Source organism: Pleomorphomonas sp. T1.2MG-36 (assembly GCF_950100655.1).
In the GTDB taxonomy this organism is placed as follows: domain Bacteria; phylum Pseudomonadota; class Alphaproteobacteria; order Rhizobiales; family Pleomorphomonadaceae; genus Pleomorphomonas.
On sequence record NZ_CATNLY010000052.1, the window covers coordinates 280,631 to 338,301 of the forward strand.

The 57,671-nt window shown below is 67.1% G+C and carries 46 protein-coding genes (1 of these 46 cut by a window edge); 18 read left to right on the plus strand and 28 right to left on the minus strand.

Annotated features, from left to right (window positions below; translation table 11 throughout):
• Positions 1 to 177: 177 nt before the first annotated feature.
• The 6 genes from QQZ18_RS22380 to flhA form a co-directional block, all read right to left on the minus strand.
• Positions 178 to 1,296: an extensin-like domain-containing protein gene (locus QQZ18_RS22380; RefSeq protein ID WP_284543213.1), complete on the minus strand. Its 1,119-nt coding sequence runs from the start codon at positions 1,294 to 1,296 to the stop codon at positions 178 to 180.
• Between the two features lie 75 nt (positions 1,297 to 1,371).
• On the minus strand, positions 1,372 to 1,881 hold the full coding sequence (locus tag QQZ18_RS22385; RefSeq protein ID WP_284543214.1) for a hypothetical protein: 510 nt from the start codon (positions 1,879 to 1,881) through the stop codon (positions 1,372 to 1,374).
• 9 nt (positions 1,882 to 1,890) lie between these two features.
• Positions 1,891 to 2,172 (minus strand): nitrate reductase, encoded by a 282-nt coding sequence (locus tag QQZ18_RS22390; protein WP_284543215.1) that lies wholly within the window; start codon positions 2,170 to 2,172, stop codon positions 1,891 to 1,893.
• A 181-nt stretch (positions 2,173 to 2,353) separates the two neighbouring features.
• A complete protein-coding gene (locus QQZ18_RS22395) occupies positions 2,354 to 3,616 on the minus strand; it encodes a hypothetical protein (protein WP_284543216.1) in 1,263 nt (420 codons plus the stop codon).
• A gap of 31 nt (positions 3,617 to 3,647) precedes the next feature.
• Entirely contained in the window at positions 3,648 to 4,853 is a 1,206-nt protein-coding gene (locus tag QQZ18_RS22400) for a GTP-binding protein (RefSeq protein ID WP_284543217.1), read from the minus strand.
• A gap of 207 nt (positions 4,854 to 5,060) precedes the next feature.
• Complete coding sequence (flhA, locus tag QQZ18_RS22405) at positions 5,061 to 7,076, minus strand: flagellar biosynthesis protein FlhA (RefSeq protein WP_446728697.1); 2,016 nt, start codon at positions 7,074 to 7,076, stop codon at positions 5,061 to 5,063.
• Between the two features lie 777 nt (positions 7,077 to 7,853).
• Here flhA and QQZ18_RS22410 point away from each other — a divergent pair.
• From QQZ18_RS22410 to rsgA, 4 genes are all read left to right on the plus strand, one after another.
• Entirely contained in the window at positions 7,854 to 8,858 is a 1,005-nt protein-coding gene (locus tag QQZ18_RS22410; RefSeq protein WP_284543218.1) for an ABC transporter substrate-binding protein, read from the plus strand.
• A gap of 211 nt (positions 8,859 to 9,069) precedes the next feature.
• Positions 9,070 to 9,957, plus strand: coding sequence for an ABC transporter permease (locus QQZ18_RS22415; protein WP_284543219.1), 888 nt, complete (start codon positions 9,070 to 9,072; stop codon positions 9,955 to 9,957).
• Positions 9,950 to 11,041, plus strand: coding sequence for a quaternary amine ABC transporter ATP-binding protein (locus QQZ18_RS22420; RefSeq protein WP_284543220.1), 1,092 nt, complete (start codon positions 9,950 to 9,952; stop codon positions 11,039 to 11,041). Before QQZ18_RS22415 ends, QQZ18_RS22420 begins: the two co-directional genes overlap by 8 nt.
• 361 nt (positions 11,042 to 11,402) lie before the next feature.
• Positions 11,403 to 12,470: a ribosome small subunit-dependent GTPase A gene (gene rsgA / locus QQZ18_RS22425; RefSeq protein WP_284543221.1), complete on the plus strand. Its 1,068-nt coding sequence runs from the start codon at positions 11,403 to 11,405 to the stop codon at positions 12,468 to 12,470.
• A 40-nt stretch (positions 12,471 to 12,510) separates the two neighbouring features.
• On the opposite strand, the gene QQZ18_RS22430 is transcribed toward rsgA, so the two are convergent.
• A complete protein-coding gene (locus QQZ18_RS22430) occupies positions 12,511 to 13,257 on the minus strand; it encodes a hypothetical protein (protein WP_284543222.1) in 747 nt (248 codons plus the stop codon).
• A gap of 210 nt (positions 13,258 to 13,467) precedes the next feature.
• Here QQZ18_RS22430 and QQZ18_RS22435 point away from each other — a divergent pair, with 210 nt between their 5' ends.
• A complete protein-coding gene (locus tag QQZ18_RS22435; protein ID WP_284543223.1) occupies positions 13,468 to 14,424 on the plus strand; it encodes an alpha/beta fold hydrolase in 957 nt (318 codons plus the stop codon).
• 111 nt (positions 14,425 to 14,535) lie between these two features.
• Here QQZ18_RS22435 and QQZ18_RS22440 read toward each other — a convergent pair whose 3' ends face one another.
• Together QQZ18_RS22440 and QQZ18_RS22445 are read right to left on the minus strand one after the other, a co-directional pair.
• Positions 14,536 to 16,521: a BCCT family transporter gene (locus QQZ18_RS22440; RefSeq protein ID WP_284543224.1), complete on the minus strand. Its 1,986-nt coding sequence runs from the start codon at positions 16,519 to 16,521 to the stop codon at positions 14,536 to 14,538.
• Positions 16,522 to 16,687: 166 nt separating this feature from the next.
• Positions 16,688 to 17,074 (minus strand): GNAT family N-acetyltransferase, encoded by a 387-nt coding sequence (locus tag QQZ18_RS22445; RefSeq protein WP_284543301.1) that lies wholly within the window; start codon positions 17,072 to 17,074, stop codon positions 16,688 to 16,690.
• Positions 17,075 to 17,172: 98 nt separating this feature from the next.
• Between QQZ18_RS22445 and QQZ18_RS22450 the strand changes: the two genes are divergently transcribed.
• Positions 17,173 to 17,535: a glutathione S-transferase N-terminal domain-containing protein gene (locus tag QQZ18_RS22450; RefSeq protein ID WP_284543225.1), complete on the plus strand. Its 363-nt coding sequence runs from the start codon at positions 17,173 to 17,175 to the stop codon at positions 17,533 to 17,535.
• Positions 17,536 to 17,542: 7 nt separating this feature from the next.
• Here the strand turns inward: QQZ18_RS22450 and QQZ18_RS22455 are convergent, their stop codons facing one another.
• The 4 genes from QQZ18_RS22455 to QQZ18_RS22470 all read right to left on the minus strand — a co-directional run bounded on the left by QQZ18_RS22455 (position 17,543) and on the right by QQZ18_RS22470 (position 22,394).
• Entirely contained in the window at positions 17,543 to 18,565 is a 1,023-nt protein-coding gene (locus QQZ18_RS22455) for an ABC transporter permease (RefSeq protein WP_446728696.1), read from the minus strand.
• The gene (locus QQZ18_RS22460; protein WP_284543226.1) at positions 18,549 to 20,123 is read right to left on the minus strand and encodes a sugar ABC transporter ATP-binding protein; all 1,575 of its coding nucleotides are present in this window, start codon (positions 20,121 to 20,123) and stop codon (positions 18,549 to 18,551) included. The genes QQZ18_RS22455 and QQZ18_RS22460 overlap by 17 nt, the downstream gene beginning before the upstream one ends.
• A gap of 85 nt (positions 20,124 to 20,208) precedes the next feature.
• Positions 20,209 to 21,189 carry a sugar ABC transporter substrate-binding protein gene (locus QQZ18_RS22465; RefSeq protein WP_284543227.1) on the minus strand — a complete coding sequence of 327 codons (981 nt, stop codon included), beginning with the start codon at positions 21,187 to 21,189 and terminating at the stop codon, positions 20,209 to 20,211.
• A gap of 203 nt (positions 21,190 to 21,392) precedes the next feature.
• A complete protein-coding gene (locus QQZ18_RS22470) occupies positions 21,393 to 22,394 on the minus strand; it encodes a LacI family DNA-binding transcriptional regulator (RefSeq protein ID WP_284543228.1) in 1,002 nt (333 codons plus the stop codon).
• 179 nt (positions 22,395 to 22,573) lie between these two features.
• Between QQZ18_RS22470 and QQZ18_RS22475 the strand changes: the two genes are divergently transcribed.
• Positions 22,574 to 23,770, plus strand: coding sequence for a hypothetical protein (locus QQZ18_RS22475; protein ID WP_284543229.1), 1,197 nt, complete (start codon positions 22,574 to 22,576; stop codon positions 23,768 to 23,770).
• Between the two features lie 98 nt (positions 23,771 to 23,868).
• Here the strand turns inward: QQZ18_RS22475 and flbD are convergent, their stop codons facing one another.
• The 6 genes from flbD to sciP form a co-directional block, all read right to left on the minus strand.
• Complete coding sequence (gene flbD, locus QQZ18_RS22480) at positions 23,869 to 25,248, minus strand: sigma-54-dependent transcriptional regulator FlbD (protein WP_284543230.1); 1,380 nt, start codon at positions 25,246 to 25,248, stop codon at positions 23,869 to 23,871.
• A gap of 14 nt (positions 25,249 to 25,262) precedes the next feature.
• Positions 25,263 to 25,607 carry a flagellar motor switch protein FliN gene (gene fliN, locus QQZ18_RS22485; protein ID WP_284543231.1) on the minus strand — a complete coding sequence of 115 codons (345 nt, stop codon included), beginning with the start codon at positions 25,605 to 25,607 and terminating at the stop codon, positions 25,263 to 25,265.
• Positions 25,604 to 26,287, minus strand: coding sequence for a FliH/SctL family protein (locus tag QQZ18_RS22490; protein ID WP_284543232.1), 684 nt, complete (start codon positions 26,285 to 26,287; stop codon positions 25,604 to 25,606). The genes fliN and QQZ18_RS22490 overlap by 4 nt, the downstream gene beginning before the upstream one ends.
• A gap of 28 nt (positions 26,288 to 26,315) precedes the next feature.
• Positions 26,316 to 27,305 (minus strand): flagellar motor switch protein FliG, encoded by a 990-nt coding sequence (gene fliG, locus QQZ18_RS22495; protein ID WP_284543304.1) that lies wholly within the window; start codon positions 27,303 to 27,305, stop codon positions 26,316 to 26,318.
• Positions 27,306 to 27,379: 74 nt separating this feature from the next.
• On the minus strand, positions 27,380 to 29,068 hold the full coding sequence (fliF, locus tag QQZ18_RS22500) for a flagellar basal-body MS-ring/collar protein FliF (protein ID WP_342398940.1): 1,689 nt from the start codon (positions 29,066 to 29,068) through the stop codon (positions 27,380 to 27,382).
• Between the two features lie 290 nt (positions 29,069 to 29,358).
• The gene (sciP, locus tag QQZ18_RS22505; protein ID WP_101288644.1) at positions 29,359 to 29,634 is read right to left on the minus strand and encodes a CtrA inhibitor SciP; all 276 of its coding nucleotides are present in this window, start codon (positions 29,632 to 29,634) and stop codon (positions 29,359 to 29,361) included.
• Between the two features lie 250 nt (positions 29,635 to 29,884).
• Between sciP and QQZ18_RS22510 the strand changes: the two genes are divergently transcribed.
• A complete protein-coding gene (locus tag QQZ18_RS22510) occupies positions 29,885 to 30,073 on the plus strand; it encodes a hypothetical protein (RefSeq protein WP_284543233.1) in 189 nt (62 codons plus the stop codon).
• 91 nt (positions 30,074 to 30,164) lie between these two features.
• Here the strand turns inward: QQZ18_RS22510 and QQZ18_RS22515 are convergent, their stop codons facing one another.
• On the minus strand, positions 30,165 to 30,830 hold the full coding sequence (locus QQZ18_RS22515) for a flagellar hook assembly protein FlgD (protein WP_284543235.1): 666 nt from the start codon (positions 30,828 to 30,830) through the stop codon (positions 30,165 to 30,167).
• Positions 30,831 to 30,853: 23 nt separating this feature from the next.
• On the minus strand, positions 30,854 to 33,169 hold the full coding sequence (locus QQZ18_RS22520) for a flagellar hook-length control protein FliK (RefSeq protein WP_284543237.1): 2,316 nt from the start codon (positions 33,167 to 33,169) through the stop codon (positions 30,854 to 30,856).
• 306 nt (positions 33,170 to 33,475) lie between these two features.
• Here QQZ18_RS22520 and mnmA point away from each other — a divergent pair, with 306 nt between their 5' ends.
• Positions 33,476 to 34,627 carry a tRNA 2-thiouridine(34) synthase MnmA gene (gene mnmA / locus QQZ18_RS22525; RefSeq protein ID WP_284543308.1) on the plus strand — a complete coding sequence of 384 codons (1,152 nt, stop codon included), beginning with the start codon at positions 33,476 to 33,478 and terminating at the stop codon, positions 34,625 to 34,627.
• A 26-nt stretch (positions 34,628 to 34,653) separates the two neighbouring features.
• Here mnmA and QQZ18_RS22530 read toward each other — a convergent pair whose 3' ends face one another.
• The 3 genes from QQZ18_RS22530 to QQZ18_RS22540 all read right to left on the minus strand — a co-directional run bounded on the left by QQZ18_RS22530 (position 34,654) and on the right by QQZ18_RS22540 (position 39,536).
• A complete protein-coding gene (locus QQZ18_RS22530) occupies positions 34,654 to 36,699 on the minus strand; it encodes a methyl-accepting chemotaxis protein (RefSeq protein ID WP_284543239.1) in 2,046 nt (681 codons plus the stop codon).
• 227 nt (positions 36,700 to 36,926) lie between these two features.
• Positions 36,927 to 37,973: an L-glyceraldehyde 3-phosphate reductase gene (gene mgrA, locus QQZ18_RS22535; protein ID WP_284543241.1), complete on the minus strand. Its 1,047-nt coding sequence runs from the start codon at positions 37,971 to 37,973 to the stop codon at positions 36,927 to 36,929.
• A 66-nt stretch (positions 37,974 to 38,039) separates the two neighbouring features.
• Complete coding sequence (locus tag QQZ18_RS22540; protein ID WP_284543242.1) at positions 38,040 to 39,536, minus strand: DEAD/DEAH box helicase; 1,497 nt, start codon at positions 39,534 to 39,536, stop codon at positions 38,040 to 38,042.
• A gap of 440 nt (positions 39,537 to 39,976) precedes the next feature.
• Between QQZ18_RS22540 and QQZ18_RS22545 the strand changes: the two genes are divergently transcribed.
• Together QQZ18_RS22545 and QQZ18_RS22550 are read left to right on the plus strand one after the other, a co-directional pair.
• Positions 39,977 to 43,033: an autotransporter outer membrane beta-barrel domain-containing protein gene (locus tag QQZ18_RS22545; protein WP_284543243.1), complete on the plus strand. Its 3,057-nt coding sequence runs from the start codon at positions 39,977 to 39,979 to the stop codon at positions 43,031 to 43,033.
• Positions 43,034 to 43,092: 59 nt separating this feature from the next.
• On the plus strand, positions 43,093 to 43,728 hold the full coding sequence (locus QQZ18_RS22550; protein ID WP_284543245.1) for an invasion associated locus B family protein: 636 nt from the start codon (positions 43,093 to 43,095) through the stop codon (positions 43,726 to 43,728).
• A gap of 175 nt (positions 43,729 to 43,903) precedes the next feature.
• On the opposite strand, the gene QQZ18_RS22555 is transcribed toward QQZ18_RS22550, so the two are convergent.
• Positions 43,904 to 44,362, minus strand: coding sequence for a MarR family winged helix-turn-helix transcriptional regulator (locus tag QQZ18_RS22555; protein WP_284543247.1), 459 nt, complete (start codon positions 44,360 to 44,362; stop codon positions 43,904 to 43,906).
• A gap of 182 nt (positions 44,363 to 44,544) precedes the next feature.
• Here QQZ18_RS22555 and QQZ18_RS22560 point away from each other — a divergent pair, with 182 nt between their 5' ends.
• The 5 genes from QQZ18_RS22560 (at position 44,545) to folD (ending at position 50,035) form a co-directional block, all read left to right on the plus strand.
• Positions 44,545 to 44,967: an organic hydroperoxide resistance protein gene (locus QQZ18_RS22560; protein ID WP_284543248.1), complete on the plus strand. Its 423-nt coding sequence runs from the start codon at positions 44,545 to 44,547 to the stop codon at positions 44,965 to 44,967.
• A 176-nt stretch (positions 44,968 to 45,143) separates the two neighbouring features.
• Positions 45,144 to 46,082, plus strand: coding sequence for a sugar kinase (locus tag QQZ18_RS22565; protein ID WP_284543250.1), 939 nt, complete (start codon positions 45,144 to 45,146; stop codon positions 46,080 to 46,082).
• 413 nt (positions 46,083 to 46,495) lie between these two features.
• Positions 46,496 to 47,953 (plus strand): siroheme synthase CysG, encoded by a 1,458-nt coding sequence (gene cysG / locus QQZ18_RS22570; protein ID WP_284543252.1) that lies wholly within the window; start codon positions 46,496 to 46,498, stop codon positions 47,951 to 47,953.
• 72 nt (positions 47,954 to 48,025) lie between these two features.
• The gene (locus tag QQZ18_RS22575) at positions 48,026 to 49,066 is read left to right on the plus strand and encodes a succinylglutamate desuccinylase/aspartoacylase domain-containing protein (protein WP_284543254.1); all 1,041 of its coding nucleotides are present in this window, start codon (positions 48,026 to 48,028) and stop codon (positions 49,064 to 49,066) included.
• Between the two features lie 102 nt (positions 49,067 to 49,168).
• Positions 49,169 to 50,035: a bifunctional methylenetetrahydrofolate dehydrogenase/methenyltetrahydrofolate cyclohydrolase FolD gene (gene folD / locus QQZ18_RS22580; protein WP_284543257.1), complete on the plus strand. Its 867-nt coding sequence runs from the start codon at positions 49,169 to 49,171 to the stop codon at positions 50,033 to 50,035.
• Here folD and QQZ18_RS22585 read toward each other — a convergent pair.
• The gene (locus tag QQZ18_RS22585; protein ID WP_284543259.1) at positions 50,032 to 51,237 is read right to left on the minus strand and encodes a TIGR03862 family flavoprotein; all 1,206 of its coding nucleotides are present in this window, start codon (positions 51,235 to 51,237) and stop codon (positions 50,032 to 50,034) included. The two genes, folD and QQZ18_RS22585, sit on opposite strands and share 4 nt — an antisense overlap.
• Positions 51,238 to 51,589: 352 nt before the next feature.
• Here QQZ18_RS22585 and QQZ18_RS22590 point away from each other — a divergent pair, with 352 nt between their 5' ends.
• Complete coding sequence (locus tag QQZ18_RS22590; RefSeq protein WP_284543260.1) at positions 51,590 to 52,333, plus strand: hypothetical protein; 744 nt, start codon at positions 51,590 to 51,592, stop codon at positions 52,331 to 52,333.
• A 431-nt stretch (positions 52,334 to 52,764) separates the two neighbouring features.
• Positions 52,765 to 54,819, plus strand: a complete 2,055-nt coding sequence (locus tag QQZ18_RS22595) for a YgiQ family radical SAM protein (protein ID WP_284543310.1) — start codon at positions 52,765 to 52,767, stop codon at positions 54,817 to 54,819.
• Positions 54,820 to 55,003: 184 nt separating this feature from the next.
• On the opposite strand, the gene QQZ18_RS22600 is transcribed toward QQZ18_RS22595, so the two are convergent.
• Entirely contained in the window at positions 55,004 to 57,352 is a 2,349-nt protein-coding gene (locus QQZ18_RS22600; RefSeq protein ID WP_284543262.1) for a methyl-accepting chemotaxis protein, read from the minus strand.
• 175 nt (positions 57,353 to 57,527) lie between these two features.
• A protein-coding gene (gene cowN / locus QQZ18_RS22605; RefSeq protein WP_284543264.1) for a N(2)-fixation sustaining protein CowN crosses the window boundary here: on the minus strand, positions 57,528 to 57,671 show its 3' portion. It continues 159 nt past the right edge of the window; the window shows 144 of its 303 coding nt (coding positions 160–303); its start codon lies off the right edge, out of view; it ends in the stop codon at positions 57,528 to 57,530.

The following is a 57,671-nucleotide window of genomic DNA, read 5'->3' on the forward strand; positions in this document are numbered from 1 at the left end:
GAAGCTTGGCGTGAGGTGCTTCAGGGCTCGGCCGATGACAATCCCAGCGGACAGGCGTGAGAGCATCACGGACTATTCCGTTAGGTGAGCCTGTGCGCTAGAGACGGGTAGGGGAACTCACATACAAAGACGGTCTCCACTCGAGAATAGCGAGTAGAAGGTCTCTTCCGATCTCGCTCAGTCGTCCGAGTACGGCCCCGGAATCGAGCCGGTGATGTCGGTCGGCGAGTAGCCCTGGACGGGCTGGGCGCCGATGCTCCAGCCGATGTTGCCGGCGCCGGTGGGCGGCGGCACGTAGGCGCCCTGGCCCACCGGAGTACAGATGTAGCCGGGCGGGCAGCCGGGCGGCTGGGCGGCCGGCGCGTCGGCGTAGACGGGTTGCGGCTCCTGGTAGACCGGCTGGGGCTGCTGATAGGCCGGCTGCTGGGCCACCGGATAGGCGCCGTTGCCGACGGGGGCGGGCGGCAGCGGCGCGTCGAAGGCGGGGCTGCCGCCGGCATAGGTGGGGGCGGCGGGCGCCGGCTGCGGCGCGGCGGGCCAGACCGGCTGCGGCGGCAGGTTGCTCGCCATCGGCATGTTCGGGTCGGGCGTGAACATCGGCGCGCCGCGCGGCGGCACCTGCGGCTGCGGCTTGCAGTAACGATAGGTGCCGGCGTTGTTGTGGCGGGCGAGGTCGAGGTGCAGGTGGTCGTCGTGCGAGCGGTCGGCGCCGGGGCCGAGCACCGTGGTGAAGGCGCCGCAGGCGCCGCGCGTCACTTCGCGCAGGAAGGCGCGGTCGGTGGCGTTGCCGTACCAGCCCTTCTTGACGGTGACGGTATAGCCGTTGGACAGCACGACGCCGGCAAAGTCGAAGGCGTTGGCGAAGGCGTGCTCGGAAAGGCGGGCGCCGGCGATGTTGTTGCGCGACCGGCAGTTATAGGTGCCGAAGTTCTTGATCTCGACCACCGGCAGGCCGTAGCGGGCGAGCGCCGCCGGCATGACGACCTCTGCCACCCAGCGTTCGAGCGCCGCCGTCATCGGGCAGGAGAGCACCAGCGAGCGGGAGCCGAGGCTGATGGTGCCGTCTTCCAGCGCCTTGACCTTCAAGGGGCGGTCGATGCCGCAGATGCCCTTGCCCTCGATGGCATTGGCCTTCTGGATCAGCGGCGACAGCTTGACCATGTTGCGGGCGTAGCAGGCGGCTTCCGCCTGGGCGCGCCAAGGCTCGCGCTCTTCGGATTCGAAGAAGCCGCAGCCCGCCAGTGCGGCGGACAGCACGAGAGAGATCAGACCGGACGCGATACGAGATGGTCTCATGCCGTCAGTTTAGAACCGATGCCTTAAGGTCCGGTTTACGTTAACCCGGCGATACCGCCGTGCCGTGCGAGGGGCTCAGCGTTTGGCGGATGGGGCGAGAATGCGCGGCCATGCGGGCTCGGCGTCCGCGCCGGTGGCAAGGCTGGCCTGCATCGTGCGGGCCGACCCGACCAGAGCCTCGCGCGCTTCGGCGACCAGCCTTTCCATCAGGCGCCGCCCCCTTTCAGCGCCCAGCAGCTCGGCGGCCTTCGCCCCGAGGGCCTGTTCTTCAAGGGCGCAGCGGGCGAGCGCGCCATCGGCGATGGCCGTCGCTTCGGTTGTTCGGTCGCGCTGAACCGCCCGGCCGACGTCGTTGACGGTGCAGATGGTCCAGGTGCGCCTGAAGACGTCGAGTTCGGCCGCGATCCGTCGGGCGTTGTCGGCCGCGTGGCCCGACGACAGCCATAGGGGCGCGCAGACAAGCGCCATCGCCAGATGGCGGAGGATGCCTGCGCGGCGGGTTCGACTGTTGCGGGCGCTTGGCAGGGGCATGGCCGCCGGGAGAGACCGATCGTGAAGGGCGACGGGAACCATCGTCCTCAACATGCACCATGTTCACGTCGCCGGCCAGCCCTTGGCGGCTTCGACCGCCGCGCGGACGTCCTCGGCCGATATCTCGGCCAGGGCCTTGTCAAAGCGCAGGACGCGCAGGTCCGAGGCGGCGACGTCGATCATCACCAGGGTTTCCGCGCCGCCGCACGCTGCATGCCGGCAGGCGATCTCGGTGACGGCGACGGTGACCTCGTCGCCAAAGCCGGCGCACTCCCGAACCCAGGCCTTGACGATGCTCGCCCGGTTGGAGGGGCGGCGGGGTGCGAAGGGGTTGCTGAAGCTCAATGGACGCCGAACTCGTTGACGATCGCAGCGTAACGCTTGCCGTGCGGTTCGCCGAGAAAGCCGGTCAGCACGGTTGTGGGAATGGCGGCCATTCCGTGACTCCTTTGCTTGTCGGGCGACCGCCGAGCGACATGGTCGGCTCGGCGGCGCATTCGTTTTGACGGGAGGGGGAAGCGAGGCGTCAGCCGCCGCTCGGGCCGCCTGCAATGGTCGACGGCGCGCCGCCGACGCTGTAGTCGAGGCCCTGCTTGCGGGTCGCGAGGTAGAACTCATGGATCGTGCCGGCAATTGGGTCGCTGATGTAGGCGCTGGTGCCCGACAGTGCCAGACGCGGAGTGGGCGTCTGTGCGCCGAAGGCGCAGTCGAACGGCGCCACCGCGTCGAAGCGCGCCACCTCCTTCCATGTCGGCGCGACCTCGTAGAGGCGAAGCTTTCCGTCGCCGGCAAGGTGGACCAGCGTGCGGCCGTCGCCGGCAAGCGCGAACTGGCAGACCTGTTGTCCATCGGGGATCTCGAACACGTCGCCGGGCTTTGCCGAGGAAGCCGAAGGGTCGATGCGCAGGAAGGCGGTGAAGGGACTGCCGCTCTTGCCGTAGTTGCCAACCATGATCTCGCCCGACGCGGTGATGGCGCTCGATACGCGCTCATCGGGGTAGGCGAAGCGTTCGGCGTTCCATGAGCCCGCCCCATCGGCCTTCAGCATCGCCAGCCCGTCGGCGCAACCGAATGCGTGGACGCCGTCGAGTTCGGCATGGCCGTGCATGAGCGGGCATGTGTAGCTGCCGATCGGCTTCCAACCGTCCCTGGCGTCGACGAGATAGAAGCTGTTGGGGCGCGAGGAGGCCGAGGTGTCGTCACCCTTGGCATAGGCGGGGTTGGGCGTGGAGAGGAACCAGCGATCGTTGCCGAGAGGCACGGCGACGCCGTGCTGTGGTGCCGGGCTCTTCCAGCTCAGCCGCTCCGGCTTGCCGCCTTCAAGGCCGGCGACCGGGATGAGGTCGGCGCGGGCCTCGCTTGGGCGCACCCACGGCCGCTGGCCGTCAAAAAACACAGTAATCCAGCCATGGCCCGACAGCACGTGCGCCGGCTTGTCGCCGGTCAGCGTGAGATCGACGAAGCCGGGATCGGCCTTGTCGATATCGACGTGGTCGCCGTGCGGCTCGCGCAGGAGACCGCTGTCGAAGAACCTGACCGTTCCGGCCTCGTCACCGACCTTGACGACGACGAAGCGGCCGTCGGCCGTCATGTCGAGCGACGGATTGGGCTGGGGAACGTCGAAGCTGTGCGTCACCTCTCCCGTGTCGAGATCGAGGATGCGCAGCGTGGCGGCTTCATGGTCGCCGAAGACGAGGCGGCCGCGCAGGATGGTCTCGTGCGCCGAAGCCGGCGCGGCGAGGCCGCCGACAAGCGCCGTGGCGGCAAGAAGGCGGAAAATCAAGGACATAAAAGTCTCCTGTCGTGGACGAGAAAGCGGGTCAGGACGCCAGTCCCCATGCCGGGAACGGGTCGGGCAGGTGGCGGTAGCGGTCGGGGTTGAAGCGGGTCATGGTCACCGCGTCGCCGACGAGGCAGTTGTCGAGGCTGGTTCGGATCGCCGCCTCGTCCAGGCCGGAGCCGATGAACACCAGCTCCTGCCGGCGGTCGCCCCACAGGGAATGCCAGTTGCGCTGCATGACCTCGCGCCATTCGGCATGGTCGGGCCAGCGCGCCTTGGGGACGGCGGCCCACCAGCGGCCGAGCGCTCCGGTGCGGCACACCGCTCCGGCGATGGACAGCTCGCCACACCAGTCGGGGCGGGTGGCAAGCCAGAAGTGTCCCTTGGCGCGGATGACGCCGGGAAGGCTCTGGCGGAGGAAGGCGCTGAAGGCGCAAGGATGGAATGGTCGTCGGGCGCGGTAGACGAAGGAGGCGATGCCGTACTCCTCGGTTTCCGGCACATGATCGCGAAAGCCGTAAAGCTCCCTGGCCCAGAGCGGATGCCGTTCCGCCCTGTCGCGGTCGAACAGGCCGGTGTCGAGCACACTCTCGAGCGGAACGCGGGCAAAATCCGCCTCGATGAGCCTGGCGTCGGCGTTGAGCGCCCTGACGATCTTGCGAGCCTGATCCGAGCGTTCCGGGCCGGCATCGGAGACCTTGTTGAGGATGACGACGTCGGCGAACTCGATCTGGTCGGTCAGGAGGTCGGCGAGCGTGCGCTCGTCGTCGGCGCCCGCCGTCTGGCCGCGATCGCCCAGGAGGTCGTGCGAGCCGAAGTTGGCCGTCAGGTTGATGGCGTCGACCACCGTCACCATGGTGTCGATGCGGGCGACGTCGGACAGCGAGACGCCGGCCTCGTCGCGGAAATCGAAGGTGGCGGCGATCGGCAGCGGCTCGGCGATGCCGGTGGCTTCGATCAGCAGGTAGTCGAAGCGGCCGGCGCGGGCGAGGCGACTGACCTCCGCGAGCAGATCGTCGCGCAAGGTGCAGCAGATGCAGCCGTTCGACAGCTCCACCAGCTTCTCGTCGACGCGGGAGAGGCCGCCGCCTTCGCGCACCAGGTCGGCGTCGATGTTCACCTCGCTCATGTCGTTGACGATGACGGCGACGCGTCGGCCGGCGCGGTTGTTGAGGATGTGGTTGAGAAGCGTCGTCTTGCCGGAGCCGAGAAAGCCCGACAGCACGGTCACAGGAAGAAGGGACATCGGCAACTCGCTATCTGTTACGTTATAACATAACGTATGGCTAGCAAGCCAAAGTCGTGGTGTCAACGGTCGGCGGGCGCTGGCGCCAAGAACCGCGCCGGTTGTGGATACGCGGCGTAAGATATTGATATGTGGCAGAGATATCGGTTCCGGCTAGGGCGCTGGATGTCCGCTTTTCCGAAAAGTCTGCAACTTTTCGGGCGGATGCTAGATCTGCCCCACCGTCTTCAGGCGGACCTTGGGGTGGACTTCGGCCTGGCTCATCACCGTGGTGTGGGCGCGGAAGCGCTCGACGATGGAGCGGACGAAGGGGCGGTTCATCGGGCTGGTCATCAGCACCGGCAGTTCGCCCTTCTTGGCGGCTTCCTCGAACTGGTCGCGGACGGCGCCGACGAATTCCTGCAGCTTGCTGGGCGCCATGGCGAGGCGGCGGTCGTCGCCTTCGCCGACGATGCTCTCGATGAACGACTGTTCCCAGGCCGGCGACAGGCTGATCAGCGGCAGGTAGCCACCGGGCGCCATGTTGGAGGCGCAGATCTGGCGGGCGAGGCGGGCGCGGACGTGCTCGGCGATGGTCTGGGTGGCGTGCGAGATGGACAGGCCCTCGGCGATGCCTTCCAGGATGGTGCCGAGGTCGCGGATCGACACGCGCTCGGCGAGCAGCAGCTGAAGGATGCGCTGGATGCCGGAGACGGTGATCTGGCTCGGCACGATCTCGTCGATCAGCTTGGCCTGATCGGACGGTACCTCGGCCAACAGCTTCTTGACGTCGGCGTAGGAGAGAAGCTCGGACACGTTGGTCTTCAGCGTTTCGGACAGGTGCGTGGAAAGAACTGTGGCCGGGTCGACCACGGTGTAGCCGCGGATCGCCGCTTCCTCGCGCAGGCGGCTGTCCACCCAGGTGGCGGGCAGGCCGAAGGTGGGCTCGGTGGTCTGGGTGCCGGGGATGGTCACCTTGCCGCCCATCGGGTCCATGACCATGTACTGGCTGGGGAACAGCGTGCCCTTGCCGGCGTCCACTTCCTTGATCTTGATGACGTATTCGTTGGCGCCGAGCTGCACGTTGTCGAGGAGGCGCACCGGCGGCATGATGTAGCCGAGATCGGAAGCGATCTGTCGGCGCAACGCCTTGATCTGGTCGGACAGCTTCTCGCCGCCCTTGCCGTTGTCGTTGATCAGCGGCAGCAGGCCGTAGCCGAGCTCGACGCGCAGGTCGTCCATCTTGAGGGCGGTGGCGATCGGCTCCTCGGCCGGCGGCGGGGGCGGCGCCTCGGCTTCCGCCTGCGCCATAACGGCGGCGACCTGGCGGTTGGCGTTCTGGCGCTTGGCCCAGAGGGCGAGGCCGCCGGCACCGGCGCCGAGGGTGGCAAACGGCAGGAAGGGCAGGCCGGGCAGGAGCGCCAGCATGCCCATGACGACGCCGGAGATGCCCAGCGCTGCCGGATAGCCGGTGAGCTGGCCACTGAGCGCCTTGTCGGCCGAGCCGGTGACGCCCGCCTTGGACACCAGAAGGCCGGCGGCGGTGGAAACGATCAGCGCCGGGATCTGGCTGACGAGGCCGTCGCCGACGGTGAGCACGGTATAGGAGTGGCCGGCTTCCGACAGCGTGATGCCCATCTGCATCGTGCCGATGATGATGCCACCGATGACGTTGATGAAGGTGATCAGGAGGCCGGCGATGGCGTCGCCGCGCACGAACTTCGAGGCACCGTCCATGGCGCCGAAGAAGGCGCTTTCCGCTTCCAGGTCCCGGCGGCGCCTCCTCGCCTCGTCTTCCTTGATGAGGCCCGACGACAGGTCTGCGTCGATGGCCATCTGCTTGCCGGGCATGGCGTCGAGGGTGAAGCGGGCGGCGACTTCGGCGATGCGGCCCGAACCCTTGGTGATGACCACGAAGTTGACGATGACCAGGATGGCAAAGACGATGATGCCGATGACGAAGTTGCCACCCATCACGAAGCTGCCGAAGGCCTGGATGACGTGGCCGGCGGCGTCGGTGCCCTCGTGACCGCCGCTGAGGATCAGGCGTGTCGACGCGAGGTTGAGCGACAGGCGCAGCATCGTCGAGATCAGCAGGATGGTCGGGAAGGCAGTGAACTCCAGCGGCGTCTGGATGAACAGCGCCGTCATCATGATCAGCACCGAGAAGATGATCGACACCGCCAGCATGAAGTCGAGCAGCACCGCCGGCATCGGCAGGATCAGGATCACCATGATCAGCATGATGCCGACGGCAAGGCCGATATCGCCGCGCAACAGCGTCGAGCGCAGATCCGAGCCCGTGGGCACGCTGAGTCCGAAGGGAATCCTGGACCGCGCCGTCTCTGGGGCTGAAGTGATGTCGCTCAAGTCGATCGTTCCCGAATTGCCGGTCGCGACGCACACCGCGCCACCCGGCAGAATTTGCCGAGCGTATGGTTAACGGGTGGTTAACGGGGGTGCCTGCGTCCCCTGCTGTTTGTCGTCGGAGACCCGCCCGAGGAGAGTCGGATTGTGTCGGCGCGGTGGCGAACCGGTGTCGGAAGTTTGAAGAACAGTGGGTGATAAATATTTGAATCAATCACTGGATGAGTGAATGAGATATACAATTTTTAGGGTGTTCGGCGGGAAAAGCGGTCTATTTCCGAATGGGTTGGAGGATCGCATAAACCGGAGTTTGAAAGGATGGATAAAAGGGCGTAGGTGTGGCGCTTGTTTGTAAAAGTGTGCAACAAATTAGTCTAATATTTCATGTTGGATCTGGTGTCGTGTATCCGTTCTGAACAAAACGCCTGGATCTGGATTTTACTTTAGATCAGGTACTTGATTTTTGAGGTAAATTTGCGGTTGCCCTGAGAATGTCGGTCTGTATACTGCCGGCACGTGCTCGGAAGTGGCGAGCACGTCGACGAATGACTGAACGCTCAGTTCCGAAGGCATGGCGCCCCGCTATTTGGAGGTCCGGGGTCGTGGGCGGTTTCACCATTCGTAACGACCGAAACGCGAAGCCCGGAGACCAAGATGAAACAGCTTCTCGCGACCACGTTTTTCGTAGCGACGTCGGCTTCCCTCGTTCCGGCGCTTGCGGCGGACAGCACCTGCGGACGCGTCACGATTGCGAACATGAACTGGCAGTCCGCCGAACTCATCGCCTGGGTCGACAAGGCCATTCTGGAAAATGGCTACGGCTGCGACGTCAGCCTCGTGCCCGGCGACACCCAGCCGACCTTCACCTCCATGACCGAGAAGGGCGAGCCCGACATCGCCCCCGAGGGCTGGATCAACGCCATGCGCGATCCGCTCGACAGGGCGGTTGCCGAGGGCAAGCTCGTCTACGCCGTCGAGGAACTCGGCGAGGGTGGCGTCGAGGGCTGGTGGATCCCCGACTATGTCGCCGAGGCCCATCCCGACATCAAGACCATCGACGATGCGCTGAAGCATCCCGAGCTGTTCCCCGATCCTGAGGATCCCTCGAAGGGCGCCGTTCACAACTGCCCGTCGGGCTGGAACTGCCAAGTGACCACCGGCAACTTCTTCAAGGCCTACGAGGCGGACAAGCGCGGCTTCAATCTCATCGACACCGGCTCGGCCGCCGGCCTCGACGGGGCGATCGCCAAGGCCTACGAGCGCAAGCAGCCCTGGCTCGGCTACTACTGGGCGCCGACCGCCATCCTCGGCAAGTACAATCTCGTCCGGTTGGGCTTCGACGTGCCCTATGACGAGGCGGAGTGGAACGCCTGCACCGCCGTGGCCGATTGCGAGACGCCGAAGAAGAACGCCTGGGCCAAGTCCGAGGTGTTCACCGTGGTCACCAAGGCCTTCGCCGACAGGGCGGGCCCGGCCTACGACTACATCAAGACCCGGTCCTTCCCGACCAACGGTCCGGTCAACGAGATGCTGTCCTGGATGACCGACAACCAGGCGACCGGCGAGGACGCCGCGCGCTATTTCCTCAAGGAAAAGGCCGACATCTGGACCAAGTGGGTCCCGGCCGAGGTCGCCGAAAAGGTCAAGGCGGCCCTCTGATCCTCGCGAGTTGATCGCCGGCAGTCCCCTGGCGGGCCGGCGTGCGTAGGCGGCGGCCGGCAGTCCGGCTCCGCTTCCCCTCAGCATCGTGCGAACCCGGTGAGGGCATTGGTGCGGCTGTCGTCCCTCGTGGCGACGGCCCCCATGCGCCGCCCCGTCCGTCTCCGGGGCGGCGCCACCGACCTTCGCCGAACATGGAGACCGTATACGCATGACACTATTTGACGGCTTTCCGGTCATGGATGCCGACACCCTCACCGCTCTCAAGAAAGCCATCGACGGTGGCTTCCGCGCCTTCACGCGCGAGTTCGGCGCCACCGTCGAGGACTTTTTCCTGCCGCTCAGATCCTTCCTGATCTTCGTCGAACGCCTGTTGGTGACCACGCCGTGGCCGCTGGTGCTTCTGGCGGTCGTCGGCCTCGTCTATCTCGCCAGCCGCAACTGGCGTCTCGTCGCGGGAGCCGCCGCCGCCCTGATGGCCATCGGCTATTTCGGCATGTGGGAAGACACCATGCGTACGCTCGCCATGATCGTCGTGGCGACGATCACGTCGGTGGCGATCGGCATCCCTCTCGGCATCCTGATGGCGCTGTCGAGGCGTGCGCGTTCGGTCATGCTGCCGGTGCTCGACGTGATGCAGACCATGCCGAGCTTCGTCTACCTCATCCCGGTGGTGATGCTGCTCGGCATCGGCAAGGTGCCCGGCCTGATCGCCGTGGTGATCTACGCCGTGCCGCCGATCATCCGCCTCACCAACCTCGGCGTCCGTCTCGTCGACAAGGACGTGCTGGAGGCGGCCGACGCCTTCGGCGCCTCCACCTGGCAGAAGCTGCGCAAGGTGCAGTTGCCGCTGGCGCTGCCGAACATCATGGCCGGCATCAACCAGACGATCATGGCCGCGCTGTCCATGGTGGTGGTCGCCTCGATGATCGGCGTGCAGGGCCTCGGGCAGCCGGTGCTGAAGGCCATCGCCAATCAGTATTTCACGCTCGGCGTGTTCAACGGCTTCGCCATCGTCGGCATCGCCATCATCTTCGACCGCACCAGCCAGGCCTTCGGCCGCCGGCTCCAGAAGCATCGCGAGGCCGAACATGCCTGACACCAACACGTCCATCGAGATCCGCAACGTCTACAAGATCTTCGGCCGACATCCCGAGCGGCATATCGACGCCGTGCGCAATGGCGGCATGGGCAAGACGGATCTTCTCGAAAAGCACAATCACGTGCTCGGCCTCAACAACGTGTCGCTCGACATCGAGGCCGGCCACATCCAGGTGATCATGGGCCTGTCCGGTTCGGGCAAGTCGACGCTGATCCGCCACATCAACCGGCTGATCGAGCCGACGGCCGGCGAGGTGATCGTCGAGGGCACCGACGTGCGGGCGCTGAAGCCCAAGGCGCTGCGTACCTTCCGCCGCGCCTCCACGGCCATGGTGTTCCAGAAGTTCGCCCTGCTGCCGCACCGCACGGTGATCGGCAACGTGGTGTTCGGCCTGGAGATCAAGGGCGTCTCCCGCGCCGAGCAGATGGCGGAGGCCCGCCGCTGGATCGACCGCGTCGGCCTTGCCGGCTTCGAGGACCGGTACCCGAGCCAGCTGTCCGGCGGCATGCAGCAGCGGGTGGGCCTTGCCCGCGCGCTCGCCAACGACGCGCCGATCCTCCTGATGGACGAAGCCTTCTCGGCGCTCGATCCGCTGATCCGCGTCGACATGCAGACCATCCTGCTCGACCTTCAGGCCGAGGTGAGGAAGACCATCGTCTTCATCACCCACGATCTCGACGAGGCGCTCCGGATCGGCGACCGGGTCGCCATCATGCAGGATGGCGAACTGGTGCAGCAGGGCAAGCCCGAGGACATCGTGCTGTCGCCGGCCACGCCTTACGTCGAGGACTTCGTGCGGCAGGTCAATCGCGGCCGCGTCGTCAAGGTCGGTGCGCTGGCGAAATCGGTGTCGGGGGCGCCGGCCGCCCTGCGGATCTCCGGATCGCTGTCGCTGGCCGACGCGGCGCTGCGCCTCGTCGAGGCGAGGCTATCGTTTGCCGACGTCACCGACGCCAATGGCGCCGTCGTCGGCCGGGTCGGCCTCGACGACGTGGTGAGAACGCTGGCCCGCTCGGCCGGCGAGGAGGCCGCGAGCGAAACCATCGCGAGTGAGGAGCCGCCGGCCCGGCTGGCCGGCTGACGGCGGCTTCTCGCACTTTGACAGGGCAGGGCGGCCGGAGTATTTTCGGCTGTCGCATGGGACGTGTCGGCGATACGGGTTCGCCGGCACGTTTCTCTGTCTTTCGCTTTGACGCAACTGCCGGGACGATGCCGCCGCGCCTTGTCCGGGTTGCCTCATGGAGGCTGTATGCCCCGGTAAGGCGGGGAGGCCAAAGGTCCTCCCCTCGCAAGTCCGATCCACCTGACGCCGCCCGACATCGATCGCGGGCGCGTGGAGGCTTGCGCATTTCCCAATTCGACATTGTCGCGCCGGGGCGTTCCGCACGCTCGCGGCCGAATCTGGAAAGCCTACCGCAATGGCACGGGACTATTCCCGCTTCATGCCGTCCCTCACGGGCGGCTCCCGCATACACACGCCGACCGGCCTCGAACGGCTCGGCTGGACCAGCCACTTCGCCCAGCAGGTGGGCATCGACGATCTCGAAAGGACGCCGCCCGTCCGCGTCACCTCGGTGGAGCGCAGCGGCCTCCGCGTCGAGGGCGAGAGCCTTCAGGCGGCCCTGCCGCCGCGCGCCGACGCCACCGTCGGCGACTGGCTGCTCCACGACGCCGCCCGCCCCGGCGCCAGCCGCCTTCTCACGCGCAAGAGCCTGTTTCGCCGGCGGGCGGCCGGCACCGGCCGCGAGGTGCAGTTGATCGCCGCCAACGTCGACACCGTATTCGTCGTCACCTCCTGCAATCGCGACTTCAACGTCGCGCGGCTGGAGCGCTACGTGGCGTTGGCCTTCGAGGCCGGCGTCGAGCCGGTGATCGTGGCGACCAAGGCCGACCTCACCGACGACCCGCAGGGCTTTGCCGTCGCGGCGGCCGAGGTGTCGGCGGCGGCGCCAGTGCCCGTGCCGGTGGTGGTGCTTGACGCGCTGGGCGACGAGCCGAAGGAGAAGCTCGCGCCCTGGTGCAAGGCAGGGCGCACCGTCGCCTTCCTCGGCTCGTCAGGCGTCGGCAAGTCGACGCTGGTCAACGCCCTGTCGGGGCGCACGACGGCGGCGATCGGCGGCATCCGCGAGGATGACGACCGGGGGCGGCACACCACCACCGGCAGGCATCTCTACGTGCTGCTGGAGGGCTATGCCGTGCTCGACACGCCGGGCATGCGCGAGTTGCAGCTGACCGACGCCTCCGAGGGCATCGCCGAGGTGTTCGCCGATCTCACCGACCTCTCGGCGCGCTGCCGCTTCAGCGATTGCCGCCACGAGGACGAGCCGGGCTGCGCCGTGCAGGCGGCCATCGCGGCGGGCGAGATCGACGAGGCGCGGCTCAGGCGCTGGCAGAAGCTCCAGCGCGAAGAGGCCTTCAACTCGGCGAGCCTTGCCGAGCGGCGCGAGAAGGAGCGGGCGTTCGGCAAGATGGTTCGCTCGATCGTGAAGGACAAGCCGGCCAAGCGTTGAGAATGATCGCCCGCTCCGGCCGCAAGGCCGGGGCGGATGCTCATTGGGCTGCCGCCCCGCGACGCCGAAAGACGATCGGCAGGGCCATCGCGGCCCCCGCCGTCATGACGATCGCCAGATAGACGACGGAATAGGGCGCCAGCAGCCATGCATAGGTGGCGAGCGGTATCATCATTAGCGCCACGGCGGTTCTCGCCAGCAGACCGGCGATGGCGCCGATGGTCAGCCGGCGCGTCTTTCCGAGGGCATCGCGGGCGACGGTCAGCAGGAGAAGGCAGAATACCGTCCACCATGCGAGTGCGAAGCCCGTCGTCATCCAGGACGACGCAAGCCCCGCCGCTTCGAACTTGGCGATCTCGGGAAAGGTGGCTTGCCGCGCGTCGAAGCCGTAGTCGGCGGCGATATCCTCAGGGGAGCGCTGAGGCTTGCCGTCCTGTTCGACCAAGCCGGTGGCCTGCCACTTGTCTGGCGCCGGCTCGTAGATCCTGAAAGAGAGCTCGTCATAGACGAGGCAGCGACGATTCGGCTCGTCGCATGAGAGCCGCAAGGCCGGCGATTGCGGCGACGCTGCCAGCAGTTGGCCATCCTGTCCGACGACGACCGCCCGGATGGGATCGGCGAAAAGGACGCCGTCGCCGTAAAGAAGCTTGAGCTGAACGGCGGAGTGTCCCTCGGCGGAGATGGCCTCGGGCTCGGAAAAGTAGGGGCGTTGCGCGGCGGCCGGCCCGCAACTCAGCCCGGCCAGAATGGCGGCGCCGATCAGGACCTCCAATCGGGATGTTTCCATGGCGTTCCGGACAACCTCCACAACCGGAGCGATATTGCCTAACGCTAGCATGCATGCGTCTTCCGGCCAACGCTCTTTTGCTTGGAGTTCCAAAGGTATAGCTTCATGGGCGCATATGCCGCCTCGACCGATGACAAATCTGTGAGCGGCGTTCCGCCCGTGTCGGGGCTAAGCTTGCGCGAAGGTACCGCAGATTGAACGAGGCCCGCCTTGTCGACATTTCGCCATGCCTTGGCAGCGATCTGCCTGCTGATTGCCACCGCCGCGCCAGCGCTGGCGGTGCCGAAGTGGCAGCAGGCGCCCGTGCCGCCGCCGATGCCTCCGGCCGATGAAAGTGGCTTTGCCGACATCGACGGCATCAGCATGTTCTATTCGCTCTACGGCAAGGGCAAGGGCGCGCCGATCCTCTTGATCCATGGCGGCCTGTCGAGCAGCGACGTCTGGAGCTTCGAGGTGCCGACGCTCTCCAAGGGGCATGAGGTGATCGTCGCCGACAGCCGGGGGCAGGGCCGCTCGACCCACGGCCTGTCGCGCCTCACCTACCACCGGATGGCCGAGGACTATGTGGCGCTGCTCGCCCGGCTCGGCGTCGGCAAGGTGACGCTGGTGGGCTGGAGCGATGGCGCCATCATCGGTCTCGATATCGCCATCCATCACCCCAAGCTGCTCGACCGCCTGTTCGCCCATGCGCCCAACGTGACGCCCGCCGGCCTGACGACGATCCCCGAGATCGATCCGCCGCCGCTGTCCGACATGCTGTCGCTCGACGGCAGCGACAAGCCCGACCCCGACGCGAAGGCAAGGCTCAAGCAGGAGGCGCGCGAGCGGGTGTTCCGGCGGCTGTGGGCGACCGAGCCGAACTACACCGACGCCGATCTCGCCAAGATCCACGTGCCCACCGCGATCGTCATCGGCGACCACGACCCGGTCATCCGTCCCGAGCACGCCGCCCATATCGCCAAGACCATCCCTGGCGCCAAGCTGGTCGTGCTGAAGGGCGTCGGTCATCCTGCCCTGTCGCAGGACCCCCAGCAGTATCTGAAGGCGATCGCCGACTTCATGGCGCCTCCGCCTGCCGCCGGGGCGCCGCAGAAGGCGTCCGCGCCAAAGCCGCCGAACGCGGGGGCGAAAACGGCCGGTCTCCCGAGCAAGGTCGTTCTCCAGTAGTCTGAGGAGCCTCGGCAAGGAAGCGTCGCGTTTCGACGCCTCGGTCCAGTCTCGGACGAGCTGCCGTTTCCAGGAGCTCCAGGATGGGATCCAGTTCGGCGGAGCGCGCCCTCAGTGCCCGTTCTCATGTTCCGGCGCGCCCTGCACGAGCTGAACCTCCGGCGACCTGACCAGGTGAAGGTAGCGCTCGAACTGCACCAGGATGTCGGCGATCAACTGGTCGCGCGACATGTTGGTGACGTTGTAGCCGCTGCCGCCGCTGGAAAAGTAGGTGCGCGCTTCGTACCGGTATTCCGGGTTGCTGGTGTCGAGCGGCGAGAAGCTGGCCAGGCGCTTGGCGTGCAGGCTGACCCCGTAGACGAAATCGCGCACGCCTTCAGCCGGCGAGCGCAGGGCGATGGAGCCATTGTCCTCGTCGACGACCACCGTCTCGCGGCCACGCTCCGACAGTTCCTTGGCGACCTGGGTCAACGCCTGCCTGACGTCGCTGGCCATGAACCGGCGAACCTCGGTCTCGGTCGGCGCATGCAGGATGAGGCCGAGGCGGCGTTGCCAGGTGACGCCTGCCGCTGGCTGGGCGACGGGGGCAGCCACCCGGTGCGCCTGCTGCGCCAGATCTGCGCGCATGCCGACGAACAGCGACCAGACCAGCGCCAGCATGACGAAGGTGAAGGGCAGGGCGCTGGCAACGGTGGCCGATTGCAGCGCGCCAAGCCCGCCGGCCATGAGCAGGCTGGCAGCGACGATGCCTTCGAGGGCGCACCAGAAGATGCGCTGGCCGGTGGTCGTCTGGGTCTCGCCTCCGGCGGCGATGGAGTCGACGACCAGCGAGCCGGAGTCCGACGAGGTGACGAAGAACACCGCGACCAGAAGGACGGCCAGCGTCGAGGTCAGGCCGGGGAACGGCAGGTACTCGAAGAAGCGGAACAGACCTACCGAAACGTCGGCGGCGATGGCGCGGCCGAGATCGCCGGCGGCGACGCCGGTGTCGATGAAGATGCCCGTGTTGCCGAACACCGTCATCCAGAAGAAGGTGAAACCGGCAGGAATGAACAGCACGGCGGTGATGAACTCCCGCACGGTGCGGCCGCGCGAGATGCGGGCGATGAACATGCCGACGAACGGCGACCAGGAAATCCACCATGCCCAGTAGAACAGCGTCCAGGCGTCGATCCAGGGCGTCGGTTCGTAGGCGTAGATGTTGAAGGTGCGCAGGACCAGGGTGTCGAGGTAGAGGCCGAGATTCTGCACGAAATCGCGGAAGATCAGGTTGGTGGGGCCGACCACCAGAACGAACAGCATCAGGAGGATGGCGAGGACGAGGTTGGTCTCTGACAGGATGCGCACGCCCCGGTCGAGGCCGCTGACGACCGACACCGTTGCCAGGCCGGTGATGACGATGATCAGCGGCAGCTGGACGGCGAGCCCGACCTCGACGCCGAGGAGATAGTTGAGGCCGGCATTGATCTGCGAGACGCCGAGGCCAAGCGAGGTAGCGATGCCGAAGACGGTGCCGACGATGGCGAAGATGTCGACGGCATGGCCGATCGGCCCGTTGATGCGCTCCTTCAGGAGCGGGTAGAGGCCCGAGCGGATGGTGAGCGGCAGATTGTAGCGGTAGCCGAAGTAGGCCAGCGACAACCCGACCACGGCGTAGATCGCCCAGGCGTGGATGCCCCAGTGAAAGAAGGTGACGCTCATCGCCTCGCGCATGGCGGCGATGGAGCGCGGCTCGGCCGTCGGCGGGGCCATGAAGTGCGTCATCGGTTCGCCGACGGCGTAGAACATCAGGCCGATGCCCATGCCGGCTGCGAACAGCATGGCGATCCAGGATACGAAGCGGAAATCGGGCGTCGAGTTGTCGGGGCCGAGCTTCAGCCGACCGTAGCGCCCCATGCAGAGCAGCAGAACGGTGATCAGGAATATGCCGACCGACAGCAGGTAGAGCCAGCCGAAGGCGCTGAGAATGCTCGTTTGCAGGCTCTTGAAGATCGCGGCGGCGCGAGTGGGGAAAACCACGCCGACGGCCAGAAAGATGGCAATGACGATGACCGAACCGAAGAAGACCGGTGGATTGATGATGAAGCGCTTGAACATTCCTGCCCCCTTGGTCTTCCAGCATACGGGCCGATGTCGCGTCGACTCGTCGCGCATTGTCCCGGCTCCACCTCGGTATTGGCAAGCGATACGTTGTAGAAGCTGTCCAAGACTGAGGAAAATGCGGCGATCGATCTGACGAGCGAGGATCTTTGGAGCCGTGCGTTCAGGTCGACCGAAGGTCGATCAGTCCGGCGGCGGTGGGGCGGAAGCCGCAGGCGCGATAGAAGGTTTCGAGGTGGGGCTCGAAATCGACGTGCAGCCACTGGGCGCCGCGCTGCCGGGCGATCCGCTCGGCTTCGTTGACGAGGCGCGTGGCGACGCCCTGCCGGCGGAAATCGGGATGGACGCAGGTGTCGAGGATGAAGGCGTGAACGCCGCCGTCCCAGGCGATGTTGACGAAGCCGACGATGACGTCGCCGTCATAGGCGCCGATGTGGCCAAGCGAGCGCGGCAGGATGTCGGCAAGGCGCGGCGGCGGACCGCCCCAGGCGGCGCGCCAGAGGGGCTCGATGTCGGTCTCGGTGGGAAACGGGTCTATCCGGAACTCCAGATGGTCCTCCTCTGGCTGTTGCGTCAGCGAACAACTGCATCGCGGTGGGAACCTACGCGCCGCCGGGCGGTTCCTTCCGATCAAGCCGGGAGGTCGCCATGTCGCTCATTTCCGAAAATCCGGTGCTGTTCGTCAAGCACACCTGTCCGTTCTGCCTGAAGGTCCGCCTCTATCTGCTGGAGGCCGGCCTCCTCGGCGGCGTCACCTTGCGCGTGAGCCGCACGCCCGAGGAGGAGGACGCCATGAAGGCGGAGCTGTCGCCTCACCTTGCCAAGGTCAGCTACCCCACGCTGCGCCTTGGCGACACCTACATGACGGAGTCGGACGACATCATCGCCCATTTCGTCAGCGAAGGCGGACCGGCGCCGGCACAGCTGCCGACGCTCCGGGCCTATGTCGACGGGCCGTTCACGCAGCTTCTGGCGCTTCACAGGGAGAACGCCGAGCTGAAGCGGGCGTGATGGCAGATCAGCGCGCCTCCAGCTTGCGCAGGTAGCGGTTGCGGTAGGTGTCGAGCACCACGGCGAGCACGATGACCGTGCCGATGACGATCGGCTTGACGTTGTCCTCGGCGCCGAGCAGTTGCAGGCCGGTCGCCAGCACCTGAAGAATGCAGGCGCCGACCAGCGTGCCGATGATCGAGCCCTTGCCGCCCGACAGCGACGTGCCGCCGATGATCACCGCCGCGATGGCGTTGAGCTCGTAGCCGATGCCGGCGATCGGGCTGCCGACGTTGAGGCGCAGGAGGAACACCATGGCGGCGATGCCGGCGGTCAGCCCGCTGATCGTGAACACGGCGATCTTGAAGACGCGCGGATTGTGGCCGGACAGGCGCACCGCCTCCTCGTTGGTGCCGATGGCGAAGACGAAGCGGCCGAACACCGTGAAGCGCAGGACGAACCAGCCGATCAGGATGACGACGATGGCGATCAGGAAGATCGAGGGAAGGACGCCGAAGTAGATCTGGTTGCCGAAGTCGACGAAGGCCTGCGGCAGGCCGGTGATGGTGGAGTTGTCGGAGACGACGCGGGCAAGGCCGCTGGCGACGTTCAGCATGCCCAGCGTCACGATGAACGAGGGCAGCTTCCACTTCTCGCAGACCCAGCCGTTGATGGCGCCGCAGGCCGCCCCCGTCGCCATGCAGGCGAGAAGCGCCAGCGGGATGGACATCCACGGCGACAGGTCCTCGCGCACCATGATGGTGGCGCCGACCACGGTGCAGAGGGCCAGGACCGAGCCGACCGACAGGTCGATGCCGCCCGTCAGGATGACGAAGGTCATGCCGGCGGCCAGCACCGTGTTGATGGCGATCTGCACGAAGATCTTCAGGAAGTTCTCGGGCGTCGCGAAATAGGGCGCCGTCGCCGAGAAGAACAGCACGATGATCACCAGCGCGATGGCGACGCCCGCCTCGCGCATCGAGATGCGCAGGAAGTTGTCCCACACGGTTGCCGGCTTGCGCTCGCCGACGCTTTCAGTTCCCTCGGGCACGTCCATACTCCTCATAGGCAAGCGAGAGAATGCGGTTCTGGTCGAACTCGGCGCGCGGTACCTCGCCGGCAAGGCGCCCGTTGGAGAAGACCAGGATGCGGTGGCAGATGGACATCAGCTCGGGCAGATCCGAGGACACCACGAGGATGCCCTTTCCCTCGGCCGCGAGCTGCCCCATCAGCTCGTAGATTTCCACCTTGGCGCCCACGTCGATGCCGCGGGTCGGCTCGTCGCAGATCAGTACGCTCGATCCGCGATAAAGCCACTTGGCGATCACCACCTTCTGCTGGTTGCCGCCGGAGAAGGTGCCGACCTTCTGGAAGATGGTCGGCGTCTTGACGCGCAGGCTGGCGACCAGCCGCTCCGCCGCGGCATTCTCCTGGGCGCGGTCGAGCAGTCCGTTGCGCGACAACCGCTTCAGATCGGTGATCGTGATGTTTTCCGCGCAGCTCATTTCGAGCAGCAGCCCCTGCTGCTTGCGGTCCTCGGTCATCAAGCAGATGCCGGCAGCCACGGCGTCCTTGGGCGAGGCGATGGAGACGGGGCTGCCATTGACGCGGATGGTGCCGGCGGCCCTGGGATCGGCGCCGAAGATCGCCCTGACAGCCTCGGTCCGGCCGCTGCCGACCAGACCGGCGATGCCGACGATCTCGCCCTTGGCGACCGAGAAATCGATCGGCGGGCTCGTCGCGGTCAGGCGAAGATCCTCGACGGCGAGCGCTTCGCCCGTGGGCTGGACGTCCTCGCGGAACACGCCCTGGTCGGCGATGGTGCGGCCGACCATCAGGCGGACGATGTCGGGAATGCCGAGGCCCTGGAGTGGCCGTGTCGTCACGTGCTGGCCGTCGCGCAGCACCGTGACGCGGTCGCCCACCTCGTAGATCTCCTGCAGGCGGTGCGAGATGTAGAGCGTGGTGACCTTGCGTTGCTTGAGGCGGTGCAGGATCTCGAACAGGCGGTCGACCTCCTTGGAGGTCAGCGTCGCCGTCGGCTCGTCGAGCACCAAGAGCTTGCTTTCATGGGCGAGCGCCTTGGCGATCTCGATCAGCTGCATCTGGGCGACGCCGAGCCGGCTCACGACGGTGGATGGCGAAATGTCGAGGCCGACCTCGGCCAGAAGCTCGGCGGCGCGCCGGTTCATCTCGCGGTAGTTCACGAGGCCGCGCCGGCTCGGCAGGTGCTCGAACAGCAGGTTCTCGGCAACGGTCAGGTTGGAGAGGAGATTGAGCTCCTGGTGGACGACGCGGATGCCCTTAGCGAAGGCCTCCAGCGGCGAGGCGGGGCTGTAGGGGGCGCCGTTGAACCAGATGCTGCCTTCGTCGGGCGAGAAGAGGCCGCCGAGCAGATTGATCAGCGTCGACTTGCCGGCGCCGTTCTCGCCGAGCAGCACGTGGCCCTCGCCGCGCATGATGTCGAAGGTGACGTTGCGCAGGGCGACGACGCCCGGAAAGCGCTTGCCGACGCCCTGAAGCTTCAGGATGGGGCCGGTGTCGGGATCGTGCCGCGCGGCGGCATCGGCTTCGAGGGCCGGCGCCGCTTCATTGGAATCTGTGGTCATGACGGGAACTGCCCTGAATGCTTCGGCGCGGCAGGGAAGGATCCGGCGCGGGGTGTCCCGCGCCGGATCGAAGCTTGGCGGTCGATCAGAGATCGGCGGCGGTGATCAGCTTGATGTCGGTCTTCACCCAGCCGGTGAACGTCTCGCCGGCCATCTGGCGCAGGCCGTACTCGATGCCCATGGCGGCCATCTGGGCGCCGTACTGCTCGACGGTCGCCAGCATCTTGCCGGCCTTGATCAACGGTTGCACGGCCGGGATGTTGTCGAAGCCGACCACCTTGATCTTGCCAGCGAGACCGGCGCTGTCGAGTGCCTTGACGACGCCGAGGGCCATGGAGTCGTTGGCCGCCATGACGCCCTGGATGTCGTTGTGCTTGGTGAGGAAGTTGGTCATCAGCGTGTTGGCTTCCTCGGTCTCCCAGTGAGCCGTCTTGCTGTCGAGCAACTGAAGCTTGCCGGCGGCGACGGCATCGTCGAAGCCCTTCTTGCGCTGCTGGGCGTTGTCGGCCTCCGGGTTGCCCTCGAGGATGACCACCTTGCCACCTTCGCCGAGTTCCTTGGCCAGCGCGTTGCCGGCGAGGAGAGCGCCTTCGCGGTTGTCCGGGCCGAAGAAGGCGAGGTCGATGCCGGCCTTCTTCTTGGCGTCCTTGTCGAGCTCGACGTCGATGTTGATGACGGCGACGCCAGCCTTAACGGCCTTGGCGAGCGGCGTGACCATGGCCTTGGAATCGGCCGGGGCGACGACGATGATGTCGTATTTCTGGGTGACGAAGTTCTCGACGGCGTCGACCTGAGAGGCAAAGTCGCGTTCGTCCTTCATGCCGACGGCCTTGAAGTCGAACTTGTCCTTGTTCTCTTCGGCGTATTTCTCGGCGCCGGCCTGCATCTGCTTGAAGAACTCGTTGGCGAGCGACTTCATGACCAGCCCGACCTTGGGCTTCTTGCCGGCGGCGAACACCGGAACGACGCCCGAAACCAGTACCAGCGATCCGGCGGCGCCGGCCAGCAGCAGCCGGCGACGGCTTACACCAGACAGACTCCACCTGTCCGAAGAAAATGAAGTCATTTTACCCTCCCAAACGAACGTTTTCGTTGAGCTGGACCCAATGTACCGGCCCGATGAAACGTTTCCAAATGACGCTACCAGTATAGTACCACCGCATCAAGGCGAGACATGCCACTCCGACCAAAGTTGAGTGGGTAGAAAATACTTCGTATTTACAAGGGAATACGCAGCCGGTCCGGGCAGCTTGCCCTCGGCGGCCATCTTCAGCGCGGCGGGGCGCAGGTTTCGCGCAGCGCCATGGCGCAGGGGAAGATGTGGCTCGCCGACGCGTCGAGCGCCTCGCCGCCGATCAAGAGGTCGGTGGCGCATCTGGCGATCGATGCGACGGGTTGGACGGCCGTCGTCACGCGCGGCACCACCAGATCGGAAACCAGGATGCCGTCGAAGCCGACGACCGACAGCTCGCCGGGTATGGCGATGTGACGGTCGAAGGCGACGCGCAGCACGCCGATCGCCTGCTGGTCGGAACAGGCGAACACCGCCGTCGGCTTCGGTCCATCGTCGGCGAGCAGCACCTTGGCCGCCTCGCGTCCGCCCTCGTAGTTGAACGGCGCCGAGACGATCCAGGCGGCGGGGTCGAGGCCGGCGTCGGCGAGGCGGGGCGCCATCACGTCCATGAAGCCGGCGAGCCGTTCGCGGGCGACGAAGGCGTTCTCGGGGCCGGAGATGCAGGCGATGCGCCGGTGGCCGAGCGACACCAGGTATTCGGCGGCCATGCGGGCACCGGCGCGATGGTCGGCCGCCACGAAGGGATGGCCGGCGATGCGGCGATCGACGACGACGAGGCGCACGCCCTCGGGGTTGGCGAGCGAGCTGGCCCGGTTGCTCGGCACCACCACCACGCCCTCGACCTTGCTGCGGGCGAGGCTGGCGATCAGGTCGGCCTCGCTGTCGACCTGTTCGTCGGAACTGGCGAACAGCACGCTGTAGCCGCGCTCCTTGGCGCGCAGCTCGATGTGCTGCATGAGATCGGCGAAGAAGGGGTTGCGCAGGTCGGGAATGACGACGCCGAGGGTGCGGTTGGTGCCGCGCCTGAGGCCCTGGGCGGCCGCATCGGGCTGGAAGCCCAGCTCGGCGATGACCTCGTCGACGATGCGCTTCTTGGCCTCGGTGACCGACGGATGCCCGTTGACGACCCGCGAGACCGTGCCGACTGACACGCCGGCCTTCCTGGCAACGTCACGGATTGTCGTGCGCGGTTTCACATCGGTCTCGGGGTTCGGTTTCGCCGCCTATGCATAACCGTACCGCAGGTGATTTCAATGCGGTTGTTGCCGGGGTCGCTCGATGCATCGGGTGGCTCTTGGTCTCCGATGGGAGAGTGTCCTTGTCTTGCGTTGGCCGAGCAGATGGATAGGTTGGCAACTCCGGGTAGGGGGGCGTGATGGACGGGCTGGCTTACAGGCTTCTGACGACCGACGAGTTCGAACTGGCGGTGATCTCTCTTGTGGCAGTGGCTGTCTTCGCTGCACTTGCCGTGGCTCTCTACCGGCCGGCGTGGACCATGCCGCGCCTTCCTTATGTGGCGACACTCTGCGTCTGCCTTGCCGCCGGCCAGCTGAGCTATCTCCTGCGCTGCCTCTACTTCGAAGCGCTCGACCTGCAGCAGTTGGGGCGCCTCGCCTTCGCCTTCGTTCTCATCTGGATCGCCATCGGAGCGATCGTTGGCATCGCGTCGGCCGCGCGGGCGCGGGACGCGTTCGGCGGTAACCTGTTGTGGCCGCTGGTCTTCGTGCCTCTCGCCAATCTGCTGCTGATGGTCGCTCCGTCGCGGCAGGCTCGACGGACAAGGATGGGCTCGCGGGCCAGCGAGGTCGTGTTGGTGGCCTGCGGATGCGTGCTCGTCGGATTGACCCTGAACGTGCCCGGCGTCAGCCAGGACTATCTTGAAAGCGCCGGGGATGCGCGGCATGTGCAAGCCGAGCTGGGCGCCAACGTCGCCGTCGACCCCGCCGACAGCGAAGGGCTGGAAGCGACCCTGCGGGACATGGTGGCGAAAGCGCCGCTACCCGACACCCTGGAGGCGAGGGTCATCAGCATCGAGGTCCATGGCGACGTCGTCGAAACCGCCATGCAGGTCGAGGACGACAACATGGCGCTCGACGCGGACTGGCGGGATGAGACGACGGCCAGCCTGTGCTTTTCGGGAACTCAGGCCTTGCTCCTCGACAAGGGCGCCACGCTAAAGACCACATACCGGGCTTCGAATGGAGAGCTCCTGTCGGACCTGACTCTGAGCACCGACATCTGCAATGCGTTCCGCGCGCCAAAAGAGCGGGAAATCATTGCCGTCATCGAAGCCTTGGACCTGCCGCAGAAGCTCAGCGATGAGGTCGCCATCATTGGTGCCAGCTACAAGGACAAGACGGTGACCTACCGCTATGCCTTCACTGCGAGGCCACCGACGGACTCCTGGAAAGCGGCAGCCCAAGGCATCATGTGCGAGCAGGACGAGTTCAGGCGCATCGTTCGCCTGGGGATTAAGATCAAGGTGGAGTTCGATCTCGCCGAGGGGGAAAACAGCGTTCCGCTCGGCCAGCTCGTCATGACCGCCGCGACCTGCTCGGCAAGCGCGCGTTAGGGCGCTGTTCGATCTGATTGAATCAGATCGGCGCCCCAAGCGTTTGTTCGAAACGCATCATCTTGTCGATCCTGGCTTCACTCAGGTCGGATGATGCTTCAGGCCGTCGCAATCCGGCTCGTTCCCGGATCGGGCACGTCGATGCCTTCGGCTTCGTATTCGTTGAGCTTGTTCCTGAGCGTGCGAATGGAGATGCCGAGGATCTTGGCGGCGTGGGTGCGGTTGCCGAGGCAGTGATCGAGCGTGTCGAGGATGAGGTCGCGCTCCACTTCGGCGACGGTGCGGCCGACGAGGGCGCGCGTTACCGCCTCCGCCGTCTGGGCGGCGCGGATGGCCGGGTCGGCCGAGCGCGGCACGGTGACGGTGCCTTCCATGCGGGCGCCGTCGGGCGAGCGGATGGCCTCGACGCCGATCTCGATGCCGCTGGCCAGCAGCACGGCGCGGTGGATGGTGTTTTCCAGCTCGCGGACGTTGCCCGGCCAGCGGGCGGCGATCAGCTCGCGCTTGGCGTCGGCCGACAGCGGCCGCTCCGGCATGCCGTTGATCTCGGCATACTTGCGGCCGAAATGCTCGGCCAGCGCCAGGACGTCGGCCGGACGGTCGCGCAGCGACGGGATCTTCAGGTTGACGACGTTGAGGCGGTAGAGAAGGTCCTCGCGGAAGCGGCCTTCCTTGACGGCGTCGGTGAGGTTGCGGTTGGAGGTGGCGATGATGCGGATATCCACCGGCACCGGCTTGCCGCCGCCGACGCGGTCGATCATCCGCTCCTGGATGGCGCGCAAGAGCTTGGCCTGCAGGCGGACGTCCATCTCCGAGATTTCGTCGAGCAGCAATGTGCCGCCGGAGGCTTCCTCGAACTTGCCGACGCGGCGGGCGACGGCGCCGGTGAAGGCGCCCTTCTCGTGGCCGAACAGTTCGGATTCGAGGAGGTTCTCGGGAATGGCGGCGCAGTTGACGGAGACGAACGGCTTGTCGACGCGGCTCGACTTGCGGTGGACGTAGCGGGCGAGCACTTCCTTGCCGGTGCCGCTTTCGCCGGTGATCAGGATCGACGCCTCGCTGCCGGCCACCTGATCGGCGAGCTTCAGCACCGCCTGCATCGCCTCGTCGCGCACCACGAGGTCGCGGCTGTCGGCGGCGACGGCGGCGAGGACGGCGGCGATCAGCTCGGCGTCGGGCGGCAGGGGGATGTATTCCTTGGCGCCGGCCCGGATGGCGGCGACGGCCGCCTTGGCGTCGGTGGCGATGCCGCAGGCGACCACGGGAACGTGGATGCGTTCCTCTTCCAGCGAGGTGATCAGCCGCTGGATCGGCAGGGACACGTCGATCATCACCAGATCGGCGCCGCGCCCCGAGCGCAGCGTCCGAAGCGCGGTGTCGATGGTGTCGGCCTGCAGCACCGAGGCGCCCTTGTCCATGGCGATGCGGGTGGCGGCGGTGAGCTGCCCGTTGAGTGAGCCGACGATCAGAAGGCGCATAGGTCTGTCTCCGGTCAGCGGTCGGACTTGACGATTTCGGTCATCGTCACGCCGAGCTTGTCTTCGACCAGCACCACTTCGCCACGGGCGACAAGGCGGTCGTTGACGTAGATGTCGATAGCTTCGCCGACCTTGCGGTCGAGTTCCAGCACGGAGCCGGGGGCAAGCTGCAAAAGATCGCTGATGCCGAGGCGGGCGCGGCCGAGAATGGCCGAGACGCGCACGGGGACGTCGAACACCGCCTCAAGCTCGGCGGCGGAGCGCGTGACGGCCTGATCCTCGCCATCGTCGCCGCTGCGGCGACGCTCGGCGACGTGGGATTCGAGGTCGATGCCCGAAGGTTCGTCGGCGGGGGTCATGTGGCGGCTCCGCTCTGGAGAATGTGGTCGGCCGGCGCCTCGGCCGGCAGGTGGCGGGCGATCGCCGCCTCGATGTCGGCGATGATGGCGGCGTGATTGAGCACGATGCCGCCGTCGGCCCATTCGATGCGGCAGTCGCCGCGCGCCATGCCCGGCTCGCCCAGCACCACGAGGCGGCCCTCGAAGCCGCGCTCGGAGACGAGGCGCTTCAGTTCGGTCTGGATCGGCTCGGCGTCGACGTCCGACAGGCGGACGACGAGGTGGGGGGCGGCCCGGAGCGGCGCGAAGCAGTCTTCGAGAAGGCCGACGATGCGCTCGCGCGGCAGCCGCTCGACCAGCGAGCCGGCGATCTTGATGGCCACCGTCTCGGCGAGGCGCATGGCGTCGGCCTCGATGCGCTCGCGCTCGGTGTCGAGAACGGCGAGGATCGACTGGGCGGCGCTGGCGAGGCGCTGCGCCTCGTCCGACAGGCGCATGGCTTCGCGGGCGGTGCGGTCGGCCGCCTGGGCCTCGGCGCTGTCGCGGCCGGCGGCGAGGCCGCGCTCGTAGGCGGCGGCTTCCGCCTCGGCGAGACGCTGGAGATGCTCCGGCTCGGGCACCATCACGGTCGCCGGCGCGGCATCGGCGCGCGAAGGGGCCGAGAAGTCGTTGTCGAACAGGAAGCGGGCCGGTGCCGCCATCAGCGGATACTCCTTCGCGAAAGACGCGTCACATGACGAGTTCGTCTTCGCCCTTGTTCTTGGAAATCATGATCTCGCCCTTGGCGGCGAGATCCTTGGCGAGATTGATCAGGGCGGCCTGGGCATCGTCGACGTCGCGCAGGCGGACGGCGCCCATGGCTTCCATGTCTTCCTTCAGCATGGCGGCGGCACGGGCCGACATGTTGGCGAAGAAGAAGTCGCGCACGCCTTCCTTGGCGCCCTTCAGCGCCATGGCCAGCTTGTCCTTCTCCACCTGGCGGAGCAGCGTCTGAATGGCGCCGGCGTCGAGCTTGCCGAGGTCGTCGAAGGTGAACATCAGCGCCTTGATGCGGTCGGCGGCGTCGCGGTTGTGCTCTTCGAGGGCGGCGATGAACTTCGCCTCGGTGTTGCGGTCGAAGGAGTTGAAGATCTCGGCCATCAGCTCGTGGGCATCGCGGCGCTGGGTGTTGGTCAGGTTGGACATGAACTCGACGCGCAGCGTCTGCTCGACCTTTTCGAGGATGTCCTTCTGCACCGACTCCATCTTCAGCATGCGGTCGACCACCTCGAGGGCGAACTCGTCGGGCAGCTTGGAGAGGACGCGGGCGGCGTGGTCGGAGTTGATCTTGGAGAGAACGACGGCGACGGTCTGCGGGTATTCGTTCTTCAGATAGTTGGCGAGCACGTTCTCCTGAACGTTGGAGAGCTTCTCCCACATGTTGCGGCCGGCAGGTCCGCGGATCTCGTCCATGATGGCGTTGACCTTCTCCGGCGGCAGCACGGAGAGGAGCAGGCGCTCGGTGGTGTCGTAGTTGCCCATCAGCGAGCCGGAGGACGAGACGCGGGTGACGAACTCGATCATCAGGTCGTCGAGCATGTTCGGGGTGATCGGCCCGAGCTTGGACATGGCAACGGAGAGCTGCTTGATCTCGATCTCGTCGAGCAGCTTCCAGATCGGCCCGCCGTAGCGATCGCCGAGAGCCAGCATCATGACGGCGGCCTTCTCGGCGCCGTTCATCGCACGGTTTTCGCCCTCGGAGGAGATTGTGAGCGTGTTGCCCTTGGCAACGATCGCGGTCGGGGACAGGGCCATTACGCGGGAACCTCCGACAGCCAGTTGCGAATGATGATCGCCGCTTCGTTGGGATTGTCATTGACGAGCTCGCCCACCTTGCGGACCTGATCGAGCTGCTGGGCGCCCTGCGCCTTGGCGTTCTCGATGCGGGTGTCGCCGGGCGGGGGCGGCAGCTCGGGCACGTCGCTGACGGTCTCGATGCCATCGGGGCCCATCACCACCGGCTTGCCGTCGGGGTTGAGCACCACCGTCACGCCGGGCCGGCCGGCGGCGGCGGCCTCGTTGAGCGCCGAGGTGAGGGCCGGCAGCGTCTCGGCGTCGATGTCCGAGCCGAGGATGCGGCGGATCAGCGGCCGGACGGCGAACAGCAGCACCAGGAGCGTCACCAGGATCAGCACGCCCATCTCGGCGAAGCGCATGATGTCTTCGCGCGAGAAGTCGAACATCGAGGTGGGGGCGCCGGCGAGATCGGCCGGGTTGGGCGGGCTGTCGGCGAACTGGAGGTTGACCACCTGCAACTGGTCGCCGCGCTGCTGGTCGAAGCCCATGGCGGTGCGCACCAGCGCGGTGATCTGGTCGAGTTCGGGCTGCGGGCGCGGCGCGTAGACCATGACGCCCTTGGCGTCCGGCGCGTAGCGGCCGTCGACCAGAACGGCGACCGACAGGCGCTTGACGCCGCCGACCTCGGTCACCTGGGTGCGGGTGGTCTTGGAGATTTCGTAGTTGACCGTTTCCTCGGTGGTCTGGGCGTTGTCCGAGGTCTGGGCCGCGTTGGGGTTCTGCTGCTGGTTGGCGTTGGGAATCTGGTTGCCGGCCGAGACGGGCGGGTTGCCCTGATTGTCCTGGCTCAGCGACTTTTCCTCGCGCGTCTGGGTGGAGCGGACGACCTGCCCGTTGGGGTCGAAGGTGTCCTGCGTTTCCTGGATGCGGTTGAAGTCGAGCTCGGCGGCGACGCGGACGCGGGCGCGGCCGGCGCCGACCACGCTCTCGACGATGTCGCGGACGCGGCTCTCGACCTGGTTCTGGAAGGTGGCCGTGCGTTCGTCGGCATTGCTGGCGAGGAAGGTGGCGCTGCTCTCGTCGCCGTTGCCCTGGGCGAGCAGGCGGCCGGTCTCGTCGACCACCGAGATGCGCGAGGGATCGAGGCCGGGGACGGCCGAGCCGACGAGGTGCTGGATGGCGCGGATCTGGCCGGGGTCGAGCGTGCCGCGCGTCTTCAGCACGATAGAGGCGGTAGGCTTCTGCTGGTCCTTGCGGAACAGCTGCTTCTCCGGCAGCACCAGATGAACGCGGGCCTGATCGACCTGCCGGATGGTGCGGATGGTGCGCGACAGTTCGCCTTCGAGGGCGCGCAGCGCGTTGACCGACTGCACGAAGGAGGTGGTGCCGAGCGCGTCGGTCTTGTCGAAGATCTCGTAGCCGACGCTGTCGCCGGCCGGCAGGCCCTGCTGGGCGAGCGCCATGCGGCTCTGGTCGAGCTTGGTTTCGTCGACGAGAATGGTGGTGCCGTTGTCCTTCAGCGTGAAGGCGGTGCCGGCGGAGGTAAGCTGCTGGGCGATGGCCGCCGAGTCGTCCAGGCTGAGACCGGTGTAGAGCGGCACCTGCTGGATGGCCGAGAAACGGAGCACGATGAAGACGAAGAAGCCGATGAGGCCGATCGCGACGGCACCCATCGCCGCCAGCCGGCTTGGCCCCAAGCTCTTCACGAATTCTCCAAATCCACCCACGCCGGTTCCCCATTGTTCGACGCGGTGGGAATCGTCGCCACCCCCGCGGACCAAGGCGGCAATTATTTCCACACGCTTATGGTAAACAAGTTATTAACGGCCGGAGGGCGTTCCGACGGGATTGGCGGAAAACCGCCAGAACCGGTTTATGAAGATTTGCATTATTCACGGCAATTTTTGCCGGGTGTGCTCAAAAGGCGTCGCAAAACGAAAGGGCGGCCGATCCGTCCGGACCGGCCGCCCTTCGAAAGTGGTCGTCTGAAGTCCCGTCAGGGACGATATTGCTGGATGCGCGTGGCCCTGAGGCCGGCGAGCCCATGCTTGTCGATGGACTGCTGCCAGGACAGGAATTCCTCGACGGTAAGGGTGTAGCGCTTGCAGGCTTCCTCCAGCGAGAGGAGGCCACCACGGACGGCGGCAACGACCTCGGCCTTGCGGCGGATCACCCAACGCTGGGTGCCTTCAGGCGGCAAATCGGCAATCGTCAACGGACTCCCATCGGGTCCTATGACGTATTTTACGCGCGGACGCATCTGTTCGGTCATTCTACTCTCACACAAATCTGACCTTCAGGAGAGCATCCTAAATCAAGCCGTTTAAAAAACGCCTAATTCACTCGCAAGAATTCGGTAAGATTTTGAACGACTTGCAAAAAGGCTGTCGCTTTGCCGTGCTTTAGGAATTGGGCCGTCCGGCCGCGGAAAAGACCTCTTCCGCCCTTCTAAAGATTAACAGGGCCATTTCGTTTGCCATGTGGACCGGCCCGCCGCCGGAGCCCGGGAGAATTTTACAACGATGCCAGCTAATCAGAGAAACCACTTATCTGACGTGGAAGCGGACCATCGCGGCGACAACGCCGAGGCCTTGGAGGAGGGCGGGCGCATGGGCAATTGGTCGTTGCACTGGCTCGCGGCGACGGGTGACCTGGAGAGCCACCGCGCGGCCATCGTCGGCGAGTTCGGGCGACCCAAAGGCGCGGGCTGACCTCCAGGGCGGGGTGAGGGCAGGCGCGCGAAAGCCGCCGTCGGCGCGATCGCCGGCAGCGGCTTCAATGGGGATCAGGTGGCGCTGGCTGTCAGGCGCCCACTTCGGTGACGGCCGACAGCGGGATCAGGCGGCCGTTGATCTTGATGTAGGGCTGGGCCGAGGAGGTGTCGACCGCCTGCACCTTGCCGCTGACTTCGGTGGTGATGCTGACCTTGGCGCCCTTGTCGTCGGCGCCGGTGACGGAGATCGTGAAGGGGCTGGTCGAGGCGCTGTAGTCGCCCGACGGGGTGCCCTTGCCGTCCCAGGAGAAGGTGTTCTGGCCCGACTTGAGGTCCATCTTGCCCTGGTAGACGACGGCGCCGTTCTCGTCGGTGATGCTGACCGTGGCGTCCTTGGCGGCGGCCGAGGAGTTGATCGTCCAATCGGCCTTGCCGCCGTCGATCTTGGTGGTGTCGGAATAGGCGGTGACCGTCTTGCCGACGTAGTTGACGAGCTGCAGGGCGGCGCTGGACGTCATGGTGTCCATCATCGCCTTGAGGTTCGAGTTGGTCTGGATCTGCTGTTCGACCGCCGAGTACTGGACCAACTGCTGGGTGAAGCTGTTGACGTCCATCGGGGACAGCGGGCTCTGCGTCTTGAGCTGCGTGGTGAGCAGCGTCAGGAACGTCGAATAGTTCGAGGTCAGCGAGTTGGTCGCCGCCGAAGCGGTGTTCTGGTTGTTGTTCGAGGAGGAACCGACACCCGAAACGCTCATGATGGTCTCCTGATACTCGTTACTCAGACGCGGATATCGATGCGGCTGTCGCCCTGTGGACGATAGGCGCCGGGGAGGATGGCAGCCTTGGCGTCGTCCTCGGCCCTGGTTCGGGCAAGGGTTTCGGCCTGGGCCTGGCGGGCCTGCTGCTGTTGCTGCTGCTGCTGGTCCTGGCGGGCGAAGAAGGCGGAGCGATCCTGCTGGTTGCCGTCCTGGCGCATCGACAGGGACACAGAGCCGTCTTTCACCTCGAAGCCTGCGTCGCGCAGCGTCTGCTCGATGTGGCGCTGGTCGCGCGACAGCGCCTCGAAGGTATCGCGGCGCTCGACGACGAGATGGGCCTTGGCGCTGCCGTCGGCGGAGAAGGCGACCTTCACGTCGACCTTGCCGAGCTCGGCCGGGTCGAGGCGCACCGAGAAGCTGGTCTCGCCGGCCTTGACGTGGCGAACGATGGTGGCGCCGAGGTCGTCGAGCTTGACGGTCGAGGCGGTGGCGGTGGCATGGGTCGCGGCCGTGGCGGCGGCGGTCTGGGTGGTGTGGCCGGTCGGCAGCGCGGCGACCTGGGTCGACGTGGTGTCGCCCTGGGAGGCGGTCGCTCCGACGTCGCGCATGCGGTCGGCGAAGCTGCGGGCGGCGTTGGAGACGCCACTCACCGTCTTCGGCTTGGCAAGGCCGTTGTCGGCGGCCTGATTGGGCGCGGCGCCGGTTTCGCTGGCCGTGGTGCGCTCGCCGGTGGCGTCCGTGGCGGCGGCCGGCTTCTCGGCCGTGGTCTTGCTGCCCGCCGGCTTGATGCCGGTGACGGCCGCGACGCCAGCCGTGGCGGCTGCTTCGTCGACGGCGGCGGTGGCGGTCGAGGCCGTCGCGGCGCCGGTGGCCTGCACCTGACCGTTGGGCGACAGCGGCGACGCCTGGGTGCGGACCGGCTGGGCGGCCGGCTGAGCGTCATCAGCGGGCGCGGCGCTGTCATCAGCCGTGCTCGGGGTGGAGGTCGCTTGGGGCGCCGCCGGCTTGTCGGTGGAGGTGGCCGGCTTTGGGGTGGTTGCGGCGGCGGTTTCGGGCGCGGTCGCGCGTGGCGTGGCATCGACGACCGGCAGGGTGGGGGCGCGAGCGGCATCGCTGGCGGCCGTCTGCGAGGCGACGGCAACCTTCGGCGCTTCGACAGTGGGCGCGTCGGTCTTGGCTGCGGCCGGCTGCGGCGCGCTGTCCGTGGCGGCGAGCGGCGGCTTGACCGTCTCGGTCGCGGGCTTCTGCGTCGAGGTCATGTCGACGGCCGGCTTGGCGGCATCGGCGGCCGGCTGCGGCGCGGCGGCGCTGGCGTCGTCGGTAAGGACCGGCTTGGGCAGATCGACAGTCTCGGGCGTGGTGGTGACCACCGGCGCGGCAACCACTGTCGCGGCCGTGGTGTCGGCGGTGGGCGTGGTCGCGGCGGACGTGGCCGGCGTGGCGACGGGCGGCACCGTGGCCGCCGAGGCAAGCAGGTCGGCCGTGGCGGAAGCGGTCGCGGAGGCGGTGGCGGAAGCGCTGGCGGCGGACTGGGGCGCGGTGGCGGCGGCCATCGCCGCGTCCATTGTGGCGGCCACGGCCTTGGCGGTCTCACTCATCGGCTTGGCGGCATCGGCGGTGGTGGTGGCCGGCGCGGCGGCGGGCTTGGCCGTCTGCTTGGCCGCGTCGTCGTCCTCGGTGTCGGTGGCGTGCTTCGGCAGGTCGACCGTTTCCGTCTGGCTCGTCGCTTCCTTGACGGCGTCGGTCACGGCTTGCAGGAAGGCGTCGCCGGCGGTCGAGGCGGCCGGCGCTTCGGTCGCGGTCGGGGTGGCGGCAGCGGTCGTCGGGGCGATGGCGGCGGCAGTGGCGTCGCTCGCACCGGTGGCCGGCTGGTCGGCAAAGGTCGGCAGGAACGTCGCCAGACCGAGCGGCGAGGCAACGGCGGGCGCGGCGTCGGTGGCCGTGTCGGTCGTGGTCTCTTCGGTCTCGTTGGTCGCGGCGGCCTCACCGGTGGCGGCGTCGCGGCGATCGGTGCGGCGCTGCGCGTCGGCGCGGTCGGCCCGCCGGCTGGGGGCGGCATCGGTGCGATCGGTCCTGCGCCCGGTGGTGTCGTCGGTGCGTCCGCTGCGGTTCACGCGGTCGTTGCGGTCGGTACGATCGCTCCGCTCGACCCGTTCGGTCCGCTGGGGTGCGCTGGCGTCGCGGGTCGGCTGAGCGGCGGGCTCGCGGTCGGTCGCCTCGGCCACCATGTCGCGGAAGCCGTTGCCGACACCTCGGGTGGCGGCTGCGCCGGCAGTGGTCGCCGGCACCGCCGGAGCGGGCTGGGGAAGCGGCAGGACGGGAGCGACAGTGGCCATGGACGGATCCGTTACACGCGGGACAACTCGGTCTAGGCTCGTGCTTGCAAGGGAAAGGCCAAGTGGCGCCCAAGTCGGGGTATAGTTAGTGATATGAAATCAAAAGATTTTCTCTGTCATCACCATGCCCGGTTGCCATGGGGGGAACCGTTTCGGCCGGCAAGCCTTGCCGCTACCCGGCAGAATTGACCCAGCCATGCCGGCGCGGGTCTGGAGCTTCCTCGCCAAAGCAGCTATTAGGAACGAGTTGTGAGCGGAGCGGGCCGGCAGCGCCGGGTCCAGCCAATCCGCCGGAAAGACGTCATGCTGAACTCGCTCGATCTCGAAGGCCGCCCTGAGGACACCCGTGTCGTCGTCGCCATGTCCGGCGGCGTCGACTCTTCCGTTGTGGCCGGCCTCCTGAAACGCGAAGGCTATGATGTCGTCGGCGTGACGCTGCAGCTCTACGACCATGGCGAGGCCGTTCATCGCAAGGGCGCTTGCTGCGCCGGTCAGGACATCCACGACGCCCGCGACGTGGCGGCGCGCCTCGGCATCCCCCATTACGTGCTGGATTACGAGAGCCGGTTCCGCGAGGCGGTGATCGATCGCTTCGCCGAGAGCTACATTGCCGGCGAGACGCCGGTGCCCTGCGTCGCCTGCAACCAGACGGTCAAGTTCTCCGACCTCCTGGACACGGCGCGCAACCTCGGGGCACAGGCGCTGGCCACCGGCCACTACGTGCGTTCGCGCCTCGTGAACGGTCATCGCGCCATGTACCGGCCGGTCGATCTCGACCGCGACCAGAGCTATTTCCTGTTCGCCACCACGCAGGACCAGCTCGACTTCCTGCGCTTCCCGCTCGGCGGTCTCACCAAACCGGAGACGCGGGCGGTGGCGCGCGAGCTCGGCCTTGAGATCGCCGACAAGCACGACAGCCAGGACATCTGCTTCGTGCCGCAGGGCAAGTATGCCGACGTCATCGAGAAGCTGAAGCCGGAAGCGGCGGCGGCCGGCGACATCGTCCACGTCGACGGTCGCGTGCTCGGTCGCCATGGCGGCATCATTCACTTCACCGTCGGCCAGCGGAAGGGCCTCGGCGTCGCCACCGGCGAGCCGCTGTTCGTCATCCGCCTCGATGCCGCGAGCCGGCAGGTGGTGGTGGGGCCGCGCGAGGCGCTGATCACCCATCGCCTCACGCTGCGCGACCTCAACTGGATCGGCGGCGGCACGCTCGACGCCGAAGCCGATAGTGGCCGCACGGTGTTCGCCAAGGTGCGCTCGTCGCGGCCGCCGCAGGCGGCGTTGCTCGTCCACCAGGACGGGCGGATCGGCGTGGAGCTCCTCGACGGCGAGCAGGGCATCGCCCCCGGCCAGGCCTGCGTGCTCTACGATGCCCCCGGCGACGAAGCGCGGGTGCTGGGCGGCGGCTTCATCGAGGCCACCGCGTCGCTGCACAGGTCGCTCGCGGCCGAATAGGGGCCGGGCTTGCCGGCCCCGTCTCCTCAGGCGGACTTGCGGACGCTGTCGATGAACCCGGCCACCGTCGCTCTCAGATCCTGGGTGTGGTCGGACAGGCTCACGGCCACCTGCTGCACCTTTCGGGCGGTTCCGCCGGTCGCCGTCGCCGCGTCGGCGACCGCCGAGACGTTCTGCGACACTTCGCGCGTGCCGGCCGACGCCTCGTGGATGTTGGTGGCGATCTCGCGCGTCGCGCTGCCCTGCTGCTCGACCGAGGTCTGGATGCTGCGCGAGATGCGGTTCATTTCCTGAATGGTCGCGGAGATCGCCTGGATCGCCTCGACCGTCGACGCGGTTACCGACTGCACCGACTGGATCTGGACGGCGATCTCGCCGGTGGCCCTGGCGGTCTGGTCGGCGAGCTGCTTCACCTCGGCGGCGACGACGGCGAAGCCCTTGCCCGCCTCGCCGGCCCGCGCCGCCTCGATGGTGGCGTTCAAGGCGAGAAGGTTGGTCTGGGCGGCGATGCTGTCGATGAGCTGGACCACTTCGCTGATGCGCTGGGCGGCGCCCGACAGGGCGTCGACGCGACTGTTGGCGTCGGTCGCCTGACCGACGGCCTGCAAGGCGATCTCGGCCGACTGGCCGATCTGGCGGCCGATCTCGTCGACGGAGGTGTTCAGTTCCTCGGCCGCCGAGGCGACGGCACCGACGTTTGCCGAAGCCTGCTCGGAGGCCGACGCCACCGCCGCGCTCTTCATGCTGGTGTCATCGGCACCCTGGGTCAGCGTGTCCGAGGCCTTGTTCAGTTCCTCGACCAGGGCCAGGACGCGATCCGTCAGGCCGGTGACGTCGAGGTCGAAGCGCTGGGAGGCGCTGCGAATGGTGTCGGCGCGCTCGATCTGTTCGCGCTGCAGGACGGTCTGCTGCTCGGCCAGCGTCTCGGCCTGCCGCGCCTTGTCCCGGAAGACTTCCAGCGCCTTGTTGATGGCGCCGATCTCGTCGTGGCGGCCAGTGTCGGCGATGGCGACCTCATAGCGGCGCTCGATGAGCGCGTTGACGCTGGCGAGGGTGTGGACGAGCGGGCGCTTCACCACGTAGTGCGTCGAAAAGAGGATGGACGCCATGGCCGCGCCCAGCACCAACAGGCCGCTGATCAGCGTTTCGAACAGGCTGGCGTAGATCGGGTCGACGAAGACGGCGCGCGGCACCTCGATGACAGCGGCCCAGGTGGTGTTCATGCCCGGTGCCGAGAAGGGGTAGACGATGCGGACGGAACCGTCATCGAAGCCGGATACCGTGCGCATCTTGCCATCGGCCAGCGCGGCCTTGACGTCGGCGTCGCCGATCCCGGCATAGGGCTTCATCAGCGCGTCGGCGTCCGGCGGCACCAGCCAGTTGCCGGCGTTGGAGAGGAGCATCACCCGGCCGCCCTCAAACGGGCGCATCGCGCTGAGGCTCGATGCCAGCTTGTCGAGCTTGATGTCGACGCCGGCCAGACCGACGATCTTGCCGTCGAGGCGCAGCGGAACGGTGATCGAGGTGATCAGGTCCTTCTGCTCGGACTGGTAAGGCTCGGAGATCAGGCTCTTTTCCGCCGCCAGCGGGGCGGCGTACCAACCGGCCTTGGGGTCCACCGTGAAGGTGGTGAAGGACAGCTCGCCCGAGGCCGACTTGGTCCAGTAGGGCGCGAAGAGGCCGGCGTCGTTGGCGCCGTCGGTTCCCTTGAAGAGGTCGCCCGCCGGGCGGTCGGCAAGGTCGCACATCCAGGCGCCGAAGACGTTGGGGAAGGCCGCCGGCACTGCCTTGATCATCTCGATGACGTCGGCGCGCTGCGTGTCGCGCTTGACGGCGAGGCCGGACAGCGAGGCCGTCAGGGTGGCGCCGGCCGAAACGGCTTCGGTGATCTGGTTCTCGGCGCTGCGGGCGATGCCGGACGCCTTTTCCGTGGCCAGCGTCATGACGTCGGCTTCGGTCCGCCGAGCCGCGTTCCAAGCCGTCGCGGCGACGGACAGGACGATGGTCAGACCGACCATGGCGCCGGTGGTCAGGAGGAGGCGGGTGGAAAGGCTGCCCTCGGTGCGCATCATGGACCCTCTGTTATTATTGATGAGGGAATCCTAGGTCTTCGGAAGTTGAGTATTCGTAAACAACGTCAATAATGAATATTATGCGACGCTCGCGCAGGTGGTGAGTATTGGGGATTTGAAACCTCGGCTTATCATTGAGCGATGTTCTCAGGTTTTGTCGAGGCACGGCCAACGCGGAAGCCGGGGCTTCCACGCTGGCGGCCATCGAACGATGTCGGGAGGACCGGTTACCGCGGCGGGCCTTGCCGCTCGGCCGAGGCGGCCCAGATGTTGACGTTGAGGTCCGGCGCGCGGGCGTCGATCTCGGCAAGCTCGGCGGCCGAGAAATCCAGGTTCTTCAGGGCGCCGACGCAGTCGACCACCTGCTCCGGCCGGCTGGCGCCGATCAGCGCCGAGGTGACGCGTCCGCCGCGCAGCACCCAGGCGATGGCCATCTGGGCCAGCGTCTGGCCGCGCGCCGCCGCGATGTCGTTGAGGGCGCGGATGCGGGTAAGGTTGTCGTCGGAGAGGAAGGTGGGCTTCAGAGGGCCCTTGCGGGCGCCACGGCTGCCCTCGGGCACCTCGCCCTTCAGATACTTGTCGGTCAGCATGCCCTGGGCGAGCGGCGAGAAGGCGATGGAGCCGACGCCGAGTTCGCCCAACGTGTCGAGCAGGCCGTCCTCCTCGATCCAGCGGTTGATCATCGAGTAGCTGGGCTGATGGATGAGGCAGGGCGTGCCGAGCGATTTCAGGATCGCCAGCGCCTCGCGCGTCCGCTTGGAGTTGTAGGAGGAGATGCCGACGTAGAGCGCCCGCCCGGAGCGGACGATATGATCGAGCGCGCCCATGGTTTCCTCGAGCGGCGTCTCGGGATCGAAGCGGTGGGAATAGAAGATGTCGACGTAGTCGAGACCCATCCGCTTCAGGCTCTGGTCGAGCGAGGCGACCAGGTACTTGCGGCTGCCCCACTCGCCATAGGGGCCGGGCCACATGCCGTAGCCGGCCTTGGTGGAGACGATCATCTCGTCGCGGTAGGGGCGGAAGTCGCTGGCAAGGATCTTGCCGAAGGCTTCCTCGGCGGTGCCGGGCGGCGGACCGTAGTTGTTGGCGAGGTCGAAGTGGGTGATGCCGAGATCGAAGGCGGTGCGGCAGATGGCGCGGCCGCGCTCGATGGGGGAGTTCTCGCCGAAGTTCTGCCAAAGGCCGAGCGAAATGGCCGGCAGCTTCAGCCCCGACCGCCCGACGCGGCGGTAAATCATGTCGTCGTAACGGGTTTTCGCTGCTTCATAGGCCATCGTATCGCTCCCTCGCTTGCCTCAGACCTTATAGGACCCGAGACAAGCGAGGAGCAACAAGAAGGCTTATCGGCCGTCGCGCTGGCCGCGACCCTCGGGGCGGCGCTTCAGGCCGTCGCGACCACCGGCGAGGAAGCCGACGCGGCCGAGGGTTTCCTCGGCGGCACCGGTGTCGCGGTGGATGGGACGCTGCGACGCCTTGGACTGGCCCGGCTTGCCCTGGGCGACATGCGAGGGCTTGGCGGCTCCCGGCTGGCGGGCCTTGGCGGCGGGCATGGCGTCACGCCGCTGCTGTTCGGCCGAAACTGCCGGCGGGGCAGGGCGGCGGTTGTTGCGCGGGTTGCCGGAACGGGCACCCGGCTGCGGCCGCTTGCCCGACGGACGCTCGGCGCGTTCGCCACGCTCGGACGCATCGGACCGTTCGGAGAGCGCGATGGTGCCGCGACGATCCTCGGCCGGAATCTTCTGGCGGGTGATCTTCTCGATGTCCTTGAGATAAGGACGCTCGTCGTCGGCGCAGAAGGAGATGGCGACGCCCGAGGCGCCGGCGCGCGCCGTGCGGCCGATGCGGTGGACGTAGCTTTCCGGGATGTTCGGCAGGTCGAAGTTGATGACGTGGCTGACGCCCGTCACGTCGATGCCGCGGGCGGCGATGTCGGTGGCGACGAGGATCTGCGTCGTGCCGGCCTTGAAGGCGGCAAGCGCCTTCTCGCGCTGGGCCTGGCTCTTGTTGCCGTGGATCGCGGCGGCGTCGACGCCGTCCTGGCCGAGCTGGCGGACGACGCGGTCGGCGCCGTGCTTGGTCCGCGTGAAGATCAGGGCGCGCTCGGGCTTCTCGGCGACGATGACGTCGAGCAGCAGCCGGCGCTTGGCGGCGGTCTCGACGTGGATCACGCGCTGTTCGACGCGCTCGACGGTGGTGGCGGCCGGCGCGACGGAGACGGTGATCGGGTTGAACAGCAGTTCACCGGCCAACTGGCCGATTTCCTTCGGCATGGTGGCCGAGAAGAACAGGCTCTGCCGCGCCTTCGGCAGGTGCTTGACGATGCGGCGCACCGGCTGGACGAAGCCCATGTCCAGCATCTGGTCGGCCTCGTCGAGCACGAAGATTTCGGTCGTCTCAAGGGAGACCATGCCGGCGGCCATGTGGTCCATCAGGCGGCCGGGGGTGGCGACGAGGATGTCGACGCCGCGCTTCAGGCGGTCTTCCTGGGGACGGTGGCCGACGCCGCCGAACACCACGGCGATCGACATGTGGTTCATGTAGCGCGAGTAGGTCTTGAAGCTCTCGGCGATCTGGGTGGCCAGCTCGCGGGTCGGCGACAGGATCAGGGCGCGGACGCGGCGCGGAGCGGCCGGCTTGCCCGGCGCGAGGCGCTGCAGGATGGGGAGAGCGAAGGCGGCGGTCTTGCCGGTGCCGGTCTGGGCGATGCCGAGAAGGTCGCGACCTTTCAGAAGGTCGGGGATCGCCTGGGTCTGGATGGGGGTGGGGGTCTCGTAGCCCGCGTCGACAAGGGCGCGATTCAGCGTGTCGGCAAGGCCGAAGTCGGAAAAGGACGTCAAAGGGAAAACTGCTTTCAAAACCGAGCGTCATCGCCGGCGGAAAAGCCGGTGACGTTCGCGGGGAGCAACCGGCCCCGCGTGATCGGGCCAATTATCGGTAGGAGGAACGGCCAAGGATCGATGTCGATCCGCTCACGCGGCCGTAATAAGGGGCGGCTTGCCACCCGTTGGCCCTTCACATGAGGCCTGAGGGCTCAAAAGTCAAGGCGGCGTGCGGCATGGGAGCCATGTGCGCATCGCTCGCGGGCCATTGGCAGGGCGCGGCTAAGTGCGTCAACGGCAACACACATCTCCTCCTTTGTGATTGTGTGCGATCAAATCGATTGACCGTGTTTCTGAGCATTTATAACAGTGAACAATGTGGTGTTCGCGAATCGACCGATCGAATTTCGGTGCTTTTGTGTCGCCGTTCCCATGCTGATTGGAAGATGGAGATTGTCGTGAGCGGGAAGCAGAAGCCAATTCACAGCCTTTTGTCCTCCGAGCGCGAACTTGCGGCGAGCCGGACGTCCGGCCGGGTTCGCCCGTGGGTCACCACCGGCTGCGCGCTTCTCGCCTCGTCGTCGCTGTCGCTTGCGACGACCCTGGCCGCGCAGGCGGCCAACACCGTTTACGACAGCGGTTCAACGACGATCTCCAGCCCCGACTCGATTACCGGCACCGACAGCTACATCATCGGCGATACCGGAACGGCGACGGTTAACGTCGTCAACCCTGGCTCTATGTCGTCCCAGTATGACTTCATCTTAGGTAACGGGGCCTCTGGCGACGGTACCGTGACCACCAGTGGCGTGGCCAGCCTGACTGCCAACCGCTTCTACATCGGTCTTTACGGCACGGGTACGCTGTCGGTGGCGGATGGGGGAACCATCACGGCCTCCGGCCCGGATCGCAAGGTCTACCTCGGCAACTTCGGCGGCTCGACGGGTACGCTGACGATGTCCGGGGCGTCGACAACGCTGACGGCTTATGATCTCAATGTCGCCTGGACCGGCAACGGCGCGATGACCGTTTCGAACGGCGCGACGGCGACGATCGAGCAGGACGTCACGCTCGGCAAGAACGGCTATACCACCGGCGAGCTGACCATCACCGGCACGGGGTCATCGGTTACCTCCGATCGCCTCTACGTCGGCGAGGCCGGCACGGGCACGCTGAACATTCTGGATGGGGCCTCCTACGTCCTGACCGGCACCAGCAAGATGTATGTCGGAAATACTTTCGGCAGCACTGGTACCGTCAATGTCGACGGCGCCGGTTCGTCGATCTCCGCTGTCCAACTGGCTGTCGGCTGGAATGGTGCGGCGACGATGACACTGTCGAACGGCGCCACCACGACGATCACGGGCGACGTGTTCGTCGGCGAGTATGGCCCGAGCACCGGCACGCTGACGGTGACGGGCAGCGGCTCCCAGCTTACGGCCGACCGCATCTACGTCGGCGACAGCGGCACCGGCTATCTCAACGTTCTGAACGGTGGCACCGTCGCCACCACCGGCACAAGCAAGATCTACTTCGGCAACACGTCGGCGGGTGCCGGACACGGCACCGTCAGCGGTGCCGGGTCGACCCTGTCGTCCGGCGAGATCAACGTCGGCTGGAATGACGACGGCACGCTGACCGCTTCGGATGGCGGCGCGGTTCGGTCCACCGGGACCATGACCGTGGGCTACGCCAACGGCGGCATTGGCTCGCTGACAGTGACCAGCGGCGGCACCGTGACGGTGGGCGGCGGTACGGGCATCCTTCAGGTTGCCCAGCTCGCGGGCTCGGCCGGAGCGGTCAACATCGGCGCGGCGGTTGGTGATGCGGCGGCATCGACGGGTACGCTGAACGTCGGCAGCGTGGCCTTCGGCGCCGGCGCCGGAACGCTGGTGTTCAACCACACCGACAGCAATTACCGCTTCGGCGTCGCCGTGACCGGCGCCGGCACGATCCGGTCGCTGGCGGGTGTCACTGCGCTGACGGGCGACTACAGCGGCTTCACGGGCCAGGTGGCCGTGGACGGCGGGTTGCTCTCGGTCGACACGACGAGCTTCACGCACGGCGCCTTCACCGTCAACACCGGCGGCACCTTGCGGGTGACGGGTTCGATGACCAGTGCCGCCGATACCGTGACCATGAACGGCGGATCGCTGCTCAACACCGGTTCGATCGACGGTACCCAATATGGCATCGTGTTCGCCAGTGCGCACGCCAGCTCCGTCACGACCTCCGGCCTGATCGACGGCAATACGGCGGCGATCCATTACGCCGGCGGCGGCAACACCCTGTCCATCCTGCCCGGCGCCAGCTTCGGAAATGTGGTCGACTACGCCACCACCGCCGGCAACACGACCCGTTTCGCCGAAGGCAGCTTCGTTATCCCGGTGGCGAACTATGTTGCCGGCACAAATACCGTCGCGCTCGACAACAATCGCCAGACGGTCGTCTATAACAACGCCAATACCGCCTCGGGCACCATGTCGGTGGTCGATACCGGCGCCACGGCGTCGGTGTTCAACAGCGTGCAGACGGTTACCTCGACCCTTGGTGCGACGGCGACCGACGTGCTGTCGGTCGATGTCGATCGTAGCGGCGCCATCTCGTCGCGCGTCGCCATGGCCTATGGCGACACCGAGAAGAAGAGCGAAGGCCAGAAGGCCATTTCGACCATGGTCGGCGACGGGCTGGCGGTCGATCCCTATGGCAACCTGTTCTGGATGCGCGGTTTCGGCGGCGCCAGCCACGACGACTTCTCCGATGCGTCGGCGACCCACTACGGTCTGGCGCTCGGCGTCGACCACATCTTCGATCAGACCCGCATCGGCGTGATGGCCGGCGTCGGGCACCTGAAGAGCCGGACGGAAGGGCGCACCTCCGAGGCCGACGGCGACACGGCCTTCGGCGGTGTCTACATGCGCCAGCCGCTGTCGGGCTTCATGCTCGATGCCTCGGTGATCGCCGGCGGCATCTTCTCGGACACGACGCGCGAGGTGAACGCGGGCACCGAGACCGCCCGTGGCAGCTATGACGGCTGGTTCGTCTCGCCGGAACTGGCCCTGTCGCGCGCCTATGCGCTGTCGGAAGGCTGGACGCTGACGCCGCGGGGCTCGGTCCGCTACACCTATGGCTCGTTCGAGAGCTATACCGAAACCGACTCGTCGCAGAACCTCACCTACGACGACCGTTCGGCGCAGGCCGTCGAGGGCGTGTTCGAGCTGAAGCTCAGCCGGACGCACCAGTTCGACAACGGCAAGGTCGCCACGGTGTCCCTGTCGGCCGCCGCGCTCGATACCTACAATCTCGGCAACTCCGATCTCAACGCCTCGCTCGCCGGTACCGACTTCTCGGTCTCCACCCTGGGCGATCGCAATCAGGTCGGCGGCCGGCTCGGTGTTGACGCCGAATTCAAGCTCGATGCGCAGACCTCGATGATGGCGGGCTTCAGCGCCAGCCGCTATACAGACGACAGCTGGGCCTATGCGGCCAACGCGGGCCTCCGGCTGAAGTTCTGACAGGCGGCGTTCGCCCAGGCGGATCGAACGCGGGCCGGCACGAGGGATTGAGCATGCGGATGATTGGTACCCAAGGCGAGGCCCGCCGTTTGGGCTTGGCGCTGGCCGTCATGGCGGCGTTCGCGACCGGTGACGCAGGGGCGCAGACGCCCCTGCCGAAGCCGGCGGCCGAACCGGCTGCGGCCGGGGCGGCGGCGTCAGGGCCGGCGGAAACCACGGCGACCTACGGCAACTGGGTGCTGCATTGCGCCCGTGCCAAGCCGGCGGACGGCGGCGCCGAAGCGGCGACCAGCTGCGAGATCGTCCAGACGATCCAGATGGAAGGGCAGAGGGAGCCATTCGCCAAGCTGGCTTTCGGCTACCCGACGCTGACCGAGCGCCAGCTCATCGCGACGGCCGTCGTGCCGGTGAACGTGGCGCTGCCCGGCGGGATCGGCCTGTCCGGCAACGGCAAGGCCGGCGCCGAGGAGCAGGGCGCGCAGGCGCTGGCGTGGAGCCGGTGCTTCTCCGGGGCGTGCTTTGCCCGTGCCGGTGCGGAACCCGGCCTTATCGATGCGGCACGCAAGGAAAAGGCCGGTGCGCTGCGCTTCGTCGACGCGCAGGGGCAGGTCGTGGCCATCCCCCTGTCGTGGAACGGGTTCGCCCAGGCGCTGGCGGCGCTCGACGCGTCCGTCTCCCAGGCGGCCGGCAAGTAAGAACGGGGGCTTCCCCTGAAAACTTGAGGTGCCGGGGCAGGGGAGTTTCCCCTAAAGCAACCCCGGCAAAAGCGGGAACCGGTTTTGCGTCCGGAGTTGCGAAAAAACAAATAGATAGAGCACGTTGGCGAACCAAGGTTCGCCGGACGTGCTCTAGGCGGGTGACGAGCCCGCCTTACGTCTCCGGTTCGCCGATGGCGCAGCCGGTCTCGCCGAGGCGGTCGCGCAACGCCAGCAGGCGGTCGCGCAACTGGGCGATCTCGCCCCATTCGGCGCCCATGGCGCAGCCGAGTTCGACCGGCACCCCCACCGCCTTGCCCGACAGCGTTCGTCCCTCATCGGTGAGGTGGACGATCACCTGCCGCTCGTCTTCCTTGCCGCGCCGCCGGCTCACGTAGCCGATCGTCTCCAGACGCTTCAGGAGCGGGGTCAGCGTGCCCGAGTCGAGCTTCAGACGCTCGCCGATCTCCTTCACCGTCTGGCCGTCAGCCTCCCACAAGACCAGCATGACCAGATACTGCGGATAGGTGAGGCCGAGCGGCTCAAGCAGCGACCGGTAGGCGCGGTTGAGGGCGTGCGTGAAGGAATAGGCGGCAAAGCACAGCTGGTCGGAGAGCTTCGGGACGTTGGTCATGTCGATCCGGGATGGAACCTTTTGCGGGCCTCGGCGTTTTTCCGCCGAATACGGGGTTCAATATACGGTGCATGAGGCATTTCCCCAGCGGAAAACGCCTGCGATCACGAGAATGTGAATTGCTCGTAATTAAATTGCGCGCAATTAATATGGGCATCGGAACACAAACAGGCGAGGAAGCCATGAACGTTCTCTATACCGCCCATGCCCACACGACCGGCGGCCGCACCGGCCATTCGGAGACCACCGACGGTCGCCTGAAGATCGACCTGTCGACCCCGAAGGAACTGGGCGGTGACAACGGCCAGGGCACCAACCCCGAGCAGCTGTTCGCAGCCGGTTATTCGGCCTGCTTCATGGGCGCGCTGAAGTTCGCGGCTTCCAAGGAAAAGGTATCCATTCCCGCCGACGCGTCGATCGACGCCCACATCGGCATCGGCCCGCGCGAGGATGGCGGCGGCTTCGGCATCACCGCCAAGCTTGAGATCAAGGTGCCCGGCCTCGACCGCGCCGTCGTCGAGGATCTGGTCGCCAAGGCCGACATCGTCTGCCCCTACAGCCATGCGACGCGCGGCAACATCGAGAAAACGCTGGTCGTGCTCTGAGGCGGGTTGCCCCTCCCCCGTCCCCCCTCCATGCCGACCAACGACGCGCCGGGTGCCCCCACCCGGCGCGTCGCCGTTTTCTGCGATTGTTCAGCGCTTTCCATACGTCAGGTTGCGACCTTGATCGTCGGGGAGGGCCAGCATAGGTTCGCCCGGTCTTTTCGGGGGAGAAGCTGATGGCGGCACGCTTTGCCAGCATAGGCGAGTGCATGGTCGAACTGGCGCCGCAGGCGGACGGCCTTTATCGACGCGGTTTCGCCGGCGATACGCTCAACACCGCGTGGTATCTCCGGGCGCTGCTCGATCGCCGCCGGACGCTCGTCAAATACGTCACCAACGTCGGCACCGACGCCCTGTCCGACGAGATGACCGGCTTCATCTCCGGTGCGGGCATCGACACCTCCGGCATCGAGCGGATCGCCGGCCGCACGGTCGGCCTCTACCTCATCACGCTGAACGGCGCCGAGCGGTCGTTCACCTATTGGCGCAACGAATCCGCCGCCAAGCTGCTCGCCTCGGTGGGCGCTCGCCTCGACGCGGCGCTCGCCGATGTCGACGTCGCCTATTTCTCCGGCATCACGCTGGCCATCCTGTCGCCGGAGCATCGGCGCACGCTGTTCGCCTCGCTCGCCAAGGTGCGGGCGCGCGGCGGCGAGGTGGTGTTCGATCCCAATCTCCGCCCGCGCCTTTGGCCCGACCGCTCGACCATGGCGGCAGCGATCATCGAAGGCTATCGCGCCGCCACCATCGCGCTGCCGACCTCGCCCGACGATGCCGAGCTGTTCGGCGACGCCGATGCCGTGGGCACCGCCGACCGTATCGCCGCGCTGGGGGTGGAGGAGATCGTCGTCAAGGCCGGTGCCGATCCGACGCTGGTGCGGGCCGGCGGCCTCGACGCCTGGGTGGCAGCCGAACGCGTCGATCATCCGGTGGATACCACCGGCGCCGGCGACAGCTTCAACGCCGGCTACCTGACGGCCCGCCTTGCCGGCGGCCTCTCGCCGGCCGACGCGGTGCGGCGCGGCCACGCGGTAGCGGCGCGCGTGATCCAGGCGCGCGGGGCGCTGATCGACATGGGCCTCGTGGACGATCTGGCAATCGGCACCGATGGTTGAGCCATAGGCAGCTGCCTGTGAAATAGGCGCCGGACGATGGGAGTTCCCGTCTTCCGGCCGGGCTGCGGCCGCCCTCGCGGCTGGCACGCTTCCTGCTTTTTACAGAACCGAGTGGGCCGAGCACGGCGCACCTTCCAAGGGAACCGGCCCGCAACAGGGCCACGCGCACCATCGTCGTCGACATCGCCGCCTTTCCTTCCGGGCGCCGGTGCCGGCGACGAAGCGTTTCGGGCGGTACGTGGACAGCGGCTGAGAAAAAGCTGATTGTCGAACGCAGTATTCCGGCAATGAAAATCCGGCTATGGACGGAGTTTGGCACGGCGGTTCTTCTGCCGGGGCGCCGCCTTTGAGATACTGGCACTCCATCGCCCGCCGTCGCCGACCGCAGACGCCGCCAGACCAGGATGCCAAAGATGACCGAGCGCGACGCGCGCGCCCCGCTCCGCACCTTTCCCGCCCGCATGCAGCCGCTCGCCCGGCTGCCGCTGTTCGTCGACCTGACGGGGCGGCGCGTGGTGGTCGCGGGCGCCTCCGAGGCGGTGGCCTGGAAGGCGGAACTGTTTTCGGCGGCCGGCGGCGACGTTCAGGTGTTCGCCGAGGCGCCGGATGTGGATCTGGTGGCCGTGGTGGAGCGCGGCACGCCGCCGGGCCGCCTGACGCTCCATCGCCGCGCCTGGGTCGAGGCCGATCTCGCCGGCAGCGTGCTGGCCGTGCTCGACAGCGGCGACCCCGCCGAGATCGCCGCGTTCCAGGTGGCCGGCCATGTCGCCGGGGCGCTGGTCAACGTCATCGACAAGCCGGACGCCTGCGACGTGCTGTTCGGCTCCATCGTCAACCGCTCGCCGGTGGTGATCGGCATCTCCACCGATGGCGCGGCGCCGGTGCTGGGGCAGGCCATCCGCCGCCGCATCGAAACGCTGCTGCCCGCCACGCTGTCGGCCTGGGGCGCGCTGGCCGGCCGCATCCGCGACGCCGTCACCTCGCGCCTTTCGCCCGGCGTCCAGCGGCGTACCTTCTGGGAACGCTTCGCCGAGCGCGCCTTCGGGGCGGCGCCGGAAGAGGGCGATGCCGTCCGACTCATTGCCGAGGCGGCGGGCACGGCTCAAGCGGACGAACAGCCGGGACGGGTGATCCTGGTCGGCGCCGGCCCCGGCGAGCCGGAGCTGTTGACGCTGAAGGCGGTGCGGGCGCTGCAATCGGCCGACGTGGTGCTCTACGACGACCTCGTGTCGCCCGACGTGCTGGAGCTGGCCCGCCGCGAGGCGCGGCGCGTCGTCGTCGGCAAGCGCGGCGGCAAGGCGTCGTGCAAGCAGGAGGACATCAACGACCTGATGGTCGAACTGGCGCGGGCCGGCGAACGGGTCGTGCGCCTCAAGGCCGGCGATCCCATGGTGTTCGGCCGAGCCGGCGAAGAGATCGAACGCCTGCGGGCCGAGGGCGTACCGGTCGAGGTGGTGCCCGGCATTTCGGCCGGCATCGCGCTTGCCGCCGCGCTTGGCGCCACGCTGACCCACCGCGACGCCGCCCATTCGCTGCGCTTCGTCACCGGTCACGCCAAGAGCGGCGAGCTCGACGAGGGGCTCGACTGGCGCGGCCTCGCCGATCCCGACACCACGCTGGTGGTCTACATGGGCGGCCGCACGGCCGGCCGGCTGGCCGAGCGGCTGATCGCCGAAGGGCTTTCGGGGGAAACGCCGGTGGTGTTCGGCTTCGGCGTCGGCCAGCGCGGACAGAGGCTCGAGCGCCATCGCCTCGCCGACCTCGTCACGCTCGGCTCGGTGCCCACCGACCAGCCGCTGGTGATCGGCATCGGCAAGGTGTTCGCGGCGGTTGCCGCCGATGTTCCGGCCGAGACCGCATCGGTATCGTGAACCGTTGTTTTTCATGGCCTTGCCACCGTCCGGAGTGCTAGGAAGCATTCGCATTTTCTACGGACGGATGGCATGGACAAGACGATTGTGACCATTCCTGGCGACATGCCGGGTCTCAGCTACTCTCTGACGGTGCTGCGCTTTGCCGGCTCCGACCCCCAGGCGCCGAAGGCCTATCTGCAGGCGGCGCTGCATGGCAACGAACTGCCGGGCGTCGCGGCGCTGCACGTCCTCATTCCGAAGCTCAAGGCCGCCGAGGCCGAGGGGCGGCTCAAGGGCTCGGTCACCGTCGTGCCCTTCGCCAATCCGATCGGCCTCAACCAGTTCCAGTGGGACGACCACCAGGGCCGCTTCTTCTATGGCAGCCGCACCAACTTCAACCGCGCCTTCGCACTGATCGACCGGCCGGATCCGGCGCTGCTCTCGGTGCCGGACGACGTCTCCTGCGACCGCCGGCTGAAGGCGACGTTGCAGACGCTGGCGCTCGATGCCGACCTGGTGCTCGACCTCCACTGCGACAACGAGGGGCCGAACTATCTCTACATGCCGGCCGAGCTGTGGCCGCACAGCGCCGACCTTGCCGCCGCGCTCGACTGCGGCGCCGTGCTGACCTTCGAGGGCGGCACCGACGCCTCCTTCGACGAGGCCGCCTTCCGGCCGCATCTTTCGTCCGGCAACTTCGAGCGCCGCGTGGTGGCGACGGTGGAGCTGAAGGGCGTCCACGACGTCGGGCCGGAGACGGCGCGGAAGGACGGCGATGGGCTCTATCGCTTCCTGGTCGGACGCGGAGTGATCGCCGACGCGGCGGCGGCGCCGGTCGGACCGTTCACCGGCAAGGGCGTGCCGCAGTCCTATGTCGAGATGGTGCGCGCCCCGGTCGGCGGCATGGCCTTCTTCCACGTGAAGCCGGGCGATGTGGTCAAGCCCGGACAGCTCGTCGCCGAGATGATCCCGGTTCCGGGCGATCCGCCGGTGCCGGTGCATGCCGTGGCGCCCGGCCTCGTGCTGACGCGGGTGCTCGCCCGCGCCGTTCGGGGGAGCGACGACCTCCTGAAGATCGTCGGCGACACGCGGTCGGTGACGGCCAAGGATGGTGGCGCGCTGGAGAGTTAGGCACTCCTCGGCGCCACCTTACTCGATTGATCCCTTGGGGGCGCTTGCAATTGCCGGGCTTATCTGGTTAGGCCCGGTCTTCAGCCACGAGGGGACACCGCCATGGTCGCACAGATTATCGATGGCTTTGCCATCGCCGCCGAGCTCCGTCAGGACATCGCCGTTCGCGCCGCCGAGATGAAAGCCAAGCATGGCGTCGTTCCCGGTCTCGCGGTGGTGCTGGTCGGCGAGGATCCGGCGAGCGGCGTCTACGTGCGCAACAAGCTGAAGGCCACCGCCGAGTGCGGCCTGAAGAGCTTCGAGCACATCCTGCCGGCCGACACCTCGGAGGCCGACCTCCTGGCGCTGGTCGAGAGGCTCAACGCCGATCCGGCGGTGCACGGCATCCTGGTGCAGCTGCCGCTGCCCGAGCAGATCGACGCCGACAAGGTGCTCGGCCTGATCGACCCCGACAAGGATGTCGACGGCTTCCACCCCGTCAATGCCGGCCGTCTCTCCATCGGCCTGCCGGGCTTCGTGCCCTGCACGCCGCGCGGCTCGCAGATCCTGATCGACCGCATACTGCCCAACCTCGCCGGCAAGCATGCCGTGGTGATCGGTCGCTCCAACATCGTCGGCAAGCCGATGGCGCAGTTGCTCCTGCAGAAGAACGCCACGGTGACCATCGCCCACTCCAAGACTGCCGACCTGCCGGCGCTTTGCCGCACCGCCGACGTGCTGGTGGCCGCCGTCGGCCGTCCGCTGATGGTGAAGGGCGATTGGGTGAAGCCGGGCGCCGTGGTGATCGACGTCGGCATCAACCGCATCGAGGTGGACGGCAAGGGCAAGCTGGTGGGCGATGTCGACTTCGCGTCGGCCGCTGAAGTCGCCGGCCACATCACGCCGGTGCCGAAGGGCGTCGGCCCCATGACCATCGCCTGCCTGATGCTGAACACGCTGGACTCGGCCGCTCGCCGTATTGCTGGTTAAGCCGCGTCCAGCCAATTGACAATGCCGCTGGCCGCCGCGCGGCCGGTGGCAAAGCAGCCGGTGAGGAGGTAGCCGCCGGTCGGCGCCTCCCAGTCCAGCATTTCGCCGGCAACGAAGACGCCCGGCCGTGCCTTGAGCATGAAGCGGTCGTCGATGGCCGAAAAGCGGACGCCGCCGGCCGACGAGATCGCCTCCTCGATCGGCCGGATGCGGGCAAGCGGGATTGGCAATGCCTTGAGGCGCGCCGCCAGCCTCACCGGATCGCGCCGCTCCTCTTCCGTTGAAAACAGCCAGGCCAGCCCCGCCTTGACGCCGTCGAGGCCGGCACCCTTCCTCAGGCGATTGCTGAACGACGCCTTGGCGTCCTGCCGGCCGAGGTCGCGGGCGAGGCGCTCGGCGCTGCGGCCGGGCACGAGATCGATGACCATATCCGCCTTGCCGTCGCGGTCGAGCCGGTCGCGCAGGGCAGCCGAGTGGACGTAGACGAGGCTGCCCTCGATGCCGTGGCGGGAGACGACGAACTCGCCCGGCGTGGTGCCGGCGTCCGACGTCGCAGTCACGGACTTGACCGGGGCGCCGGCAAAGCGCTCGATGAACGGCGCATCCCACTCGACGTCGAAGCCGGCATTGGCCGGCCTGAAGTCGGCGATATCGACGCCGATTGCCCGGAAGGGTGCCACCCAGGCCGCGTTGGAGCCGAGGCGCGGCCAGGAGGCGCCGCCGAGGGCGAACAGCGTGGCATCGGCGGCGACCTCGACCGCGCCGTCCGGCGTCTCGAACGTCAGCCCTTTGTCGGAGAAGCCGGTCCAGCGGTGGCGCGTCTTCACTGCGACGCCATCGGCGGCGAGCCGCCTCAGCCAGGCGCGCAGCAGCGGCGAAGCCTTCATCGCCTTGGGGAACACCCGGCCGGACGAGCCGACGAAGCAGTCGGCGCCGAGCGCATTGGCCCAGGCGACGAGCGCGTCGGGCCGGAAGGCGTCGAGCGCGGCGAGAAGGGCGGGCGCGGCCGGTCGATAGCGCGCCACGAAGCGCTCCCAGGGCTCGGAATGGGTGAGGTTGAGGCCGCTCTTGCCGGCCAGGAGCAATTTTCGCGCAAGGCTCGGCATGCCATCGTAGACGGTGACGCGGCAACCGGCGCCCGCCAGAACTTCCGCCGCCATCAGCCCGGCCGGTCCGCCACCGACGATCGCTACATTAACCATGATCTCATTCGCCCAGGAACTATCGGCTCGCCAGCCGGTTTACAGCCTTATGCCAGCCCAAATTCGCAAATTACATCCCGAACCGTGCTTGTCTTCATGCGAGATGGCGCCTTCAGGGGCAACTGAAATCCCTTGGGACTGGCGCGGGTTTGGACAGCTGCACAATAGACATACTTCGCAAAGATACGTAGGCGCTTTGAGAAAGATGACTGGTCAGGTATAGTACAAAAGTATCATCGCCAGGTCGGTGGTCGGGGGCGCGATGGGTGTATCCGAGGCACGAGCTGTCTACATTGAAGAGGCTAGCGCCCTATATCGGCACACCGGCCTCCTTAACAAAGCTGTCAACACCTTGCCGCGCCACGCCATTTTCGGCTGCGCCCTGCACATTCACGCTCGCCACCTCTTTGATCCCGCTTCCCCGCCCCCGACGCTCACCTGCCTTCAGAAGCTTTCGGCCGACTATCGCAGCGTCAGCCCCGGTCGTGTGGCGGCGCAGACGCTGCTGTTGCGCAAGCTCGGCTTCCTCGAAGCCAGGGCGGGCAGCGACCGCCGCCAGCGCCTTCTCCAGCCGACGGAGAAGATGGTGCGCGAGGATCACCGCTGGCTGATGGCGCAGCTTGCGCCGCTGGGTCCCCTGGGATTGTTCCACCTCACCGAGGACGAGCGCGCGACGCCGGAGTTCGTGCTGGCCTTCCGCTTCCATTGGGCGGTGGCTCCCGTCGAGGCAGCGGATTTTCTCGAGCGCCATCCCACCATCGCCTTTTTCGTCATGCGCGACGGCGGCTTTTCGATGCTGCTGGAGCTTTTGCGGGAATGGCAGAAGACAGGCTCCGCGCAGGTTGCCTTCGACGTGATGGAAACGGCCTCGGCCTTCTGCGTATCGAAGAGCCAGATCTGGAACCTGCTGCACGGTGCGGAGGCACAGGGGCTTTTGAACACCGAGGCGCCGGCCTGGCGACAGGTCAGCCTGTCCGACCGGTTGCTCGCCGATGTCGATGCCTGGTTCACCGAGATGACCATAGAACTTGCGGCCGTCGCGACGCGAACCCGTCTATTCTGGGTCGATCATCGGCAGAAGGTAATTCGAACATAAAATAAAAGCCGGAACAAAATTGTTCCGGCTTTTTCTAGAAAATATCGCTTCAATTACGATTTCTCGCTCGGGGCGTCTAGCTTTACGTAATGAAAATCGAACTTCCGTATCGTTCTTTTCTGTTTCGTTCGGCCTAGGGTGTTTCCTGAGCGTCTTTTATTTTACTGGGCCAGGAAAAATCTGCGCCCATAAATTCATCATGACTTAATCTTAGCAAAAGATGCCGTCCGAGACAAAAGGGAATCGCCCGGGCGTCTGTTATTTTTTGGATGTTTTTCCTATTAGGGATTATACGTGTAAGCCGGCTTGGGCGATGAAACGATGGATCTCCGGCCCTCCGCCCGGCTCGGCCGATTGCCCGTTGCCTCTTCGGGCGCGCCTGCTTCAATCGTTTCCTCGCCGCCGCAAATCTGCTAACGCCTGAGCCCATGATGGAAGCCGTAAAACCGATCTTTTCCCACAAGAAGTACTGGGCCGCCCGCTTCGGCAAGGCGCCGTTCCTACCGCAGAGCCGCGCCGAGATGGATGCGCTCGGCTGGGACAGCTGCGACGTGATCGTCGTCACGGGCGACGCCTATGTCGATCATCCCTCGTTCGGCATGGCGGTGATCGGCCGCCTGCTGGAGGCGCAGGGCTTCCGTGTCGGCATCATTTCCCAGCCAGACTGGCGCAATGCCGATGCCTTCAAGGCGCTCGGCAGGCCCAACCTGTTCTGGGGCGTGACCTCCGGCAACATGGATTCGATGGTCAACCGCTACACGTCCGACCGCCGCATCCGCCACAACGACAGCTATACGCCGGGCGGCGTCGGCGACAAGCGGCCGGACCGCGCCGTCATCGTCTACTCGCAACGCTGCCGCGAAGCCTACAAGGACGTGCCGATCGTGCTCGGCGGCATCGAGGCCTCGCTCCGCCGCATCGCCCATTATGATTACTGGTCGGACAAGGTGCGCCGGTCGATCCTGGTCGACTCCAAGGCCGACATCCTGCTCTACGGCAACGCCGAACGGGCCATCGTCGAGGTGGCCCACCGCATCGCCAAGGGTGGCGATCCGCAGACCTTCGACGACATGCGCGGCGTGGCGCTGATGAAATCGGCCGTGCCCGAGGGATGGACGGAGGCGCGTGCCGACGACATCGACAGCGCCGACGAGGGCGCCCGCCAGCTTGGGCCGGGCACGGTGCTGCGCCTTCCCGCCTTCGAGCAGGTCGAGGCCGATGCCGAGACCTATGCCCGCGCCTCCCGCGTGCTCCACCGCGAGAGCAACCCCGGCAACGCCCGGCCGCTCGTGCAGCGGCATGGCGACCGCGAGCTGTGGGTGACGCCGCCACCGATCCCGCTCACCACCGAGGAGATGGACGGCGTCTACGAGCTGCCCTACGCCCGCGGGCCGCACCCGTCCTATGGCGACGCCAAGATTCCCGCCTGGGAGATGATCCGCTTTTCCGTCACCATCATGCGCGGCTGCTTCGGCGGCTGCTCCTTCTGCTCGATCACCGAGCACGAGGGCAGGGTGATCCAGAGCCGGTCGGAAGGGTCGATCCTCCAGGAGATCGAGCATATCCGCGACAAGACCGAGGGCTTCACCGGCATCATCTCCGACATCGGCGGTCCCACCGCCAACATGTACCGGATCGGCTGCAAGGATCCGAAGATCGAGAGCGCCTGTCGCAAGCCGTCCTGCGTCTATCCCGACATCTGTCCCAACCTCAACACCAGCCACGAGGCGCTGATCCAGCTCTATCGCAAGGTCAGGGCGGTGCCGGGCGTCAAGAAGGTGATGGTCGCCTCCGGCGTGCGCTACGACCTCGCCGTCAAGAGCCCGACCTACATCAAGGAGCTGGTGCGCCACCACGTCGGCGGCTACCTGAAGATCGCGCCCGAGCACACCGAGGAGGGCCCGCTCTCCAAGATGATGAAGCCGGGCATCGGCGCCTACGACCGCTTCAAGCAGCTGTTCGACGCGGCAGCGGCAGAGGCGGGCAAGAAATACTTCCTGATCCCCTATTTCATCGCCGCCCATCCCGGCACATCGGACGAGGACATGATGAACCTCGCCCTGTGGCTGAAGAAGAACGGCTACCGTGCCGACCAGGTGCAGACCTTCCTGCCGTCGCCGATGGCGCTGTCCACGGCCATGTACCACTCGGGCGTCAACCCGCTGAAGGCGGTGAGGCGCGGCGGTTCGGAGCGGGTGGAGACGGTGAAGGGCCTCAGGCAGCGCCGTCTGCACAAGGCCTTCCTGCGCTACCACGACCCGGAGAACTGGCCGCTCCTGCGCGACGCGCTGAAGGCGATGGGGCGCGCCGACCTGATCGGCAACGGCAAGCACCACCTAATCCCCAACTTCCAGCCGGCCGGCACGGGCCTCGGCGGCGAGGGGCGGCGCACGGGCGCCAAGAATGGAGCGCAGAAGTTCCTGACCAAGGGAACGTTCGGCAAGCCAGCGAGCGGCGGGCCGGCGCGAAAGCCTAGGGTTCGGTAGGGGCTTATCGGCACCCGATATCGGCGTTGAGCTCTCTTCGGCCTGAGGTCCCCGCCTTCGCGGGGATGACAGGCTATCTATATGTTTCATTTATATAAATCTGTCATCCCCGCGAAGGCGGGGACCTCAGGCAGGATGGGGCGACAGGCCGATATAGGTCTTGGGGCGTCTTGTTCTCCAACCCTCACGCCACCCGGGCATCCCTTGAGAAGGACTCGATCAGGCCGCGCATGCGGACGATCTCCGTCTGGATGGTGCCGGCGGTGGCGGTGACGTCGCCGGCCACCGTCCGGGTGTGGTCGGCGGCGTCGGCCAGTTCCTGCGTCTCCACGGCCATGTCGTCGGTGGAGGCGGCGGCCATGGCGGCGCTGCCGGAGATCTCGGCCGTCGCGTCGCCCTGGCCCATCACCGATTCCGACAGGGCGCCGGCAGCGGTGTCGATGTCGGCCATCGAGGTGGCGATGGCGCGGATCAGGTCCACCGCCGAGCGGGTGGCGCTGCCGATGCCGTCGATCAATGCGCGAATGTCGTCGGTGGCGCGCGTGGTCTGGTTGGCAAGGCTCTTCACCTCGCCGGCCACCACGGCGAAGCCGCGCCCCATCTCACCGGCCCGCGCCGCCTCGATGGTGGCGTTGAGCGCCAGCAGGTTGGTCTGCGCGGCGATGGAGCCGATCAGGTCCACCACCTCGCCGACGCGGGCGGTCGAGTCCGACAGGCCGGCGATGACGCCGCTCGCCGTGCGGGCATGCGCGGCGCCGGTGCCGGCGACGGTGACGGCGGCGTCGGCCTGATCGCGGGCGACGGTTTGCGACCGGGCGAGTTCGCTGGCCGCCGAGGCCATGGTGCGGACGCTCTCGGCGGCGCTGCCGGCGGCGAGCGACGTGCGGGCGGCGAGTTCGGAGGCATGGGTGGCAGCGTCCGAGAGGTCGGCGGTGCCGCGCCCGAGCTGACCGGCGAGGCCCTCGACGGTGGCGATCACCTCGGCGGCGGCGCCGTCGAAGGCGGCGATGGCCCCTTCAAGCGCCGCCCGGCGCTCCTCGCGCTGGGCATGGTCCTGCTCGGCGGCGTGGCGCAGTTCCTCGCGTTCGCGGCCGCTGGCCTGGAACACCAGGAGCGCCTCGCCCATGGCGGCGATTTCGTCGCCGCCCTTGCGGACGGGAACGGTGACGTCGAGGTTGCCATGGGCGAGCGCGTGCATCACCTGCGTCAGGGCGCGCAGTGGCCGGGCGATACGGCGGTTGAGGAGGGCGGTGACCAGGATGGCGACGCCGACGATGCCGGCGATGACCGCGAGCACGGCGAGGCTGACGCGATCGCGGTCGGTCCGCGCGTCGTCGGCGACGGCGTCGGCGGTTTCGCGCAAGGCGTCGGCAGCGGCGGCCGACAGGCGCGTCGCGTCGGCACGGGCGGCGTCCAGCGCTTCGGTGGCCCGGCTGAGGCCGCTTGTCGCCTTGCGATAGTCGGCGAACGGAGCCGCCACTTGCTTGGCGGCATCGGGGCCAAGCTCCGTAATGGTGCCGCCGGTGCGATCGAGCGCGGCGTCGATGGCCTTGCGGTGGGCGACGTCGGGGTGCAGCCGGTAGCTCTCGGTGGCCAGCAGCAACTCGTAGGCGGCGGTGCGGAAGTTCCGGACCGCCGATCCGAAGGCGGCGGCGCGATCGCGTCGTATCGACAGGCCGGCCGTCCGGTTGAATGCCTTGTCGACCTTCTCGCGCGCCTTGGCGTTCACCGCGTCGATGCGCTGGTCGACGGTGGCGAGGCGCGGCGACAGGCGCGACCATTCGGTGGCAAGGTCGATGAACTGGCTGTTGTCGCTCTTGCGGGCGACGGTCTGGTAGAGGCCGGCGGAGAGGGTGGAGATGGCGCCGAGGTCGTCGGCGAAGGCGTCATCCTCGTTCAGGACGCGGGTGTCCTCGGCAAGGCGGGCGGCGATGGACAGCGCGTTCTGGCCGGCAGTCAGCTGGCTGAACTCGCCGGTGCGCAGGTAGGCCTCGAAGGCGGCCCGCCCCCGGACGAGGCGCAGTTCGGCGTCGGTCAGGCCGGAGACGATGGCGCGTGCGCCGTCCAGCGTCGCGCTGACCGTCTCAAGATCGGCTTCCGACTTGGCGAGGTCGTCGACGGCGCGCGCCTCGAGTTCGGCGGCGGCCGCGGAGAGGGCCGCGAAGGCGCGGTCGATGTCGCGGCTCGCCATGTCGATGTCGCGCCAGCCGCCGGAAAGGCCGTTCACCGCGTCGGCGAGCCCGGACGTGACGCCGCTCAGGGCGGGCGTGGCGGCAACTCCCTCGTCGACGGCGGCGATGCCGGCGAGCGCCTCTTCGGCATCCACGCTTCGGCCGGTGGCATAGAGCGACTGGATGGCGGCCGTGGCGGTGTTGACGTTGGTGAGCGCGGTCGACACCCCGGTCACCGTGTCGATGGCGCCGCCGGTGCGCATCAGGCCGAAGAAGCCGGCGCCTCCCGCCGCTCCGGCGAGTATGACCAGAAGGAGCGCGAAAAGAGAGAGTTGCGCAGTGATGCTTTGCCATGCTCGCATCGTATAGACCTCGGTTCTTGCGGGTTCTGCGATGAATAAGCCGGCGGTCACTTAATGAGGCATGAATATGTGGAAGTAATAATGTGAATTTTATATGACACGCAAAGAGAAGGATTCGTGAGTATATTTGTTGGGGTCTCTTTCGCGTGACGACAGGTTGAATTGCGACCTGTTCTCAAAAACACTGTTCTTCGAGCCGGCGAAGCGCGGCGATGGCGTCCGCGTCGTCGTTGTCCTCGAACAGTTCGGCCATATAGTAGACGTGGGCGTGCATCAGCAGGAGGCGGTCGGCCACCGGGCGCTCCGCCTCGACGGCTGT

Bases quoted from the DNA above. Each gene is read 5' to 3' on its own strand.
- QQZ18_RS22595 (WP_284543310.1), top strand. From the start codon at position 52,765: ATGGAAGCCGTAAAACCGATCTTTTCCCACAAGAAGTACTGGGCCGCC.
- QQZ18_RS22410 (WP_284543218.1), top strand. From the start codon at position 7,854: ATGAAACAGCTTCTCGCGACCACGTTTTTCGTAGCGACGTCGGCTTCC.
- sciP (WP_101288644.1), bottom strand. From the start codon at position 29,634: ATGACCGAACAGATGCGTCCGCGCGTAAAATACGTCATAGGACCCGAT.
- QQZ18_RS22400 (WP_284543217.1), bottom strand. From the start codon at position 4,853: ATGTCCCTTCTTCCTGTGACCGTGCTGTCGGGCTTTCTCGGCTCCGGC.
- QQZ18_RS22515 (WP_284543235.1), bottom strand. From the start codon at position 30,830: ATGAGCGTTTCGGGTGTCGGTTCCTCCTCGAACAACAACCAGAACACC.
- flbD (WP_284543230.1), bottom strand. From the start codon at position 25,248: ATGCGCCTTCTGATCGTCGGCTCACTCAACGGGCAGCTCACCGCCGCC.
- QQZ18_RS22450 (WP_284543225.1), top strand. From the start codon at position 17,173: ATGTCGCTCATTTCCGAAAATCCGGTGCTGTTCGTCAAGCACACCTGT.
- QQZ18_RS22415 (WP_284543219.1), top strand. From the start codon at position 9,070: ATGACACTATTTGACGGCTTTCCGGTCATGGATGCCGACACCCTCACC.
- QQZ18_RS22520 (WP_284543237.1), bottom strand. From the start codon at position 33,169: ATGGCCACTGTCGCTCCCGTCCTGCCGCTTCCCCAGCCCGCTCCGGCG.
- QQZ18_RS22565 (WP_284543250.1), top strand. From the start codon at position 45,144: ATGGCGGCACGCTTTGCCAGCATAGGCGAGTGCATGGTCGAACTGGCG.
- QQZ18_RS22600 (WP_284543262.1), bottom strand. From the start codon at position 57,352: ATGCGAGCATGGCAAAGCATCACTGCGCAACTCTCTCTTTTCGCGCTC.
- fliG (WP_284543304.1), bottom strand. From the start codon at position 27,305: ATGAACGGCGCCGAGAAGGCCGCCGTCATGATGCTGGCTCTCGGCGAT.
- QQZ18_RS22575 (WP_284543254.1), top strand. From the start codon at position 48,026: ATGGACAAGACGATTGTGACCATTCCTGGCGACATGCCGGGTCTCAGC.
- QQZ18_RS22490 (WP_284543232.1), bottom strand. From the start codon at position 26,287: ATGGCGGCACCGGCCCGCTTCCTGTTCGACAACGACTTCTCGGCCCCT.
- fliN (WP_284543231.1), bottom strand. From the start codon at position 25,607: ATGACCCCCGCCGACGAACCTTCGGGCATCGACCTCGAATCCCACGTC.
- flhA (WP_446728697.1), bottom strand. From the start codon at position 7,076: ATGCTGATCATGGTGATCCTGATCCTGCCGATGCCGGCGGTGCTGCTC.
- QQZ18_RS22380 (WP_284543213.1), bottom strand. From the start codon at position 1,296: ATGAGACCATCTCGTATCGCGTCCGGTCTGATCTCTCTCGTGCTGTCC.
- QQZ18_RS22440 (WP_284543224.1), bottom strand. From the start codon at position 16,521: ATGTTCAAGCGCTTCATCATCAATCCACCGGTCTTCTTCGGTTCGGTC.
- QQZ18_RS22585 (WP_284543259.1), bottom strand. From the start codon at position 51,237: ATGGTTAATGTAGCGATCGTCGGTGGCGGACCGGCCGGGCTGATGGCG.
- QQZ18_RS22510 (WP_284543233.1), top strand. From the start codon at position 29,885: ATGCCAGCTAATCAGAGAAACCACTTATCTGACGTGGAAGCGGACCAT.
- folD (WP_284543257.1), top strand. From the start codon at position 49,169: ATGGTCGCACAGATTATCGATGGCTTTGCCATCGCCGCCGAGCTCCGT.
- QQZ18_RS22385 (WP_284543214.1), bottom strand. From the start codon at position 1,881: ATGTTGAGGACGATGGTTCCCGTCGCCCTTCACGATCGGTCTCTCCCG.
- QQZ18_RS22530 (WP_284543239.1), bottom strand. From the start codon at position 36,699: ATGATGCGCACCGAGGGCAGCCTTTCCACCCGCCTCCTCCTGACCACC.
- QQZ18_RS22555 (WP_284543247.1), bottom strand. From the start codon at position 44,362: ATGACCAACGTCCCGAAGCTCTCCGACCAGCTGTGCTTTGCCGCCTAT.
- QQZ18_RS22395 (WP_284543216.1), bottom strand. From the start codon at position 3,616: ATGTCCTTGATTTTCCGCCTTCTTGCCGCCACGGCGCTTGTCGGCGGC.
- QQZ18_RS22475 (WP_284543229.1), top strand. From the start codon at position 22,574: ATGGACGGGCTGGCTTACAGGCTTCTGACGACCGACGAGTTCGAACTG.
- mgrA (WP_284543241.1), bottom strand. From the start codon at position 37,973: ATGGCCTATGAAGCAGCGAAAACCCGTTACGACGACATGATTTACCGC.
- QQZ18_RS22430 (WP_284543222.1), bottom strand. From the start codon at position 13,257: ATGGAAACATCCCGATTGGAGGTCCTGATCGGCGCCGCCATTCTGGCC.
- QQZ18_RS22465 (WP_284543227.1), bottom strand. From the start codon at position 21,189: ATGACTTCATTTTCTTCGGACAGGTGGAGTCTGTCTGGTGTAAGCCGT.
- QQZ18_RS22420 (WP_284543220.1), top strand. From the start codon at position 9,950: ATGCCTGACACCAACACGTCCATCGAGATCCGCAACGTCTACAAGATC.
- rsgA (WP_284543221.1), top strand. From the start codon at position 11,403: ATGCCGTCCCTCACGGGCGGCTCCCGCATACACACGCCGACCGGCCTC.
- cysG (WP_284543252.1), top strand. From the start codon at position 46,496: ATGACCGAGCGCGACGCGCGCGCCCCGCTCCGCACCTTTCCCGCCCGC.
- QQZ18_RS22460 (WP_284543226.1), bottom strand. From the start codon at position 20,123: ATGACCACAGATTCCAATGAAGCGGCGCCGGCCCTCGAAGCCGATGCC.
- QQZ18_RS22550 (WP_284543245.1), top strand. From the start codon at position 43,093: ATGATTGGTACCCAAGGCGAGGCCCGCCGTTTGGGCTTGGCGCTGGCC.
- QQZ18_RS22560 (WP_284543248.1), top strand. From the start codon at position 44,545: ATGAACGTTCTCTATACCGCCCATGCCCACACGACCGGCGGCCGCACC.